This window comes from Polaromonas glacialis (genome assembly GCF_000709345.1).
In the GTDB taxonomy this organism is placed as follows: domain Bacteria; phylum Pseudomonadota; class Gammaproteobacteria; order Burkholderiales; family Burkholderiaceae_C; genus Polaromonas; species Polaromonas glacialis.
In genome coordinates this window covers 2,582,442-2,638,549 of record NZ_KL448323.1, presented here as the reverse complement: position 1 = coordinate 2,638,549, position 56,108 = coordinate 2,582,442, and the positions used below count along the sequence as shown (strand labels likewise).

49 protein-coding genes and 2 pseudogenes (2 of these 51 cut by a window edge) are annotated in these 56,108 nt (G+C 63.5%); 32 read left to right on the top strand and 19 right to left on the bottom strand.

The features are described 5' to 3' along the window. The 7 genes from EC86_RS0112990 to EC86_RS0112960 form a co-directional block, all read left to right on the top strand. Window positions 1–354: the 3' portion of a hypothetical protein gene (locus EC86_RS0112990; RefSeq protein ID WP_029526074.1), read on the top strand. The gene continues 243 nt to the left of window position 1, outside the view; the window shows 354 of its 597 coding nt (coding positions 244–597); the start codon falls outside the window, past its left edge; it ends in the stop codon at window positions 352–354. Window positions 355–357: 3 nt separating this feature from the next. Further along, a complete protein-coding gene (locus EC86_RS0112985) occupies window positions 358–894 on the top strand; it encodes a TlpA family protein disulfide reductase (RefSeq protein WP_232229881.1) in 537 nt (178 codons plus the stop codon). A gap of 291 nt (window positions 895–1,185) precedes the next feature. Beyond that, a complete protein-coding gene (gene accB, locus EC86_RS0112980) occupies window positions 1,186–1,638 on the top strand; it encodes an acetyl-CoA carboxylase biotin carboxyl carrier protein (RefSeq protein WP_029526072.1) in 453 nt (150 codons plus the stop codon). Window positions 1,639–1,711: 73 nt separating this feature from the next. Then, window positions 1,712–3,061, top strand: a complete 1,350-nt coding sequence (gene accC, locus EC86_RS0112975) for an acetyl-CoA carboxylase biotin carboxylase subunit (protein WP_029526071.1) — start codon at window positions 1,712–1,714, stop codon at window positions 3,059–3,061. A 240-nt stretch (window positions 3,062–3,301) separates the two neighbouring features. Next, window positions 3,302–4,192, top strand: coding sequence for a 50S ribosomal protein L11 methyltransferase (gene prmA, locus EC86_RS0112970; protein ID WP_029526070.1), 891 nt, complete (start codon window positions 3,302–3,304; stop codon window positions 4,190–4,192). 65 nt (window positions 4,193–4,257) lie between these two features. After that, window positions 4,258–5,301, top strand: coding sequence for a DUF3426 domain-containing protein (locus EC86_RS0112965; protein WP_029526069.1), 1,044 nt, complete (start codon window positions 4,258–4,260; stop codon window positions 5,299–5,301). Window positions 5,302–5,318: 17 nt separating this feature from the next. Then, entirely contained in the window at window positions 5,319–6,221 is a 903-nt protein-coding gene (locus EC86_RS0112960) for a carbohydrate kinase family protein (RefSeq protein WP_029526068.1), read from the top strand. Between the two features lie 269 nt (window positions 6,222–6,490). On the opposite strand, the gene EC86_RS27790 is transcribed toward EC86_RS0112960, so the two are convergent. From EC86_RS27790 to EC86_RS0112920, 8 genes are all read right to left on the bottom strand, one after another. Then, window positions 6,491–7,006 (bottom strand): hypothetical protein, encoded by a 516-nt coding sequence (locus tag EC86_RS27790; RefSeq protein ID WP_036772165.1) that lies wholly within the window; start codon window positions 7,004–7,006, stop codon window positions 6,491–6,493. Between the two features lie 206 nt (window positions 7,007–7,212). Beyond that, complete coding sequence (locus EC86_RS0112950; RefSeq protein ID WP_029526066.1) at window positions 7,213–8,376, bottom strand: ribonucleotide-diphosphate reductase subunit beta; 1,164 nt, start codon at window positions 8,374–8,376, stop codon at window positions 7,213–7,215. 157 nt (window positions 8,377–8,533) lie between these two features. Then, window positions 8,534–11,443, bottom strand: a complete 2,910-nt coding sequence (locus EC86_RS0112945) for a ribonucleoside-diphosphate reductase subunit alpha (protein ID WP_029526064.1) — start codon at window positions 11,441–11,443, stop codon at window positions 8,534–8,536. Between the two features lie 475 nt (window positions 11,444–11,918). Then, on the bottom strand, window positions 11,919–12,518 hold the full coding sequence (gene ampD / locus EC86_RS0112940) for a 1,6-anhydro-N-acetylmuramyl-L-alanine amidase AmpD (protein ID WP_029526063.1): 600 nt from the start codon (window positions 12,516–12,518) through the stop codon (window positions 11,919–11,921). Then, on the bottom strand, window positions 12,505–13,956 hold the full coding sequence (locus EC86_RS0112935; RefSeq protein WP_029526062.1) for a sigma-54-dependent transcriptional regulator: 1,452 nt from the start codon (window positions 13,954–13,956) through the stop codon (window positions 12,505–12,507). The genes ampD and EC86_RS0112935 overlap by 14 nt, the downstream gene beginning before the upstream one ends. A gap of 6 nt (window positions 13,957–13,962) precedes the next feature. After that, window positions 13,963–15,669 carry an ATP-binding protein gene (locus tag EC86_RS0112930; protein ID WP_232229880.1) on the bottom strand — a complete coding sequence of 569 codons (1,707 nt, stop codon included), beginning with the start codon at window positions 15,667–15,669 and terminating at the stop codon, window positions 13,963–13,965. 12 nt (window positions 15,670–15,681) lie between these two features. Continuing rightward, the gene (locus EC86_RS0112925) at window positions 15,682–15,924 is read right to left on the bottom strand and encodes a PP0621 family protein (RefSeq protein ID WP_029526060.1); all 243 of its coding nucleotides are present in this window, start codon (window positions 15,922–15,924) and stop codon (window positions 15,682–15,684) included. Further along, window positions 15,921–16,721 carry a cytochrome C assembly family protein gene (locus EC86_RS0112920; protein WP_029526059.1) on the bottom strand — a complete coding sequence of 267 codons (801 nt, stop codon included), beginning with the start codon at window positions 16,719–16,721 and terminating at the stop codon, window positions 15,921–15,923. Before EC86_RS0112920 ends, EC86_RS0112925 begins: the two co-directional genes overlap by 4 nt. Before the next feature lie 76 nt (window positions 16,722–16,797). On the opposite strand from EC86_RS0112920, the gene ffh reads away from it, so the two are divergent. The 4 genes from ffh (at window position 16,798) to EC86_RS0112900 (ending at window position 21,757) form a co-directional block, all read left to right on the top strand. Then, window positions 16,798–18,156 (top strand): signal recognition particle protein, encoded by a 1,359-nt coding sequence (gene ffh / locus EC86_RS0112915; protein ID WP_029526058.1) that lies wholly within the window; start codon window positions 16,798–16,800, stop codon window positions 18,154–18,156. 465 nt (window positions 18,157–18,621) lie between these two features. After that, window positions 18,622–19,860 carry a hybrid sensor histidine kinase/response regulator gene (locus EC86_RS0112910; protein WP_084181312.1) on the top strand — a complete coding sequence of 413 codons (1,239 nt, stop codon included), beginning with the start codon at window positions 18,622–18,624 and terminating at the stop codon, window positions 19,858–19,860. Window positions 19,861–19,862: 2 nt separating this feature from the next. Beyond that, window positions 19,863–20,282, top strand: a complete 420-nt coding sequence (locus EC86_RS0112905; protein WP_029526056.1) for a hypothetical protein — start codon at window positions 19,863–19,865, stop codon at window positions 20,280–20,282. Continuing rightward, complete coding sequence (locus EC86_RS0112900) at window positions 20,279–21,757, top strand: ATPase domain-containing protein (RefSeq protein WP_029526055.1); 1,479 nt, start codon at window positions 20,279–20,281, stop codon at window positions 21,755–21,757. Before EC86_RS0112905 ends, EC86_RS0112900 begins: the two co-directional genes overlap by 4 nt. 51 nt (window positions 21,758–21,808) lie before the next feature. Here EC86_RS0112900 and EC86_RS0112895 read toward each other — a convergent pair whose 3' ends face one another. Next, on the bottom strand, window positions 21,809–22,963 hold the full coding sequence (locus EC86_RS0112895) for a sensor histidine kinase (protein WP_029526054.1): 1,155 nt from the start codon (window positions 22,961–22,963) through the stop codon (window positions 21,809–21,811). A 755-nt stretch (window positions 22,964–23,718) separates the two neighbouring features. Between EC86_RS0112895 and EC86_RS0112885 the strand changes: the two genes are divergently transcribed. Next, window positions 23,719–23,913, top strand: a complete 195-nt coding sequence (locus EC86_RS0112885) for a DUF2905 domain-containing protein (RefSeq protein ID WP_029526051.1) — start codon at window positions 23,719–23,721, stop codon at window positions 23,911–23,913. Between the two features lie 51 nt (window positions 23,914–23,964). Then, complete coding sequence (locus EC86_RS0112880) at window positions 23,965–24,924, top strand: ROK family protein (protein ID WP_051675884.1); 960 nt, start codon at window positions 23,965–23,967, stop codon at window positions 24,922–24,924. A gap of 18 nt (window positions 24,925–24,942) precedes the next feature. Here the strand turns inward: EC86_RS0112880 and otsA are convergent, their stop codons facing one another. From otsA to EC86_RS0112860, 4 genes are all read right to left on the bottom strand, one after another. Then, complete coding sequence (otsA, locus tag EC86_RS0112875) at window positions 24,943–26,328, bottom strand: alpha,alpha-trehalose-phosphate synthase (UDP-forming) (protein ID WP_029526048.1); 1,386 nt, start codon at window positions 26,326–26,328, stop codon at window positions 24,943–24,945. A 325-nt stretch (window positions 26,329–26,653) separates the two neighbouring features. Then, window positions 26,654–28,474, bottom strand: a complete 1,821-nt coding sequence (locus EC86_RS0112870) for a glycoside hydrolase family 15 protein (RefSeq protein ID WP_029526047.1) — start codon at window positions 28,472–28,474, stop codon at window positions 26,654–26,656. Beyond that, window positions 28,471–29,250: a trehalose-phosphatase gene (gene otsB / locus EC86_RS0112865; RefSeq protein ID WP_029526046.1), complete on the bottom strand. Its 780-nt coding sequence runs from the start codon at window positions 29,248–29,250 to the stop codon at window positions 28,471–28,473. Before otsB ends, EC86_RS0112870 begins: the two co-directional genes overlap by 4 nt. A 123-nt stretch (window positions 29,251–29,373) precedes the next feature. Beyond that, window positions 29,374–31,455 carry a lytic transglycosylase domain-containing protein gene (locus tag EC86_RS0112860; protein WP_029526045.1) on the bottom strand — a complete coding sequence of 694 codons (2,082 nt, stop codon included), beginning with the start codon at window positions 31,453–31,455 and terminating at the stop codon, window positions 29,374–29,376. 9 nt (window positions 31,456–31,464) lie between these two features. On the opposite strand from EC86_RS0112860, the gene EC86_RS0112855 reads away from it, so the two are divergent. Beyond that, window positions 31,465–32,103: a 5-formyltetrahydrofolate cyclo-ligase gene (locus EC86_RS0112855; RefSeq protein WP_029526044.1), complete on the top strand. Its 639-nt coding sequence runs from the start codon at window positions 31,465–31,467 to the stop codon at window positions 32,101–32,103. Between the two features lie 142 nt (window positions 32,104–32,245). Further along, window positions 32,246–33,442, top strand: a complete 1,197-nt coding sequence (ppk2, locus tag EC86_RS0112850; protein ID WP_036772163.1) for a polyphosphate kinase 2 — start codon at window positions 32,246–32,248, stop codon at window positions 33,440–33,442. 33 nt (window positions 33,443–33,475) lie between these two features. On the opposite strand, the gene EC86_RS0112845 is transcribed toward ppk2, so the two are convergent. Continuing rightward, entirely contained in the window at window positions 33,476–34,462 is a 987-nt protein-coding gene (locus EC86_RS0112845) for a LysR substrate-binding domain-containing protein (protein WP_029526041.1), read from the bottom strand. Between the two features lie 139 nt (window positions 34,463–34,601). On the opposite strand from EC86_RS0112845, the gene EC86_RS27030 reads away from it, so the two are divergent. After that, a complete protein-coding gene (locus tag EC86_RS27030) occupies window positions 34,602–35,006 on the top strand; it encodes a DUF2917 domain-containing protein (RefSeq protein WP_084181308.1) in 405 nt (134 codons plus the stop codon). Between the two features lie 26 nt (window positions 35,007–35,032). Here EC86_RS27030 and EC86_RS0112835 read toward each other — a convergent pair whose 3' ends face one another. Then, complete coding sequence (locus EC86_RS0112835) at window positions 35,033–35,440, bottom strand: BLUF domain-containing protein (protein ID WP_029526039.1); 408 nt, start codon at window positions 35,438–35,440, stop codon at window positions 35,033–35,035. 90 nt (window positions 35,441–35,530) lie between these two features. On the opposite strand from EC86_RS0112835, the gene EC86_RS0112830 reads away from it, so the two are divergent. Then, window positions 35,531–36,289, top strand: coding sequence for a Crp/Fnr family transcriptional regulator (locus EC86_RS0112830; protein ID WP_029526038.1), 759 nt, complete (start codon window positions 35,531–35,533; stop codon window positions 36,287–36,289). A gap of 33 nt (window positions 36,290–36,322) precedes the next feature. On the opposite strand, the gene EC86_RS0112825 is transcribed toward EC86_RS0112830, so the two are convergent. Beyond that, window positions 36,323–37,252: a DUF6279 family lipoprotein gene (locus tag EC86_RS0112825; RefSeq protein WP_232229879.1), complete on the bottom strand. Its 930-nt coding sequence runs from the start codon at window positions 37,250–37,252 to the stop codon at window positions 36,323–36,325. Between EC86_RS0112825 and glmU the strand changes: the two genes are divergently transcribed. The 3 genes from glmU (at window position 37,251) to EC86_RS0112810 (ending at window position 41,886) form a co-directional block, all read left to right on the top strand. After that, entirely contained in the window at window positions 37,251–38,669 is a 1,419-nt protein-coding gene (gene glmU / locus EC86_RS0112820) for a bifunctional UDP-N-acetylglucosamine diphosphorylase/glucosamine-1-phosphate N-acetyltransferase GlmU (protein WP_029526036.1), read from the top strand. The genes EC86_RS0112825 and glmU overlap by 2 nt on opposite strands. 290 nt (window positions 38,670–38,959) lie before the next feature. Then, window positions 38,960–41,458, top strand: a complete 2,499-nt coding sequence (locus EC86_RS0112815; protein WP_198026784.1) for an ATP-binding protein — start codon at window positions 38,960–38,962, stop codon at window positions 41,456–41,458. Between the two features lie 53 nt (window positions 41,459–41,511). Further along, a complete protein-coding gene (locus EC86_RS0112810) occupies window positions 41,512–41,886 on the top strand; it encodes a response regulator (RefSeq protein ID WP_029526033.1) in 375 nt (124 codons plus the stop codon). Between the two features lie 66 nt (window positions 41,887–41,952). Here EC86_RS0112810 and EC86_RS0112805 read toward each other — a convergent pair whose 3' ends face one another. Then, window positions 41,953–42,438 carry an Lrp/AsnC family transcriptional regulator gene (locus EC86_RS0112805; RefSeq protein ID WP_029526032.1) on the bottom strand — a complete coding sequence of 162 codons (486 nt, stop codon included), beginning with the start codon at window positions 42,436–42,438 and terminating at the stop codon, window positions 41,953–41,955. A gap of 137 nt (window positions 42,439–42,575) precedes the next feature. Between EC86_RS0112805 and glmS the strand changes: the two genes are divergently transcribed. The 9 genes and pseudogenes from glmS to EC86_RS0112750 all read left to right on the top strand — a co-directional run bounded on the left by glmS (window position 42,576) and on the right by EC86_RS0112750 (window position 50,935). Next, on the top strand, window positions 42,576–44,432 hold the full coding sequence (gene glmS / locus EC86_RS0112800) for a glutamine--fructose-6-phosphate transaminase (isomerizing) (protein ID WP_029526030.1): 1,857 nt from the start codon (window positions 42,576–42,578) through the stop codon (window positions 44,430–44,432). Between the two features lie 120 nt (window positions 44,433–44,552). Continuing rightward, the gene (locus EC86_RS26135) at window positions 44,553–46,274 is read left to right on the top strand and encodes a PAS domain-containing sensor histidine kinase (RefSeq protein WP_051675879.1); all 1,722 of its coding nucleotides are present in this window, start codon (window positions 44,553–44,555) and stop codon (window positions 46,272–46,274) included. 167 nt (window positions 46,275–46,441) lie between these two features. After that, window positions 46,442–47,136, top strand: a pseudogene (locus EC86_RS26130) (4-hydroxyphenylpyruvate dioxygenase family protein); the annotation flags it as partial. A gap of 261 nt (window positions 47,137–47,397) precedes the next feature. Further along, on the top strand, window positions 47,398–47,535 hold the full coding sequence (locus tag EC86_RS29910) for a hypothetical protein (protein ID WP_232229878.1): 138 nt from the start codon (window positions 47,398–47,400) through the stop codon (window positions 47,533–47,535). Between the two features lie 314 nt (window positions 47,536–47,849). Continuing rightward, the gene (locus EC86_RS0112775; protein WP_029526028.1) at window positions 47,850–48,701 is read left to right on the top strand and encodes a DNA/RNA non-specific endonuclease; all 852 of its coding nucleotides are present in this window, start codon (window positions 47,850–47,852) and stop codon (window positions 48,699–48,701) included. An 11-nt stretch (window positions 48,702–48,712) separates the two neighbouring features. Next, entirely contained in the window at window positions 48,713–48,961 is a 249-nt protein-coding gene (locus EC86_RS0112770; RefSeq protein ID WP_029526027.1) for a hypothetical protein, read from the top strand. Window positions 48,962–49,061: 100 nt separating this feature from the next. Beyond that, window positions 49,062–49,583, top strand: a complete 522-nt coding sequence (locus EC86_RS0112765) for a DUF6398 domain-containing protein (protein ID WP_029526026.1) — start codon at window positions 49,062–49,064, stop codon at window positions 49,581–49,583. Then, window positions 49,580–49,942 carry a hypothetical protein gene (locus tag EC86_RS0112760; protein WP_029526025.1) on the top strand — a complete coding sequence of 121 codons (363 nt, stop codon included), beginning with the start codon at window positions 49,580–49,582 and terminating at the stop codon, window positions 49,940–49,942. The genes EC86_RS0112765 and EC86_RS0112760 overlap by 4 nt, the downstream gene beginning before the upstream one ends. 399 nt (window positions 49,943–50,341) lie before the next feature. After that, window positions 50,342–50,935: a hypothetical protein gene (locus tag EC86_RS0112750; protein WP_156955310.1), complete on the top strand. Its 594-nt coding sequence runs from the start codon at window positions 50,342–50,344 to the stop codon at window positions 50,933–50,935. Between the two features lie 232 nt (window positions 50,936–51,167). Here the strand turns inward: EC86_RS0112750 and EC86_RS26120 are convergent. Together EC86_RS26120 and EC86_RS0112740 are read right to left on the bottom strand one after the other, a co-directional pair. Then, window positions 51,168–52,717 (bottom strand): annotated as a pseudogene (locus EC86_RS26120) (cation:proton antiporter domain-containing protein). A gap of 21 nt (window positions 52,718–52,738) precedes the next feature. Then, the gene (locus EC86_RS0112740; protein ID WP_036772160.1) at window positions 52,739–54,199 is read right to left on the bottom strand and encodes a bifunctional aminoglycoside phosphotransferase/ATP-binding protein; all 1,461 of its coding nucleotides are present in this window, start codon (window positions 54,197–54,199) and stop codon (window positions 52,739–52,741) included. Window positions 54,200–54,398: 199 nt separating this feature from the next. Between EC86_RS0112740 and EC86_RS0112735 the strand changes: the two genes are divergently transcribed. The 3 genes from EC86_RS0112735 to queC form a co-directional block, all read left to right on the top strand. Then, entirely contained in the window at window positions 54,399–54,980 is a 582-nt protein-coding gene (locus EC86_RS0112735; RefSeq protein ID WP_084181551.1) for a hemerythrin domain-containing protein, read from the top strand. A gap of 44 nt (window positions 54,981–55,024) precedes the next feature. Beyond that, window positions 55,025–55,276, top strand: a complete 252-nt coding sequence (locus EC86_RS0112730; RefSeq protein WP_029526021.1) for a GlsB/YeaQ/YmgE family stress response membrane protein — start codon at window positions 55,025–55,027, stop codon at window positions 55,274–55,276. A gap of 98 nt (window positions 55,277–55,374) precedes the next feature. Continuing rightward, window positions 55,375–56,108 carry the 5' portion of a 7-cyano-7-deazaguanine synthase QueC gene (gene queC, locus EC86_RS0112725; protein ID WP_029526020.1) on the top strand. The gene runs 22 nt beyond the window's last position, so 734 of the gene's 756 nt are visible here — the first part of the coding sequence; the start codon lies at window positions 55,375–55,377; its stop codon lies off the right edge, out of view.

Sequence of the window (56,108 nt, the reverse complement as noted above, 5' to 3'; positions counted from 1 at the left end):
CTGGCGCCGTTCCGGCCGTACCTGGCCGGCGCGGTCTGGCACGGCACGGCGACCCGGCTGTCGGACATCTATATCCAGCTGTTTTGCGACGACCCGAAATCGGCCGAGATCGCGCTGATCGAGCACAACGTCGATTACGAGCCGCGCACCGTGACCGGCTTCACCGGCGGCAGCGTCGAGGCGCTTTCCCTGAGCAGCCTGTGCCCGGCGCTGAAAGAAAACATCGGCGTTCACCTGATGGTCTATGACCACGACGACCTGCGCGGCGCCTTGCGGCCGGATGCCAAAGGCCGCACGCCGCGCGGCGACGTGGCGGCCGTGCAAAAATTGTTGTCCCCCCTTTCTGGAGCTTGAGCAGTGAATCGCAGAAACATGTTGTATGGCGGCGTTGCCGCTGCGGCCGCCCTGGCCGGTGCCAGCGCCGCCTGGTGGAAATTCCAGCCGCACGAGGCCTTGAGCGGCCCGCCGGACAAGGCCGTGAGCGACGCCTTCTGGGCCGCCAGTTTCGACACGCCCGATGGCAAGCCCCTGTCCATGGAAAGCTTTCGCGGAAAGCTGCTGCTGGTCAACTTCTGGGCCACCTGGTGCCCGCCCTGCGTGGAAGAGCTCCCGCTGCTGGATTTTTTCTACCAGGAAAACAAGGACAAAAACCTTCAAATCGTGGGCCTGGCGGTTGACCAGCCCAGCGCGGTGCGCACCTGGCTGCAGACGCGTCCGCTGAATTTTCCTGTCGGCATGGCGGGCCTGGGCGGAACCGAACTGAGCAAGTCGCTCGGCAACAACTCCGGCAGCCTGCCGTTTACCGTGGTGTTCAGCCCTGCCGGGGTGCTCCTCTATCGCAAAATTGGCAAGGTGTTGCCTGAAGAACTGGTGAAGTGGACGCAGCTTGTGTGAAACCGGGCATGGCATGGGGCGCCACTTTTTTATCAGGCGTTAACCGGATGCAGGCCCCGAAGGCTGCCGATGGATGGATTCGCCCGATTGCCCTTGAGGTACACTTTGCCTTTTTTGGTGTCAGAGCGCCTTGCGTTGCCGCGTAATCATGAGCGGATAGGCGCTGTAAGACGAAATAACAGAAAATAAGCGAAGAAAGAGGGGAGATCGGCCAATCGCTCCATTTTTCCTCGTATTCAAACCATGCGTCTCAAGCCGCATGCCAGCATCCACCTCCGTTGGAAAGAATCTATGGATTTAAGAAAACTCAAAACCCTGATCGACCTTGTTTCAGAGTCCAATGTGTCCGAGCTTGAGATCACGGAGGCTGAGGGAAAGGTACGGATCGTCAAATCCAGCGGCGTTCCCATGATGATGATGCATCAGCCCGCCATGACCATGGTGCCCAACCAAGGCCAAGCTGCGGCCCCATTGGCGCCTGTACCGGAAGCGCCGGCGGCAGCATCCGCCGGCCATGCGATCAAGTCCCCGATGGTTGGCACCTTTTACCGCTCGTCGAGCCCCGGCTCCAATCCTTTTGTGGAAATCGGCAGCGTGGTCAAGGAAGGCGACACCGTCTGCATCATCGAAGCGATGAAAATTCTTAACGAGATCGAAGCCGACAAGTCGGGAACGGTCACGAAAATCCTTTCCGAAAACGGCCAGGCCGTCGAATACGGCCAGCCCCTGTTCATGATTGAGTGATCGGGCCTGTTGCCCCTTATCGCCAGACCGGCCGCAGCGCCGGCCCCATCGGCCAGACCAGGTAATTCGACGCATGTTTAAAAAAATACTGATCGCCAACCGCGGCGAGATCGCCCTGCGCATCCAGCGCGCCTGCCGTGAACTCGGCGTCAAGGCCGTGATGGTCTATTCGGAAGCCGACCGCGAGGCCAAATACATCAAGATGGCCGACGAAGCGGTCTGCATCGGGCCGGCGCCCTCGTCGCTGAGCTACCTCAACATGCCGGCGATCATCTCGGCTGCCGAGGTGACCGACGCCGAGGCGATTCACCCCGGCTACGGCTTTCTGAGCGAGAACGCCGACTTTGCCGAGCGCGTCGAGAAAAGCGGCTTCAAGTTCATCGGCCCCTCGCCCGAGTCGATCCGCCTGATGGGCGACAAGGTGTCGGCCAAGCAGACCATGCTCAAAGCCGGCGTGCCCTGCGTGCCGGGTTCCGAAGGCGCTTTGCCAGCCGATCCGGCGTTCATCAAGCGCGTGGCCAAGCAGATCGGCTACCCGGTCATCATCAAGGCGGCCGGTGGCGGCGGCGGGCGCGGCATGCGTGTGGTGCATACCGAAGCGGCGCTGCTCAATGCGGTGCAGACCACCAAGGCCGAAGCCGGCGCGGCTTTTGGCAACCCGGAGGTCTACATGGAAAAATTCCTGCAGAACCCCCGGCACATCGAAATCCAGATCCTGGCCGACCAGTACAAAAATGCGGTCTGGCTGGGCGAGCGCGACTGCTCCATGCAGCGCCGCCACCAGAAAGTCATCGAGGAAGGACCGGCCCCCGGCATTCCGCGCAAGCTCATCGAGCGCATCGGCGCGCGCTGCGTGACGGCGGTCAAGAAGTTCGGCTACCGTGGCGCGGGCACGTTTGAGTTCCTGTACGAAGACGGCGAGTTCTACTTCATCGAGATGAACACCCGCGTGCAGGTCGAGCATCCGGTCACCGAATGGATCACCGGCATCGACATCGTTCGCACGCAGATCATGGTGGCAGCCGGCGAGCGCCTGCCTTTTGCCCAGCGTGAAATCCAGATCAAGGGGCATTCGATCGAATGCCGCATCAACGCCGAAGACCCGTACAAGTTCACGCCTTCGCCTGGGCGCATCACCAACTGGCACCCGCCGGGCGGTCCGGGCGTGCGTGTGGATTCGCACATTTATTCCAACTATTACGTGCCGCCCAACTACGACTCGATGATCGGCAAGATCATTGTGCATGCCGACACGCGCGAGCAGGCGTTGGCGCGCATGAGCGCCGCGCTGGGTGAAACCGTGGTCGAAGGCATCAACACCAACATTGCGCTGCACCGCGAGCTCATGGTGGACGCCAAGTTCATGGACGGCGGCACCAACATCCACTACCTTGAAGAGTGGCTGTCGAAGCGTGAGAGATGAAGCCCCCACGGTCGCCCACTGTGTGTGGCTCCCTGCCCCCCGAGGGGGCCGCTGCGCCTGCGGCCCGGCGAAGCCGGTTCCGCGGCCCCTGCTTGTGAAGATTGGCACCCCCACGGTCGCTCACTGCGTGTGCTCTGTGCCCCCCCGAGGAGGGGGCCGCTGCGCCTGCGGTCTGGCCAAGCCAGCCCCGCGGCCCTGGCTTGGAAAATCTGGCATGTCCCGTTTTCAATGAGATACACCATGTTTGAACTGATTTTGCTGGCACCTGTCGATGAGGTCGAAACCTTGAGCGATGCCCTCGAAGCGCTCGACGCGCTCAGTGTTTCCGTGGAAGACGCCGACGCCCATACGCCGGCCGAGCAGGCGCTGTTCGGCGAACCCGGCATGCCGCCGCCCAAGGCGGGCTGGGAGCGCTCGCGCATCGTGGCCCTGTTTGCCACCGAGGCGCTGGCGCGCGATGCCGCCAGCGTACTGCAGGTGCAGGATTTTTTTTCCGGCTGCCAGCTGGTCGCCATCCAGGCCGTGCCCGAGCAGGACTGGGTGCGGCTGACGCAGTCGCAGTTCACGCCGGTCGAGATCACGCCCGAATTCTGGATCGTGCCGACCTGGCATGAGCCGCCGGCGCAGGCGAAACAAGTCATCCGGCTCGACCCGGGCCTGGCCTTTGGCACCGGCACGCATCCGACGACGCGCATGTGCCTGCGCTGGATTGCGGGCCAGGGCGCTGCCGGAAAATCACTGGGCCGCGTGCTCGACTATGGCTGCGGCTCCGGCATCCTGGCCATCGGCGCGGCGAAGTTCGGCGCGGTGGAAATTGATGCGGTCGATATTGACGAGGCGGCGGTGGAATCGACCCGCGCCAATGCCCAGGCCAACCATGTGCAGTTGCAGACCGGCCTGCCCGACAAGGCCGTGGGCAGCTACCAGACCGTGCTGGCCAACATCCTGGCCACGCCCTTGCGCGTGCTGGCGCCGCTGCTGTGCGGGCATGTGCAAGCCGGCGGTCATCTGGTGCTGGCCGGCATTCTGGATCGGCAGGCCGAAGAACTGAAGGCCGCTTATGCGCCTTATTGCCAGCTTGAGGTCCACGATGCGCAGGAAGGCTGGATTTTGATGACGGCACAGTTCTGAGCGTGCAGGCATAACGCAGACTGAAGCCCGGGTTTTTTCCGGAACTATTTCACCCATTGCGCCAGATGAGCCAGATCACCCGCTGCCCCGCCTGCGCGACCCTGTTCAAGGTCGTGGATGACCAGCTCAAGGTAGCGCAAGGCTGGGTGCGCTGCGGTCAGTGCGGCGAGGTGTTCGAGGCGTCCCTGCACCTGCTGGCGGTCGGCGCCAGCGAGGCGCAAACAGCACTATATGCCGGGCAAGGGGAGTTTGGGCAAGCACCTTTGCCACCATCGCCGGCACACCAATACCCCGGCCCCCCAGCGGAACCAAGCCCGGAGCCCGCAGGCCGGGAAGACGTTCCAGGCATGGCATCGCCTGCCGAAAAACCGGTCCTTCCTGTGCTTCCGGCAGTGGCCGAACCTGTTGAACCCGTGGCGGCTTCAGGCCATGTCGAAGGGCGACGGGAGCCGGTCTTTCGCGCCGATGGTTTCGATTTCAAGCCCGCCAGTTCGCAGCCGCTGGACGACGGCCCTGAACGCCAGTATTCTTCAGTGCCGCAAGAGGCGCAGCCATTTCCGGAAATGGCCTTCGCTCGCGAAGCGCGGCGCAAGGATTTCTGGCACGCGCCGCTGGTTCGCAGCCTGCTGGCGGGAGTTTGCCTGGTGCTGGCACTCGCATTGATGCTGCAATGGGCTGTGCGGCAAAAGGATGTTCTGGCCGCGCAGGCGCCTCGGCTTGCCCCCTGGCTTCAGGCCATGTGCCGTCCCCTGGGCTGTGAGGTCCGGCCGTTGCGGCGCATTGAATCGCTGATGATTGAAAACTCCAGCTTCAGCCGGACCGGTCCCGATGCTTATCGCCTGAGCTTTACCTTCAACAATACCGGAGCCGTGGACCTGGAAATTCCGGCGCTGGAAATCACACTCACCGACACCCAGGACCAGGTCGTGGTGCGCCGGGTGGTGATGCCTGTGGAATTTGGCGCCACTGCTCCCACACTTGCCGCCTATTCCAAGCTGGTTGGCGCCTTGACCCTGAAAGTAGCGGGGGCTGGCCAAGGCGCGTTTCCTCCGGCGCCAACCGGTTTTATGCCGGTGACCGGCTACCGTATCGTGGCTTTTTATCCCTGAACTGAATCGAGAATTTAATGTCTTCTGTAATTTGCGGATCGCTGGCCTTTGACACCATCATGAGTTTCGAGGGCCGGTTTGCCGAGCAGATCCTGCCCGACCAGCTGCACATCCTGAACGTGTCGTTTCTGGTGCCGGCGCTGCGCCGCGAGTTTGGCGGTTGCGCCGGCAACATTGCCTACAGCCTCAAGCAGCTGGGCGGATCGCCCTTGCCAATGGCCACGGTGGGCAGCGACGGCGCTGACTACCTTGCACGCATGCGGACGCAGGGCATCTGCACTGAATTCGTCCGCGAGGTGGCTGATCTCTACACCGCGCAGGCCATGATCATGACCGACCGCGACAACAACCAGATCACTGCGTTTCATCCCGGCGCGATGATGCAGGCCCATGTCAGCCGGATAGAGGCGCGCAGCGACATCCGGCTGGGCATGATCTCGCCCGACGGGCGCGAGGCCATGCTGCAGCATGCCGAACAGTTCAAGGCCGCCGGCATTCCCTTTGTCTTTGACCCGGGGCAGGGCTTGCCGATGTTCGACGGCGCCGAACTGGCGCATTTTGTCGACCTGGCCAGCTGGGTGACGGTCAACGACTACGAAGCCCGCATGCTGTGCGACCGCACCGGCCTGTCGTGCGCCGAGCTGTCGCGCCGCGTGCAGGGCCTGGTGGTGACAATGGGCGCTGAAGGCTGCGAGGTCTGGATCGACGGCGAAAAAACCCTGGTACCGCCTGTGAAAGCCGCAGTGGTGGTTGACCCGACGGGTTGCGGCGATGCGTTCCGTGGCGCGCTTCTGTTTGGACTCGAACAAGGCTGGTCGCTGCATCGTTGCGCGGCACTGGGGAACCGGGTCGGCGCGCTCAAGATCGCCAGCCGGGGCGGGCAGAACTACACCGTGGATTTTGCTGAAGCGGGCGTTTAGCGCGCTTTGGTTTTGACTGGCAAACGGTTTTTTGCATCAAATATGCCTTTTCCGCACGCCCTGTCTGTGCGAATAGCTATTAATTAAGTAGCAAAAACGGTTGGTCAGTTGGCGTGTCGTGACTGAAAATCCGGTCGATTGGCAACGCAGGCATAAAGCGTGGCCGGTTGCCGGCGACGCTGCAGGACACATGTGGGCAAAAAAGGGAAATGAATTGAAAAAGCCCGACGTTTTGCAACATCGGGCTCGGGACGCAAGGGCTGAAAAAATTAAGGCTTGCTGCCTTTTGGGAAAGGCCAGGAGGCTTGCGGGCTGATGGTCGTCTGGGCTGTCGGCGTCGCTGACGGCGCCTTGGCCACAGGGGCTTTCTCGGGCTTTTCGGTTTTTGCCGCTTTTTTTGCTGCCGGCTTTTTTACCGCTTTGTCTGTTTCAGCAGGCTTTGGCTCAGCCTTTTTTGCGGCTGGTTTTTCAGCTGCCGCTTTCTTGGCGGGCGCCTTTGCAGGTACAGCTGCTTTCTCGGGTGCCTTGACAGCGGATTTTGCTGCTGTCTTTTTTGCGGCCGGCTTTGGCGCTGCCACTACTGGAGCTGCAGTCACTTTTTCAGCCGCTGCTTTTTTCGCAGGCGCTTTTTCAGCTGCCTTGGCGGGGGCTTTTGCAGCTGTCTTTTTTGCCGCCGGTTTGGGCGCTGCTGGTGCCTCTGCCGGTGCCGGGGCGGCCGTCACCTTGGTTGCAGGTGCTTTCGCGGGAGCAGCTTTTTTTGCCGCTGGTTTTTTCGCAGTTGCCATGGTTTTCTCCTCGATCAGTTTGCAAAAAGCACTTCGTCTGGGGTGTAGGCGAAGCGATTCGCAGCATTGGGCCTTCGGATCACCGGGCCCCATGCCGCGAACACAGGAGCAATGGTCCGTGCGCACGCTTGGGTGCTGGCCTGGATCATTGCGAATCTAAAAATCATTGTGGTGTGCGCCTTGTGCTTTTTGTCAATCGTGCGCTGTCAGTCCCAGGAGAGGGCGCCGCCAGACTGGTATTCGATCACACGGGTTTCAAAGAAGTTGCGTTCTTTTTTCAGGTCGATCATCTCGCTCATCCACGGGAACGGATTTTCCTCGTTCGGGAACAGCGTCTCCAGTCCGATCTGCGTCGCACGCCGGTTGGCGATGTAGCGCAGGTAGCCCTTGAACATTGAGGCGTTCAGGCCGAGCACGCCGCGCGGCATGGTGTCTTCTGCATAGCGGTATTCGAGTTCGACGGCCTGCATGAACAGGGCGTTGATCTCGGCCTTGAACTCGGGCGTCCAGAGGTGAGGATTTTCCAGCTTGAGCTGGTTGATCAGGTCGATGCCGAAATTGCAGTGCATCGACTCGTCGCGCAGGATGTACTGGTACTGCTCGGCCGCGCCGGTCATCTTGTTTTGCCGGCCCAGCGCCAGGATCTGCGTGAAGCCGACATAAAAGAACAGGCCCTCCATCAGGCACGCAAACACGATGAGCGACTTGAGCAGTGTCTGGTCCGCCTCGGGCGTGCCGGTCTTGAAGGTCGGATCGGAAATCGCTTCGATGAACGGGATCAGGAACTGGTCCTTGTCCTTGATCGACTGCACTTCGTTGTAGGCGTTGAAGATCTCGCCTTCGTCCAGCCCGAGCGACTCGGTGATGTACTGGTAGGCGTGGGTATGAATGGCTTCCTCGAAGGCCTGGCGCAGCAGGAACTGGCGGCATTCCGGCGCGGTGATGTGGCGGTAGGTGCCCAGCACGATGTTGTTGGCGGCCAGCGAATCGGCCGTCGTGAAAAATCCGAGGTTGCGCATGACCAGGCGGCGCTCGTCGTCGGTCAGGCCATTCGGGTCTTTCCACAGCGCGATGTCGCGGGTCATGTTGACCTCCTGCGGCATCCAGTGGTTGGCGCAGGACGACAGGTATTTTTCCCAGGCCCATTTGTATTTGAAAGGTACCAGCTGGTTGACGTCGGTCTGGCCGTTGATGATGCGCTTGTCGGAAGCCTTGACGCGTTTTGCCTTGGCAGGTGCCAGAGCGTCAGCCACAGGTTGGCTGGCAGAGGGAAAAGAGGGTGGCGGGAGGTCCGCTGGGCGGCTGGCTGGCAGGTCGCCGAAAGGGGTTGTCTGTAGCGATGGTGTGACTTCTTCGTCCCAGGTCAACATAGAAAATTCCAATACTTCGGGATTATGAAAGCAGCGATGAAAAATGAAAAGCGTTCATTCACACCGCTACGGATTTTATGGCGCAATGCATCGGTTTATTGCATTGGGCGGGCAGTGAATCGTGCGAAAAATGGTTGTCGCGCGATTCACTGCTGGCTTATTGGCAAGCTTCGCAACCCGGATCGTCGATCGCGCAAAACTTGATGTCGGTCGCGGGCGTTGCGCTCATCTGGGCCTGCGCGGCTGCCGCTGCCTTGTCGATGGCGCTCATGCCCGCTGCCGCCGCTTGCGAACCTGAAGACACCGAGTTCATCTTGCCGGCCGTGACGGTCGATTTCTCGACATGCGTGGCGCTTTGCGTGCGCAGGTAGTAAGTGGTTTTCAGTCCGCGCACCCAGGCCAGCTTGTAGGTTTCGTCCAGCTTCTTGCCCGACGCGCCGGCCATGTAGATGTTGAGCGACTGCGCCTGGTCAATCCATTTCTGGCGGCGCGATCCGGCTTCGACCAGCCACGAGGTTTCGATTTCAAACGCGGTGGCATACAGTGCCTTGATCTCGTTCGGCACACGGTCGATGGGCCGCAGCGAGCCGTCGAAGTGCTTCAGGTCCACCACCATCACATCGTCCCAAAGTCCGAGCTTTTTCAGGTCGCGCACCAAATAGTGGTTGATGACGGTGAACTCGCCCGACAGGTTGGACTTGACCGACAGGTTGCCAAAGCATGGCTCGATGCAGGCATCGACGCCGATGATGTTGGAAATCGTCGCGGTCGGGGCTATCGCCACGCAGTTGGAGTTGCGCATGCCGTCCGTGGCGATCTTCTGGCGCAGCGCGTCCCAGTCGAGCGTGGAAGAGCGGTCCACTTCCACATAGCCGCCGCGCTCCTTGGCCAGCATGTCGAGCGTGTCGAGCGGAAGGATGCCCTTGTCCCACAGCGAACCCTTGTAGCTGGCGTACTGGCCGCGTTCCCGGGCCAGTTCGGTCGACGCCCAATAGGCGTGGTAGCAGATCGCTTCCATCGACGTGTCGGCAAATTCAACGGCGGCCTGCGACGCGTAAGGAACGCGCAACTCGTACAGGCAGTCCTGGAAACCCATCAGGCCCAGGCCGACCGGACGGTGCTGCAGGTTGGAGTGGCGTGCCTTTTCCACGGCGTAGTAGTTGATGTCGATCACGTTGTCCAGCATGCGCATGGCCGTGGTGATGGTTTTCTTCAGCTTGTCGTGGTCGAGCGCGCCGTTCTTCAGGTGCTGGGCCAGGTTGATCGAGCCGAGGTTGCAGACGGCGGTTTCGGTCGCGCTGGTGTTCAGGGTAATTTCAGTACACAGGTTGGACGAATGCACGACGCCGGCATGCTGCTGCGGCGAGCGGATGTTGCAGGCGTCCTTGAACGTGATCCACGGGTGGCCGGTCTCGAACAGCATCGACAGCATCTTGCGCCACATGTCGGTGGCCTGAAGCTTGCGCGAGGGCTTGAGTTCGCCGCGTTCGGCGCGGGCTTCGTAGGCCACATAGGCTTTTTCAAAATCCTGGCCGTACTTGTCGTGCAGGTCGGGCGTGTCGGACGGCGAGAACAGCGTCCAGCTGCCTTTTTCCATCACGCGGCGCATGAACAAGTCGGGAATCCAGTTCGACGTATTCATGTCGTGCGTGCGGCGGCGGTCGTCGCCGGTGTTCTTGCGCAGTTCCAGGAATTCCTCGATGTCGAGGTGCCAGGTTTCCAGGTAGGCGCAGACCGCGCCCTTGCGCTTGCCGCCCTGGTTGACCGCCACGGCGGTGTCGTTGACGACTTTCAGGAAGGGCACGACGCCCTGCGATTCGCCGTTAGTGCCCTTGATGTGGGCGCCCATGGCGCGCACTGGCGTCCAGTCGTTGCCCAGGCCGCCGGCAAACTTCGACAGCAGGGCGTTTTCCTTGATGGCGTCGTAGATGCCGCCCAGGTCGTCGGCGACGGTGGTCAGGTAGCACGACGACAGCTGCGAGCGCAGCGTGCCGGCATTGAACAGCGTCGGCGTGCTCGACATGAAGTCGAACGACGACAGGATTTCGTAGAACTCGATGGCGCGCGCTTCGCGGTCGGCTTCGTTCAGCGACAGGCCCATGGCCACGCGCATGAAAAACGCCTGCGGCAGTTCGATGCGCTGCTTGCGAACGTGCAGGAAGTAGCGGTCGAACAGCGTCTGCAGGCCGAGGTAGTCGAACTGCAGGTCGCGCTCGGGCTTGAGCGCCGCGCCCAGGCGGGCCAGATCGAACTGCTGGAGTTTTTCGTCGAGCAGTTCGTTTTTCACGCCCTTGGCGATGAACTCGGGAAAGTAGCTGGCATAGCGGATGGCCATGGCTTCATGGCTGACTTCCTCGCCCAGCACTTCCCGGCGGATGGTGTGCATCAGCAGGCGCGCGGTGGCGTAGGTGTAGTCGGGGTCTTTTTCGATCAGCGTGCGGGCTGCCAGTATGGACGCCTTGTAAACCTCGTCGATGGGCACGCCGTCGTAGAGATTGCGCATGGTCTCCGAGACAATCGGGTCGGGCTTCACGTCGGCGCCGAGGTTGGCGCACGAAGCCTCGATCAGCGCCTGCAGGTTGGCGATGTCGAGCGCAACCCGTTTGCCGCCATCCATCACATGAAGCTGCGGCAGGGCGGGTGTCTGGGCTTGCAGCTGACGGGCGCGTTCCTGGTTGTGCTTTTCGCGGTACAGCACATAGGCGCGGGCGATTTCGTGGTGACCGCCGCGCATCAGGCCAAGTTCAACCTGGTCCTGCACGTCCTCGATGTGGAAAGTGCCGCCGCTGGGGCGCGAGCGCATGAGGGCGCGGACGACGGCCTGGGTCAGCGTATCGACCGTTTCGCGCACGCTGGCCGAAGCCGCGCCTTGCGTGCCATGCACGGCCAGAAAGGCCTTCATCATGGCGACGGCGATCTTGCTGGGTTCGAACGCCACGACGGAGCCGTTGCGGCGAATGATCTGGTAATTGGCCAGCGCGCCGGAAATGGGCAGATCGGTGTTGCGAGCAGAACTGCTGACGGGAACACTGGATGAATGGGGCACGGCGTAGGGTGCAGTTTGCATGATTTCCTCTGAATTTGTTGTGGTGAACAAGTGATATGCGGGATCAGTAAAAAGAAGAAGCTTGTCGAAAACCAGCGTTTCGACGAACTGGCTTTCTCTTCAATTCCGTGATCAGGCCCAAATGGGCTGATTGATGGTTAAGCACTATACCTAGTGTCTGAAGCCGCTGCAACCACTACCGGTAGTGTATCGCTGCCGCGTGTTGCTGCTTCCCGACCTGAATTTTTATTATTTTTTACGACGTAAAAGCGCCCCGGTTTGGTGTGAGGCCGTGTTCAGGCCTGATGAATTCAGGCTTTTCGACAGCAGGCCAAGTGCTGGCGCGGCTTTCAGCCGGTTTTGCCTTGCAGACGCTTATAAAGCCTCGACAGGCGAAGCTTGCACGATGGGTGCATGGGGTGCATGGGGTGCATGGGGTGCATGGGGTGCATGGGCTGCATGCACGCGCCCGAAGTCGGTGAAAAAGAGAATGCCCTCAAGCAAGTCGGGGGAAATACCGATTGGGCAAAGCCAGGGAATCTTGTAACAAGAGCCAATCGAATCCGGGTCCGGGGTCAAGTTTTCGCCCAGGCGCAATATGCTCGTGTCCGGCGATATGCGCCACCGGATAGGCCTGGAGGATCGCTGCGCACAGGCTGGCCAGTGTTTCGTACTGCGGCGCTTCAAAGATGCTTCCTTCCAGGCCTTCGAGTTCAATGCCAATCGAGTCGTCATTGCACTGGTTTTGCCCCCGGTAAGCGGACTGGCCGGCATGCCATGCACGGTCGTCGCAGCTGACAAATTGCCAAAGAGCGCCGGTGCGGCTGATGAAAAAGTGCGCCGAAACCTCAAGCCCCCGGACGCTCTGGAAGTAGGGATGCGCGTCCCAGTCGAGCTGATTGGTGAACAGGCGCTGCACATTGCCATTGCCGAACTCCCCTGGCGGCAGGCTGATCGAGTGAATCACGACCAGGTCAACCCGCGCACCGGCAGGCCGCTGATTAAAGTTGGGCGAGGCCATGGTCCGTGCATGACGGTACCAGCCTTGCCGCCACAGGCCGGCGCCTTGGGGTAAGGGCGTTTCAGGCGAGGTCATCAAGCGTTTCGGCTGCATCGCCCTCGCCCGGCGTGCTGATTCCCAGCCGTGCAATGCGGTAGCGAATCTGTCGCAGGCTCAGCCCCAGGCGAACAGCGGCAGCCGTGCGGTTAAAGCCGGTTTCCTGCAATACCCTGACCAGAATGCTACGCTCCTGCTGGTCCAGAAAGTGCTGGAGGTTTTCCGGAACGGCAACGGGCTGTTCAGTCTGTTCAGGCGGCATATCGAACTGCATCAGGTTTTCTTCGCCCAGGGCAACGGCGCGGTGCAGTATATTTTCCAGTTCCCGGACGTTGCCGTTGAGCGGCAGCGAGCGCAGACTGGCCATGACCGCAGGACTCAGAACGGGCATGTCCAGGCCGGACTCCTGGCAGATTCTGGCCAGCAGGGCATTGCAAAGCGCCGGCAAGTCGTCCAGACGTTCGCGCAGCGGCGGCACGGTGATCTCGATCACATTGAGCCGGTAATACAGGTCTTGCCGAAAGCTGCCAGCTTCAACCCCGGCTGCCAGGTCCTTGTGGGTCGCGCTGACGATGCGCACATCGACCATGTCTTCCTGAGCCGACCCCAGCGGCCGCACCGTGCGCTCCTGGATCGCCCGGAGCAGCTTGGACTGCATGGCCAGCGGCAGGTCGCCGATCTCGTCAAGAAAGAGCGTTCCGCCCTTGGCCGCCTGAAAGTAGCCCAGCCGGTCCTGCACCGAGCCGGTGTAGGCACCCTTGCGTGCGCCAAAGAACTCGGCTTCCAGCAAATTCTCGGGAATCGCGCTGCAGTTTACGGCCACAAAGGGGCTGGCCGCGCGGTGACTGCAGCCATGCACGGCGCGCGCCACCAGTTCCTTGCCGGTGCCGGACTCGCCGCGTATCAGCACCGGCGCCATGCTGCCGGCGACTTTGACGATGCGCGACTTCACGGCGCGCATCACAGGCGTTTCACCGACCAGCTTTTGCAGGATGGCGACCGCGTCAGCCGGTTTGCCAGGCGCTGGAGCGGCGGCGCCGGGCATCGCGGTGCGGCCATCGGTCTTGGTAAGCGCCAGCCTGACGTTTCGGGTTTCCTGCACGGCCGACGCCACCACACTGCGGAACTGCTTGAGGTCAACCGGTTTGGTGAGGTAGTCAAAAGCACCGGCCTTGAGTGCCTCGACCGCATTTTCAGCCGACCCGTGCGCTGTGATGACCACGCAGCGCTCGGGTCGCTGTTGCTGGGCCAGATCGCGCAGCAGTTCAAGGCCCAGCCCATCGGGCAGTCGCATGTCGGTGATCACGGCATCGAACCGGGTTGCCTGGAGATGCTCGCGAGCCTGTTGAAGCGTGCTGGCGGCTTCTATGCGATAGCCCTGCCGGAGCAGCGTCAACTCGTACAGGGTGCGCAGGTCGGGCTCGTCGTCAATGACCAGGATGCGGGCGGGTAAAGGCGCAGGTGCTTGCGAATTCATGATTTTTCAGGCAAGGACGGAATCCATGCTGGGCAGTTCGGTGCGCAGGCGCTGTGAAGCAGGCTGGAACACGACGAAAAATTCGTTGCCCTGGATATTTTCCCGCAACACCCGCTGGTAGCCGATCTGGGCCCCGTAGCGCTCGCACAGTTCGCGGCAGATATACAGGCCCAGGCCGGTGGAGCGGCTTTCGGACGAGAAAAAAGGCTCGAAAAGATGGGTCTGGACGGTTTCCTCCAGCGGCTGGCCATCGCTCCAGACCGCCAGCCTAGCCTGACCTGGCGCCACCAACTGGGTGCTGACCTCAAGCCCCTGGGCTGTGCCACTGGTGTAACGCAGGGCGTTGTCGAGCAGGTTGAGCATCAGGCGGCGCAAATGGTCGTCGTCAAAGCTGACTTCCGTGCTGGCGCTGTCAGTGCGGATACGCAATTGTCCAGCGACCGCATTTTGCCGGGCCCAGTCATTCGCGATCCGCCGTGCCGCTTCATCGAGCCGCAAGCTGGCGGTCTGCTGTGCCGGAATCTCCTGCTGCGCACGCGATATGTTGAGCACTTCATCGACGATTTTTGCCAGGCGCTGGGCATTTTGACCAATCATGGCGGTGAGTTGCCGTTGGCCGGCGTCGTGCAGGTCTTCTTCAAGCAGTGCATTGGCTTGTGAAATGGCAGCCAGCGGGTTGCGGATTTCATGCGCCACCGCCGCCGACATGCGGCCCATGGCGGCCAGCTTCTCGATGCGGATGCGCGCCTCCATTTCACGCAGGTCTTGCAGAAACATCACGCACAGGCTTTCGTGCGGGCCGTCGCTTGAATCGGTCAGGCGGGAATGAACCTGCAGGCGTCTGGCGTTCAGCCCGGGTTGGACGAGGCTGATGTTGCTTTCGTGCGCCAACTGTTGCGCGAAAGTGTGCTGCATCAGCTCGACCAGTGGTTGCCAGGCTGTTTGCGCTGCCAGCCTGAAAGGCGCGGGGTAGGCGGATTCCTGCGCGGCCAGCAGACGTCGTGCCGCAGGATTGGCCGAGCGTACGAAGCCGTTGTCATCGATGACGAGCACGCCCTCGGCGAGCGTTGCAACCACCAGTTCATTGACCTGTATCTGCATGCGCGCAGCCGACTGGCTTTTCTTGGTCAGTTTTTCTTGTCCCGCCAGCCGCACGGCCAGCTGGTTGGCGAGCAGGGCCACGAGAAAAAATCCGGAGCTGCTTAGCGCTGCCTGCAAAAGACGCGCGTTGACGTCTGCGCTGCCTTGTATGGAACTCCATGCGGCATCGGCCAGCAGCAGCAGCGTCACGCTGGCTGCTGTGCCAAAAGCCAGCAAAATCGGGCCGAGCACCGAAGCCAGCAACACGGGCAGCGCAAACAGCGGGGTGTAATTCAGCGGACTCGCCTGAAAAAAGTTGAGCAGCGAGAACGCCATCACATCCACGCCGATGGTCCATACCCAAAGTGCGTCAAACGTGCTGCCCGGCGGACGGGGATGCGCCCAGAGCCGAACGACCAGCGCTGCGCCAAGATAGGCGATGCAGATCGCCAGCGTCCAGTGGTTCAGTGGCGTGCCCAGGGCCTGGAGCGCCTTCTGCAAGATGACCAGCACGGCTGCGATGGCGACGCGGGCATTCATGAACACTCCCCACAGGCGCCCGAAGGAGCCCTGCGCGGTTTCCGACTCCCAGGCGCCCGCCGCGTTTTTCGCCCTGTTTCGCCATAACAGCACTGGCCGTCTCATCTAGGCCCCGGCCTCACGACGGTGTGCCTCGCTGCAGTAAAAGCCGTCACGACCAATCAGGGCTTCAGACTTGGGCAGGTGAACGTGGCAGACACCGCAGGCGACCACTTCCGTGATTTCTTTTCCCTCTGAAGACTTGCCTTGTGAGCGGCCCGGCTGGGCTGCCTTTTTTGGGCTCGGCCGGCCGCGGCGCCATATCCAGAAAACCACCAGCACCAGGAGAATGACCAGCAAATACTTCATGTCCGCCTCAGGATGACTTCAAGAACGAAGCGCGAACCGGCATAGCCCAGCAGCAGCAGCCCGGCGCCCAGGTAGAGCACGCGAACAGCTTTCAGGCCGCGCCAGCCGAGCCGTGCGCGGCCAATCAGCAAGCCCGCGAACGCGGCCCAGGCCAGCAGCGAGAAAATCGTCTTGTGGTCCCACTTCCAGCCCAGGCCCGGGCCATACAGGGTTTCGGCAAACAGCCACCCTACAGCCAAGGTGGCCGACAGCAGCACGAAGCCGGCTTCGACGAACCGGAAGGTCAGCCGCTCCAGGGTAAGCAGGGGAACGCCGGCATCGCTCTGTTCGGCCTGCCGGATGGCGCGCTCGGCCCGCACCATCAGCCAGCCATGCACAACTGCGGCCGCAAACAGGCCGTAAGACGCAATGCCCAGGGCCCAGTGCAGGGGCAGCCAGGGCGAGGCAATGACGTGGTAGCTGGTTCCCGGAAAGATCAGCGACAAGATGACGGCGGCGCTGCCCAGGCCGGCCAGCGTCCAGTGCGCCTTGAGCTGCGGAAACAACCGGCGCTCCACCGCATACACCGTCAGCACCAGCCAGACCGTCATCGACAGCGCCGGGGCAAAGCCAAAGCGCGGCGGCGTGCCCAGCAGGGCCTCGACCAGTGTCAGCGCATGCAGTCCCCAGGCGGCCAGCAGCAGGGCGCGCAGGGCGCCTTCGCCCAGCCGGGGCGTCGCCAGCGCAAGCACCGCATAGGCCGCAGCCGCACCGGCTGCCGCGCCCAGACCCCATCCACCGCTGAAAGCTAAAATCATGCCCAGAGTTTAGCGCCTGGCCCGGTCTCTTCCGGCCTTTGGCTCCCCCGCAGCGCCCGTTTCAGGACACCATTTCATGGCTACAGCCCTTACCGACAAGTTATCCCGCCTCGTCAAGGAAATGCGCGGCCAGGCCCGCATCACCGAATCCAATGTGCAGGACATGCTGCGCGAAGTGCGCATGGCGCTGCTGGAGGCCGACGTGGCCTTGCCGGTGGTGCGCGATTTCATTGCCCGCGTCAAGGAAAAGGCCATGGGCCAGGAGGTGATGGGCTCGCTCTCGCCGGGCCAGGCGCTGGTCGGCATCGTCAGCAAGGAGCTGGCCGTCACCATGGGCGAGGGCGTGAGCGACATCAACCTGGCCGCGCAGCCGCCCGCCGTCATCCTGATGGCCGGCCTGCAGGGCGCGGGCAAGACCACCACCACCGCCAAGCTGGCCAAGCACCTGATTGAAAAGCGCAAGAAAAAGGTGCTGACCGTGTCAGGCGACGTGTACCGGCCGGCCGCCATCGAGCAGCTCAAGGTCGTGACCAAGCAGGCCGGCGCCGAATGGTTCCCCAGCGCGCCGGACCAGAAGCCGGCCGATATCGCCCGCGCCGCCCTCGACTATGCCAAGCGGCATTTCTTCGATGTGCTGCTGGTCGATACCGCCGGCCGCCTGGCGATTGACGAAGCCTTGATGAACGAAATCAAGGAGCTGCACGCCATCCTCAAGCCGGTCGAGACGCTGTTTGTGGTCGATGCCATGCAGGGCCAGGATGCGGTCAACACCGCCAGGGCCTTCAAGGAAGCGCTGCCGCTGACCGGCATCATCCTGACCAAGACCGACGGCGACTCGCGCGGCGGCGCGGCGCTGTCGGTCCGGCAGATCACCGGCGCGCCGATCAAGTTCGCGGGCACCAGCGAAAAGCTCGACGGCCTGGAAGTGTTCGATGCCGAGCGCCACGCCGGCCGCATCCTGGGCATGGGCGACATCGTCGCGCTGGTCGAGCAGATGGCCTCGGGCGTGAACATGGCCGAGGCGCAGAAATTGGCCGCCAAGATCAAGTCCGGCGACGGCTTTGACCTCAACGACTTTTTAAGCCAGCTCCAGCAGATGAAGAACATGGGCGGCCTGTCCAGCCTGCTCGACAAGCTGCCGGCGCAGATGGCCGCCAAGGCCGGCGCCATCGACATGGACAAGGCCGAGAAAGACATCAAGCGCAAGGAAGGCATCATCCAGAGCATGACGCCGCTGGAGCGCCGCAAGCCCGATCTCATCAAGGCGACGCGCAAGCGCCGCATTGCCGCCGGCTCGGGCGTTCACGTTCAGGAAGTCAACCGCCTGCTCAATGAATTCGAGCAAATGCAGGGCATGATGAAAAAGATGAAGGGCAGCGGCATGATGAAGATGATGAAACGCATGGGCGGCATGAAGGGCATGCCGAAGTTCTGAATTCCAGTTTGTGAATGAAATTCAGCGTTTGCGCAATAGCTGCTGGCGTATGTAGCTATTAAAAAAATAGCATTATGGTTGGGTTTCTATTGCTCAAACCGATTTTTGAATCGTATTGAGCAAGGTCCTTGCTCGCATCTCCAGTCATCGTGCATTTGTTTGGGGATATTTGGTTTTCAGCTCCTGGCTGTGGAAGAATTTAAGAGCACCGGTTTTTAGATTCGGTGTCTTGGTAACAAGCGGTATCGCCACGCGGGGTGGATCAATAAATTATCTGTCTTGATTTCAAAGTGTTCAGCCAGCGAATCAACATGGCACGGACCCAAAACCGTTTCTTTTTGTTGCTAAAGGTGATGGGTGGAAATTATGTGTTTCGGCTTTTAATCAAGATAGTTAATATTTGTAATATTCATGGTCCGTATTGGTTTTTCGAAGGGACGGGTAGCTCATTGAAGCACCAAAAATATGCCTATCGCAAAAAACCGTGAAACTCCCGATGACCTGGTGCGCAAGCTGCGCGAGGCCAACCAAAACCTGGTGATTGCGTCCCTGCGCGCGCAGGACCTTCAGGACGAAGCCGAGGCGTCGGTTCAAAGACAGACAGAATTTTTGTCCATGCTGGCGCACGAACTCCGCAATCCGCTGGCACCCATCGCCATGGCATCCCAAATGCTGGAGAAAATCACCTCGGCGCATCCGCAACTGCCGCATATCCAGCAGATCATCACCCGACAGGTGGCGCACATGAAGCGCCTGCTTGAAGACCTGCTTGATGCATCGCGAATCAGCAGTGGCAAGATCAACCTCCAAAAGGCTCCGCTGTTGCTGGCCGACATGGTTCACGATGCCGTCGAACTCAGCGAGCCATCGCTGACGAAACACCATCAGCAACTGGTCATTGACCTGCCCTTGCAGCCCGTGGAGCTCAATGGCGATGCCGTCAGGCTCTCGCAGGTGTTTTCCAACCTGCTGCTCAACGCAAGCAAATACTCTGCGCCCAACAAGTCCATCACTTTGTCAGCCCGTCCCCTTGCAAACGGCACGGTGGCGATTTCCGTCAAGGACGAAGGCATCGGCATCGCGGCTGACATGCAGCCTTACATTTTCGACCTGTTCACGCAGGTTCCCCGAACGCTGGACCGTTCGGAAGGCGGGCTGGGGATCGGGCTGTCCATGGTGCGCACGCTGGTGGAAATGCATGACGGAGCAGTCCAGGTTCGCAGCAAGGGTTTGAACTGCGGCAGTGAATTCATTGTGGTGCTGCCCGTCTCCACGGAGGTTTTGGCGCTTGACGCGGGTCCGGCCTTGCCCAGGCCGGCGGCCCGTTCCTGCCGGATTTTGATCATTGAAGACAACGTGGATGCGAATCAAACCCTGAATTTCTGCCTCACCTACGAGGGGCATTGTGTTTCTTCGGCCTACAGCGGCCCGGCCGGCCTTGCCATGGCAAAAAAGGGCGGCTATGACCTCGTCGTCTGCGACATCGGCTTGCCGGGCATGAACGGCTACGAATTGCTGCACCAGGTGCAGTTGCTCGGACTGGTGCCCGCGCCGTATTGCATCGCCATGACAGGCTACGACCAGCCAAGTTTCCGGGCCGAAGCCGAGGAAGTCGGATTTGACAGCTATCTGGTCAAGCCTGTTTCGATGGAAACGCTGCAGGAGGTTATTTCAAAGGCTTTTCCTGCGCCAACCCTGCCTTGAGCATGAAAACGACCGAAAATTCCCGGCAGCGGCTGATTGTGTCAGCCCTGATGCAGCATCCCGACACCGTGGCGCAGACCACCGTCCGGCTTTGGCGGCAGTTGGCCCCGGAACTGATTTCGATCATTGGCGAGGGCGGCTTCAAGCCGCTTTACGCGCGAAGCATTCGCCTGGCGTCCAGGCAGTACCCCTGGATGGCGCACGATGCGGCAAAACCGGCCGATCAGGAAGGTTTTGCTGAACTGCAGGCTTGTCTCCAGGCGCAGGATGCGGCGCTGGCCAGGCAGGCCAGTCTGGTCTTGTTCACCATTTTTCTGGATGTGCTGGCGTCATTGATAGGCGAGGAGTTGACATCCCATCTTTTGCACTCGGCCTGGCCCAAAGAGACTTCCGAAACACCCGCAAAGGATCTTCCGACATGAGAAAAAAAGTAGCCATACGCCAACTGCCGACAGGGGTTGCCGGCCTGGACGAACTGCTGGGTGGTGGAATACCTGAGTTTTCCTTCAACCTGATTGCCGGCACGCCGGGCTCGGGCAAGACCACGATGGCGCACCAGATCATGTTCTCGCTGGCCAATCCTGACCGGCGCGCGCTGTTTTTTACCGTGCTGGGCGAGCCGCCGCTCAAGATGCTGCGCTACCAGCAGCAGTTTTCCTACTTTGACATCGACAAGATCAACACGTCGATCAAGTTCGTCAACCTTTCAGGCGACCTGCTCGACGGCGAATTTGACCGCGTGCTGGCGCGTATCGTTGAAGAGGTGGAGCGCTTTTCGCCCAGCCTGGTGTTCGTGGATTCATTTCGTTCGGTGGTGCAGTCGGCCAAGGCGTCCAGGGACGACGGTGCTTGGGGCTTGCAGCACTTCATCCAGGCCCTTGGCGTGCAGATGACCAGCTGGCAGGCCACGACCTTCCTGATCGGCGAATACCCCTCGCAGGAAGAAGAGTCCAGCCCGGTGTTCACCGTGGCCGACGGCATTGTCTGGATGTCCCAGCATGTCCACCGCGACGCCATGGTGCGCAAGCTGCAGGTGGTCAAGATGCGGGGCCAGGCGCAGCGGCCCGGTTTGCACACCTTTCGCATCACCGATGACGGGGTCGAGGTGTTCCCGCGCGCCATTCTCAAGTACGACGCCAGCCAGAAAAAAGAAATGCCCAGCAACCTGCGCCTGACGATGGGCGTGCCGCTGCTCGACAAGATGATGGGCGGCGGCTTGCCGGTGGGCTATTCGCTGCTGGTCGTGGGGCCGAGCGGCTGCGGAAAAAGCGTGCTTTCCACCGAGTTTCTGGCAGAAGGCGTGCGCCTGGGCGAGCCGGGTGTGATTGCCGCGTTTGAAAAGAGCCCCAGCCAGCTGCTCAGCGGTCGCCTTGAGAAACTGGTGGACAGCGGCAAAGTGACGGTCATCGACACGCGTTCGCTCGACCTGTCAATTGATGAAATCATTCATGACCTGGTCATATTGATCAAGAAGACCAAAGCCAGGCGTGTGGTCATCGACTCGCTTTCGGGGTTCGAGCTGGCGCTGGCATCGATTTTTCGCGAGAACTTTCGCGAGTCGCTTTACCGCCTGACGTCGGTGCTGACCAACATGGGGGTGACGGTGCTGATGACCGCGGAACTTGAAGACCGGTACACCGACCTTCGATTTTCTTCGTACAGCAATGCTTTTTTGACCGATGCCATTTTGCTGCTGCGCTATGTTGAAATCGCCGGGCAGTTCAAGCGGGTGATTTCGGTGGTGAAGGTCCGGGCCAGCGACCACAGCAAGGAGATTCGTTTCTTCGACATCGCCAAGGACAGCGTCAAGATTGGCAAGGCGCTGACGAACTACCATGGCATCTTGTCGGGCCAGCCCACCCTGATCGACGAGTCGGACCCGGAAGTCGCTGCCTGATTCCCGCTGAAAGCCTGTCCCGCCTTGAGACAGCGGGGCGTGTTTTTTTTCTTACTTCCCTGCCTGTTCCGCAATCGGCGCACGCGGGAGCTTGACGGTAAACACCGTGCCGGAATGCTCGTTCGACGCCACCGTGATGGTGCCGCCGTGCGCCGTGGTGATTTCCCGGGCGATGAAAAGCCCCAGTCCCAGGCTGCTGGAGGGCGCGCCTTCCTGAAGCCCTGCTTCGACCGAGAGTTGAACCAGGGGATCGAAAATGGCCTGTAGCGATGGGGCGGGAATCACCGGGCCGTGGTTGCACACCTGTATCGTGATCGAATCGGCCTCGCCCAGGGCCGTGATCGTCACCGCGCGCGTGTCGTCGCGGTACTGCGCTGCATTGTTGAGCAGGTTTGAAAACAGCTGCTGCAGGCGCGCACTGTCGAAAGCGCCTGACAAGTCACCCGATGCCTCCAGCTCAAAGGGACAGTCCGGGTAGCCGGCCTGGGCGTCGTCCAGCGCCGCCTGGCAGATGTCGGCCATGTTCTCGGGGAGCAGCGTGAGCGGGATTTCGCCCCCTAGCTGCGTGCGCGCGTATTCGAGCAAATCCTTGATCATGGCGGTCATGCTGGCCGCGCTGCGGGCCACGCGGGCGCCCATTTCCCGGGTGCCTTCGGTGCCAATGGCGGGCCGCATCAGGTAGGTTCCTGCCAGCTTCATGGTGAACAGCGGGCTGCGCAGGTCGTGCCCCAAGATGGCCAGGAAGGTGTCGCGCGTGCGGTCGGAGTTTTCAGAATACGTCACCACGGATTCGGCCAGCGCCTGGTCCATGGCCTCGTTGAAGCGCATCATGTCGGCCGCGCTTTCTTGCGTGTGCTGTTGCATGTACGGCATCCACAGGCGAAATACCGTGGCGCGCAAGGCGCGGTATTCAGCGGTGAGCTGGGTCAGCGTGAAGCCGCTGGCCTGGCGCAGCGTGCCGTGAATGGCGGCTGCGCTTTTCTTGTTGACCTCTTCATCTGCCTGGCCTTTTGACTTTTCGGTCTGTTGCTCCGCCGTCTGGTGCGTGTCAAGGTCAACGACGATTTCCTGCAGGATTTCCCTGGCATGGTCCCGCAGGAGGTTTTGTGGCGGCGTGGGCGATGCCGGAAACAGCGTTCTGGCAAAGGCGTCCCACTCGCGAAGAATTTTTTCAAGATGGGCGGTAATGAAGGTCGAGAGTTTCATGGGTCGTTTCGTTAACCCATCAAAGAAGGGCGGGTTGAATTGCTGGATTTTGCCTTTGCGACAAAAAAATCCACAATTTACATTTTATCAATTTTATTGTTTCTGGTGGTTTCCAGGGTTACTGAAAGCTACCAAAAAGCAACAAGGGTGTGGCCCGCAATAACTTCCGGAGCTCAGCCATTGACCGGGACAGCGCGATAGTTCCAGCGGAGCAAGTGTGCATCGAAAACGATGCCGATCTCCAGCCCAGGCCGATCGGCCAGGCGCCGGCTGATCTCGCGGCGCGACAGGTTGGGTACCACAGCACGCCCTGGCGCATCGGGTCGCCTGCCGCGAACTCGGCCAGCAGCGCAAGAAAATTCTCGTTGGGCGCAGCGGCGCTGTGCACCGGTTTGCGCCCACCGTCTTTTTTAAAACCCGGCCTTGCGCGGAATCAATGGGCCGCGCCAGCGCCGGCAATCCTCGGCGCACCGTCTTGGCATCCAGGCCAAACAGACCCGTGATGACGCCGACTCCGAGCTTGGCCGCCTCCATCACCGCGTAGCGCCGCCGCTCTTTTTCCGACAGCGTCGCAAACAGCCGCTTCATCTGCACCTCGATGTCTTGCCTGTAACCCGTCTGTGTGCTCATCCCTGGATTTTACGTACCGGCTGCGCCTCTGCACGCCAGCCATTGGGCTGCGCTGCATTTTGATCAGACGGGAGAAAGTTATTCTTCGCCACGTCCTTAACACGCTGCCGTCTAAACTCCACCCCATGATCCGCTGGTTCATCGTCATTTTCCTTGCGCTGATGCTTATCAGCTGGGTTTCGCCGCTGCTGCAAAAACTCGGCTTCGGCAAGCTGCCGGGCGACCTGCGCTTTCGCTTGTTTGGCCGCGAATGGTTCATTCCGGTCACCACCACTATCCTGCTGAGCCTTGTCGCCAGCCTGGTCAGCCAGCTGATCTGACCAGACACCCAGGACACGCCCGCCATGAACGCTGCGTCACTTTCCCCCGCCATGCCGGCCGAACTTCGCTTGGCGGACGGCGCGGCGCCGGTGGCCTGCGTCGATATTGGCGGCACCAAGGTGGCCGTCAACCTGGTCGATCACCGTGGCGCCCTGGGCCGGCGGGTCGAGCCGACGGCCAAGCAGGGCGCGCCCGATGCGCTGGCCCGGCAGGTGCTGCGCATGATAGGCGCCAGCTGCCAGGCCGCCGGCATCGAGGCGCGTGACATCGCCGCCGTCGGCGTGGCCTCCTGCGGCCCGTTCGTGCTGAACCAGGGATGCGTCGAACTGGCGTCGCCGAACATCTGCGGCGGCCTTGCCGGCGCGGCGCGCGGCCTGCCCAACGACTGGACCACGGCCGTGCTCGAAGCACCGCTGCGCGAGGCGTTTGCCCGGGTGCGGGTGGAAAACGACGGCATTGCCGCGCTGCAGGCCGAGCGCCGCTGGGGCGCGTTGCAGGGCCTGGACCACTGCGCCTACGTGACCTGGAGCACTGGCGTCGGCGTTGGCCTGTGCGCCGATGGCCGGGTGCTGCGCGGCAAGAACGGCAATGCCGGGCATGCCGGCCACATGTTTGTCAGCGACAACCTGGACGCGCTGTGCGGCTGCGGCAACATCGGCGATGTCGAGGCGCTGGTGGCCGGCAACGCGCTGCCCCGCCGTTTTCCTGCCTATCCTGATGCTGCTAGTGTTTTGATAGCTGCCAAGGAAGGCGATACCTGCGCGGAAGGCATTATTGATGATATATGCCGGGTCATGGGCAGGATGCTCTACAACCTGGTCGTGACGCTGGACCTGCAGCGCATCAGCCTGGGCGGCAGCGTCTTCTGGCACCACCGCGACTATTTGCTGCCGCGCCTGCAGGCGCACATCCAGGGCAGGCTGCCCGCGCTGACCGGTGGCTGCACGCTGGTGCCGGCCGGCCTGGGCGAGCGGGTCGGCGACTTCGCGGCGCTGGCACTGGTTGCCTGAGGCGGCCGGGCAAACGAATCAGTCAGGCTCGCAGGCCGCTAGCGCCTCCAGGTAGGTTTTTCGCCACCAATGCACGTCCTGGCTGCGCACGCGCTCCAGCAGTTGCTGGTGGCGCCGCTGGCGCTCGACCAGCGGCATCTGCAGCGCCAGCTGGATGCTCTCGGCCGTTCCGTGGACGTCGTAGGGGTTGACCAAAATGGCTTCCTTGAGCTGCTCGGCCGCGCCGGCAAAGCGCGACAGCACCAGCACGCCGGGGTCGGCCGGGTCCTGTGCGGCGATGAATTCCTTGGCCACCAGGTTCATGCCGTCGCGCAGCGGCGTGACCAGCGCCACGTCGGCCACCCGGTACAGCCCCGGCAGGCGCTTGCGGGCGACATTGCGGTGGATGTAGCGCACCGGCATCCAGTCGAGCTCGCCGTAGTCGCCGTTGATCGCGCCGCACAGGCTTTCCAGTTCCTGGCGCAGGCCGGTGTAGGTGTCCAGCGCCTCGCGGCTGGGCGAGGCGATCTGGATCAGGGTGGCGCTGCGGATGTTTTCGGGGTAATTTTTCAGCAACTCGCGAAACGCCTTCACGCGCTGCGGCAGGCCCTTGGAATAGTCCAGCCGCTCCACGCCCAGCAGGATGCGGCGGCGCGAAAATTCCTTTTTCATGCGCTCGTACATGTCGCGGCCTTCCTTGGCATGCGTCAGCGCGGCGAATTCGTCCACGTCGATGCCAATCGGAAAGGCCTGCGCCTGCACCTTGCGTCCAAAGGCGCGGAACTGGTGCTCGTCAAGCGCCTCGGCGCCGACCTCCTTGCCGACGTAGTTGGCAAAATGCTCGACGTCGGCCTGCGCCTGGAAGCCGACCAGGTCATAGGCGAACAGCGAGCGGATCAGCCACTCATGCTGCGGCACGGCGGCCAAAATCAAGGGCGGCGGCAGCGGTATGTGCAAAAAGAAGCCGATGCGGTTCTTGCAGCCCATGGCGCGCAGTTCGGCCGCCATCGGGATCAGGTGGTAGTCGTGTACCCAGATGATGTCATCAGGCTTGAGCAGCGGCATCAGCTTGCGCGCCAACAGCTTGTTCACGCGCCGGTAGCCGCCGATGTAGCCGGCATCGAAATCAGCCAGGTCGAGCCGGTAATGAAACACCGGCCAGAGCACGCCGTTGCTGTAGCCCAGGTAGTAGCTGTCGTGGTCTTCCTTGCACAGGTCCACCGTGGTCAGCGTGACGTTGCCCGAATGGTGGGTATGCACCTCGCCCTCGCCCGGCGTGCCGTTCTCGACCACCGTGCCGCTCCAGCCGAACCACAGCCCGCCATTGGCCGACAGCGCATCGCCCAGCGCCACCGCCAGGCCACCGGCCGCCGCCGACTTGCGCGGGTCGGCGATGCGGTTGGAAACCACGACTAATCGACTCATAAAAAAGCCCCCACGCTTGTCACTGCGTGTACTGCGCTGCCCCCCGAGGGGGCTGCTGCGCCTGCGGTCTGGCAAAGCCAGCCCCGCGGCCCTGGCTGGCTGAGAAGGGAAAATCCGGGTCTCTCATCTGCGCTTGCTGCGTTTGCGGGGCTCCTTCCCCCGCTAAGGGAAGGCTGGGATGGGGGCTCTCCCCGCCCTCTTGCGCTCGCACAGTTCGCTGGCTTCCTCTTGGGTGCTAGCAGCCACCGCGCTGGACCTCCCCAAGCAAGGCCAGCCCCTTCGGGAGGCAGCGAACCGCGCGAATCAGGAAGCGTGTGGGCCATATTCATACCTGGGAATCCCAAGGGGCTGAAAGCCGCATCGCGGCATTGATGATGCCGACCATCGAATAGGTCTGCGGAAAGTTGCCCCACATCTCGCCGGTGACCGGGTGCGTGTCCTCGGACAGCAGGCCGACGTGGTTTCTGGCGGCCAGCATGGTCTCGAAAATCGCCCGCGCCTCTTCCTTGCGGCCGATGCGCGCCAGCGCGTCGATGCGCCAGAAGGTGCAGATGTTGAAGGCCGTTTCGGGCTTGCCGAAGTCGTCGGGCGCCTCGTAACGGCGCATGTAGGGGCCGTCGCACAAATACTTTTCCAGCGCGTCCACGGTAGCCACGAAGCGCGGGTCCTTCGGCTCGATGAAGCCGACCTCGATCATCAGCAGCACGCTGGCGTCCAGGTCGCGCCCGCCGAAGCTTTCGGCAAAGGCCTGGCGCTCCTCGCTCCAGGACTCGCGCAGGATGCGCTCGCGCATGACCTGCGCATGGCCGCTCCAGTACACCGCGCGCTCGGGCTGCTTGAGCGTGACGGCAATCTTGCCCAGCCGGTCGCAGGCGGCCCAGCACATGAGCGCCGACGAGGTATGCACCCGGGCGCGGGTGCGCAGCTCCCACATGCCGGCGTCGGGCTTGTCGTAGCAGCGAATGGCCTGCTCGCCGACCGCTTCGAGGCGGATGAATTCGGCCGCGCCGGCGCGGTGCAGCAGCCGGTGGTCGTGGAAGGCCTGGGCCGCGCCCAGCACCACGTTGCCGTACACGTCGTGCTGGAAATGCTCCTGCGCCTGGTTGCCCACGCGCACCGGCCCCATGCCCCGGTAGCCGCCCAGGTGGCCGTACACCGCCTCGGGCAGGTCGAGCTCCATGCCGATGCCGAACAAGGGCTGGATGTGCCCGCCGTCGGCCTGCACCACGACATTGCCCAGCCAGCGCAGGTAGTCCTCCATGGTGCCGACCTCGGACAGGCTGTTGAGCGCCCGGACGACAAAAAAGGCGTCGCGCAGCCAGCAAAATCGGTAGTCCCAGGTGCGGCCGCTGTTCGGCGCCTCGGGAATGCTGGTGGTCATGGCCGCGACGATCGCGCCGGTGTCCTCGAACAGCGACAGCTTGAGCGTGATGGCCGCGCGGATCACCGCTTCTTGCCATTCCAGCGGAATATGCAGCCGCTGGCTCCACTTGCGCCAGTAGCTCAGCGTTTCCTGCTCGAACAGGCGCGCCGTGTCGGCAATGCCCTCGGACAGCGACTCGTCCGAGCCGAGCAAAAAGTTGTGCTCGCGCGTCAGCACGAACGCCCGCTTGGCCAGCAGGTGCGACAGCGGCGCGTCGGTGTTCAGGCGCAGCGTCAGCGTATCGCCGACATAGCGCAGGTGGTTGCTGCCCTGGGTGACCACCGGCCGCGAGCGGCCCCAGTCGAACAGCACGTCGAGCAGCACGCGGATGCGCGGCGCACCGTGGATCGGGCGCACCCGGCGCACCAGCATCATGGGCTTGAAAAACCGCGAGCGGCTGTAAAAGCGCGGCGCAAAGTCGGTGATCTCGACCGCCTGGCCGCTCTTGTCGAACAGCTGGGTGCGCAGCACGGCGGTGTTCGGGTCGTACCACTGCCTGGAGTGGGAAAAGTTCTCGATCTCGATGGCGAAGGCGCTGGCTTGGTCGGTAGCGTCGAGCAGCGCATTGAACACCGGGTCGCCGTCAAAGCGCGGCAGGCAGCACCAGACGATGCGTCCGCGCACATCGACCAGCGCGCTGAAGGCGCAGTTGCCGATGACGCCCAGCGACAGCGATGGCGGCGCGGGCGGTGAAAACTGCGGGGTCGAGGCCGGGGCGCTCATGCCGCGAACCCCGGGCGGCTGGCAGGCGAGCCGGAGCCGGGCAGGGACGCCACGGCCGATTGAAGCCAAGCGGCCAGCTGCGACACGCTGGCGCAGCGGTGCTGGGCCAGCGACGGACCCGGGCCGACCTTGATGGCGTGGCCACCGATGCGCTGCACGGCCTCGAAACCGGCCTCGTCGGTCACGTCGTCGCCGGCAAACACCGGGACACGGCCGGCAAACGGCGCTTCGCTCATGAAAAACGCAATCGCCGTGCCCTTGCTGAAGCCCTCGGGTTTCAGGTCGATCACGCATTTTCCGTGCATCAGCTCGATGCCCTGGCTGCGTTCCAGCGCTTCGCGCATCACCTGCAAGCACAAATCTTCGAGTTCGGGCGCCTGCCGGTAGTGCAGGCTCAGCGCCAGGTTCTTGCGTTCCAGTTTGAGCGCCGGGTGGCGGGCGACCAGGCCCTCGGCCGCCTGCAGCACCTGCGCCAGGTCCGCCGGGGGCGCGCTGACCATCAGGCCGTCGGCCGTGCGGCGCTGCGCGCCGTGTTCTCCGGCCACCGGCAGCAGCAGCGGCGCCAGGAAGGTATCCAGGTCGGACAGGCGCCGGCCGGACACCAGCGCCAGTGCGCCGTTCAGCCGGCGGTGCAGTTCGGCCAGCGTGCCGGCCAGGCCCTGGGGGACTTCGACCAGTTCGGGCTGCGCGGCCAGCGACACCAGCGTGCCGTCGAAGTCAAGGAAAAGCGCCGTCTCGGGCGTGATGCGGGGAAGGGTTTCAGGAGGCATGGACATCCGAAAACCATAGCAGATAGCGGGCTGTTTGCCTGTAGGCCAATGCGCAGTCCGGGCGCTCATTGGACTTAGCTTCCTCTGAAAAAGGCCGGTGCCGGGCCACAGCTGCGGCCCGGCGGCGCTTCAGGGCAGGTCTTTGTAGGGCTCTGGCAGCGCTGCGTCGCGCGGTCCGACCTTGCCCAGGCGGCTTTTGAGCGACTGCGGCTGCCCGGTCAGGATGGCCGCGTAGCTGGTGGTGTTGGACAGCACCTTTTTCACATAGTCGCGCGTTTCGGCGAACGGAATGTTCTCGGCCCAGATGGCGGCGTCCAGCAGCGGGCCATTGCGCCAGGTGCGCGGCCGGCCTGGTCCGGCGTTGTAGGCGGCGGCGGCCATCGGCATCGAGCCGTTCAGGTCGTCCAGCGCGAGCTTGAGGTAGGCCGTGCCGATGGTGATGTTGGTGTCGCGGTCGTTGATCTGGTCTGGGGTGAAGCCGGTCATTCCGATTTTGTTGGCGGTCCAGCGCGCCGTGGCGGGCATGACCTGCATCAGCCCGGAGGCGCCGACGCCGGAGCGGGCGTCCATGATGAAGCGGCTTTCCTGGCGGATCAGGCCATAGACATAGGCCGGGTCCAGGCTGATGGCCTGGCTGCGGCTGACGACGGTGGCCCGGAAAGGCATGGGAAAGCGCTGCTCGAAGTCGGCCACGCTGGTGGTGCGCTCGCTGGTGTTGATGCAGCGGTCCCAGAGCTGGCGGTCGCAGGCCAGCTGGGCGGCGGCCAGCAGTTCGCGCTCGTTCATGCCGCCTTTCCTGTGCAGGTTGGTGGCGTAGTTCCATTCGCGAACGCCTTCGGAGCGCAGCCCGGTCTGTATGGCGTAGGCTGCCCGCATCAAGGCGGGGTTGGTTCGTGCGGCGTCCTTTTCCTCGGCCGTCAGGGCTGCCGGCCGGGGCGGTGCCGAGATTTTCAAGCCCAGGTCTTCCAGCGCCAGCTGCTCGTAAAAGCCGCGTACCGAGCCTATCGACTGCAGCAGCTTGAGTCCCTCGATGCGCTGCGGCGCCATGACGGTGGTCGTCGTCGGGCCTTGCGGCGTGACCACGGCGGTGGCGATGTCCGGCGGCGACGTGGCTAGCAGCGCGCGCGCTTTCCAGTAGGTCCAGGTCGGGTCCTTGCGGCCCTCTTCGCTCATGGCATTGATCGCCTGGAGCACCAGCTGCCAGCTCGGCAGGGTGCCGGCGCGCAGGGCGGCGCGCGCCTTCCAGGCCAGCATGTCGTCGGTCAGGTCGGTGTCCTTGGTGACCCGGGCGTAATACGCCAGCGCATCGCCCGCCGGCTGCGTGCCCAGGCGGCTGGCGGTCTGCTTGCCGATCAGGCCCCAGAGCCAGTTGCGTTCCTCGGCGGTCAGCTGCAGCGACCATTTGCCATCGAGCTGGAAGGCGGCGCCTTCCGAATCGCTGACCGCCAGCTTGACCAGCGCCAGCGTGATGATTTCCTTGCGCACCGTGCGCACCGCCAGGTACTTGCCGGCCAGGAACTTGATGGGGCTGGCGTTCAGCTCGGTGACCATGCCCAGCGCCTCGGGCGCCACGATGGCCACCGCATTGCTCGCGGCGCGTGGCCGGTTGGCCTCCATCGCCAGCCTGGCCTTTTGCCAGACGTCGAGCGGCGTCAGGTTCTGGCTGCCCACCAGCCGCTCGGCGGCGGCGGTGCAGCCGTCGTCGGCGTCGCGCTGGGCGTACCAGTTTTTGCGCACCTCGTCGGACAGCCGCACATCGAGCGTCGGATTCTTCAAATGCTCGACCAGCAGGGCGTAGCATCGGACCTCGCGGTCGTCGTTCATGCGGAAGTTGGGGTATTCGGCAGCAAAGCCGGCCCAGTCGCGGCGCTGTCCGAGCAGCAGCAGCCAGTCGTTGCGCAGCCGGTCTTCCTGGTAGCTGCCGGCATAACGGGAAAGGAAATCCTGCACTTCCTGCGGGCTTGCTTCGCCCAATCTGGCCTTGAGTTCCCAGTAGGCCGCCCACGGTTCGAGCGCATGGCCGCGCGCCTGCGGCAGCAGTTGCGCCAGCCGGCCCTTGTTGCTGGCGCGAAAGGCTTTGCCCATCTCCGCGATGAGGCTGTCGCCGTCGGCATTGGCGCCCGGCGTCCAGGCGGTGGAAGGACTTTGCGCCAGGACTGGCGCGGCCAGCACGGCTGAAACTGCCGCGCTGCATAGAATTTTGTATAGCATTGGAGGATTATGGACAAATTAAGCACACGAAAAGCACTGGTGCAATCGCGCCTCGACATGCCCGACCGGCTGGCCCGGGCCGACCTGCTGCAGCGGGTCATGCGTATCTGGCTGGTGGGCTCACCCCATGAGGTGATTGGCGCCTACTGGCCGATCAAGGGCGAGTTCGACCCGCTGCCGGCGCTGTACCGCTGGCAGGAAGATGCCGTACTGAGTCCGGAATTTCAGGAAAATACGCCTTCTCCGCAAGAGGGGCGGGCGCAGTTAGCTACAGAAAGCATAGCAGGCAGGTCGCCGCGCAAGATTGGCCTGCCGGTGGTCAACAAGCTGCACAAGACGCTGACCTTTCACGCCTGGTACCCCGGCTGCCCGATGGAGGAAGACGCCTACGGCATTCCCAAGCCCAAGGACACCGAAATCATCGTTCCCACGCTGCTGTTCGTGCCCTGCGTCGGCTACGGGCCGGGCGGCTACCGGCTGGGCTATGGCGGCGGCTTTTACGACCGCACGCTGGCCACGCTGCAGCCGCGCCCTGTCACCATCGGCCTGGGTTTCAGCCACGGCTGGCTGCCCGACCTGCTGCCCGAGCCGCACGACATACCGCTCGATGTGCTGCTCAATGACCAGGGCGTGGCCTGGCCAGTCTAGGCACCGGCTGGCTTGCGCCCGCTCAAGCGGGTCCAGGCGCGTCGTTTGACACTGCCCAGGACCGCTGATTGCCTTGATTCCCGGAATGGTTTTTTTGCCCGCCGGCTTGCCCGTTCAGTGTGTGTCACAAGGTCCTTGAACCATGCCCAAACCTACGATCCCTCCCGCTGCTCCATCCCCCAAGCCCCAGGCCGGCGGCAAGACCGTTCGCCGCCGCCGCGCGCCGGCACGGCTTGCCGATCCGGACGCGGTGCGCCTGGCGGCCAGCGGCGACCGGGCGCCTTCGACCCAGGCGGGTGCGCTGGAGAAGTTTGTCGCGGCTGAAGCCACCCAGGCAGCCCAGGCCCAGCAGTTGCAGGCCGCGCTGTCGCTGCTCGACGGCGACGCACCGGGCGCACCTGGCGACCGCGCGCAGGCCTTGCGGGCGCTGCTCGAAGGCGCTTCGCTTGACGACCGCCGCGCCCTGTCGGAGGCGCTGACCGGCCGCCAGCCGCACGAGGCCAGCACCGAGAGTCCCGACGAAGAGCTGGCGGCAGGCTGGCGCGACGGCGCCTATCCGTACAAGAACCTGATGCGGCGCAGCATTTATGAAAAGGAAAAATTCCGTCTGCAGGTCGAACTGCTCAAGCTTCAGGCCTGGGTCAAGGAAACCGGCCAGCGCGTGGTGATTTTGTTCGAAGGGCGCGACGCCGCCGGCAAGGGCGGCGCCATCAAGCGCTTCATGGAGCATCTGAACCCGCGCGGCGCGCGCGTGGTGGCGCTGGAAAAGCCCTCCGACAACGAGCGCGGCCAGTGGTATTTCCAGCGCTATGTGCAGCACCTGCCCACGCGCGGCGAGATCGTGCTGTTCGACCGCTCCTGGTACAACCGCGCCGGCGTCGAGCGCGTCATGGGTTTTTGCAGCGACGCCGAATACACCGAGTTCATGCGCCAGGCGCCCGAATTCGAGCGCCACCTGGTGCGCAGCGGCGTGCACGTCATCAAGTTCTGGTTCAGCGTCAGCCGCAAGGAGCAGCGCCGCCGCTTCAAGGAGCGCGAAGGCCATCCGCTCAAGCAGTGGAAGCTCAGCCCCATCGACCTGGCCTCGCTCGACAAGTGGGACGACTACACGCGCGGCAAGGAAGCCATGTTCTTCGAGACCGACACCGCCGACGCGCCCTGGACCGTCATCAAGAGCGACTGCAAGAAGCGCGCGCGCCTGAACGCCATGCGCTACGTGCTGCACAAGCTGCCCTATGTCAACAAGGACACCGAGCACATCGGCAAGCTCGACCCGCTGATCGTGGGCCGCGCGCATGTGGTGTACGAGCGCGGCGAAAAGCATGGCGCGCTGATGTAGCGCCTGCGCCGGGCCCAGCGCCCGGCAAGGCGTTCAATCCAGCCGGTCCACCGTGTCCGGGTCCGGCACATCGCCAATCGCCCGGCGTGTCTGTTCTGCCTGGCCCTTGAGCCAGTTGCAAAACGCCAGCACCTCGGGCCGCGCCGCATTGCGCGGACCGACGATCAGCCAGTAGGCCAGCGGCGAGTCCAGCCGCAACTTCGGAAAAGGCTCCAGCAGGTCGCCCGACGCCAGGCTTTCGGCGATGAGCGGCGTGCGCACCAGCGCCACGCCCTGGCCGGTCAGCGCGGCCTGCGCGATCTGGTGGGCGTAATTGAAATACAGCCAGCGCTTGGGCTCCAGGCGGGTGAGTTGCTGCGCATCAAACCAGCGCCGCCAGGTCAGCAGCGCCATGTGCTGGGTGCGGTGCGCGTCGCTGGCTTCCACCAGTGCAAACCGGGCCAGGTCCTCGGCATTTTCCAGGCGCGGGCCGCTCTTGAGCAGCCAGGGGCTGACGACCGGCGTGAGCTGCTCGCCGAACAGGCGATGCGAGCCGGCCGGTACCCGGCCCGGCATGGCATAGCGCAGCGCCAGGTCCACGTCGGTGGTGTCCAGGTCCACCGGGGTGTCGGTCGCGTCGATGCGGATGTCGATGTCGGGGTGCGCCTGCTGGAAGGCCTCCAGCCGGGGAATCAGCCACATCGAGGCAAACGACGCCCAGGTGCTGATGGCCACGCTTTTGCGGCCGGCGCTTTGCCGGATCATGCGCACCGCGCCGTCGATGCGCTCCAGCGAAGGCAGCACGGCGCGCAGCAGCTGCGCGCCCGCGCTGGTCAGTTCCACCGCCCGCGTGTGGCGAAGAAACAGGCTCACGCCAACGTCTTCTTCCAGGCTCTGGATCTGCCGGCTGATGGCCGACTGCGTCAGCGACAGTTCCTCGGACGCCGCGCGGAAATTGAGGTGGCGGGCCACCGCCTCGAAGGCGCGGAGCTGGCCTGCGGCAATCGGGCGGGAGCGCAAATGGGTGTGTGGAGACAGCATGGGGATGAATGGAGAAGAAGGGCTGATTGATGCGCCGAAGGCATGAATAGCGTACCGCGTTTTCATTGGACCGCATAGGCCGGCAGCGGGATCATGGCTGCCTGGGAAACGTATTCCCGGGGATTATTTGGAGAACACCATGACTTCTTTTTCGGCTTCCCATGCATTGGCCGGGGCCGTCCAGAGCGCCCGATTTTCCAGCCTGGCCCGCCCGTGCGGCGGCAGCCGGCCGGCCATCAGCTACACCCTGCCAGCCGGCCAGGCGATGACCGTGCAGGCGCGCGAGTCCGGCGTGCTGCGCGTCGGCCAGGGGCGTCTGTGGGTGACGTTCAGCCAGGCCGGCCGCGACCTGCGCGTGCCGGCCGGCGACCACTTCCTGGCGTTTGGCGAAAGCTTGCGGCTGTCAGCCGGGCAAACCGTGGTCATGGAGTCGTGGCCTGAAGGCGCGCAGTGCGCTGCGACGCCGGCCTGTGTCAGCTGGGACGCCGACGCGCCGCTGCGTCCCCTGGTGCGCCTGCGCCATGCCCTGGGCCTGGCGGCCTAGCGTTGCGGGGGCCGCATCGATCTGTTTCATCCGTCCACGTCCAGGCCGGACAGCAGGGCCACGAAAGCTTCCAGGGCGGCCTGGCCCTTCAGCCGCTGAAGCCGCTCCAGCAGTTCGACATCTTCCCCCGATGTGTAGCCCAGGCTGAAGCGCCTGAAGCGGCGCTTGTCCAGCGGCCCGTGGTGCAGGACCTCGACGTCGCGGTGGCGCGAGTCGCCCTGGATGCGCGCCATGGCCGCATCCACCGCGCGGGCGCAGCCTTCGAGTTGCTGGCAAAAATGCAGGCCGTCGAACACCAGCACTCCGGTGATATTTGCCTGACGGTTGTTGGTCCGCGCCCTTTTGGCAATATCCGCAACAACGCGGACCGGCGCGTCATCCGCCAGGGTACTGACGTAAATGATTTCGTGAAGGTCGGGAGGAGAGGTGTGCATGGCGGTACGGCAGAATGTAGGGCGCTGCGCGTGTCGCAACAATGTCAAAAGACACAATGCGCGAGTTTATTTTTACCAAGGGGGGAATGAATGCGCATTTTTCAGCCGGTTCCGGTCTCCTGCCCGCCGCCCTGCGCGGCCTGCCGGCTGCGAAAGACCGGCGCCTTCACGGCGGTTTCAAGCGATGAGCTGGCGTTCATCGAATCGTTTCGCAGCAGCACCCTGACCCGGCACGCCGGCAGCATCCTGATTCCCGAGCAACAGCCCAACGGCCGGCTGTTCACGCTGTACGAAGGCTGGGCGTTTCGCTACAAGACCCTGAGCGACGGGCGCCGGCAGATCCTCAATTTCCTGCTGCCGGGCGACCTGATCGGCCTGCAGCAGGAGTTCAGCGACAGTGCCATGCACGGCATCGAGGCCGTGACCGACGTCAGCCTGTGCATGTTTCCCCGCGAAGGCCTGCTCGAACTGTTCCGCAGCTTCCCCAGCCTGGGCTACGACACCACCTGGCTGGCCGCGCGCGAGGAAGGCATGGTCGATGACCACCTGCTGACCAACGGCCAGCGCAATGCCGCCGAGCGCGTCGCGATGCTGCTGATGCATTTGTACCGCCGGCTGGAGCGGATCGGGCTGGCGCACGAAGGCTCGGTGGCGTTCCCGATCAACCAGCAGCACATCGCCGACACCCTGGGGCTGTCGCTGGTGCATACCAACAAGACGCTGCGGCGTCTGAAGCTGCTCGGGCTGCACGACATACGCGGCGGGCGGCTGTGGCTGCTCAACCCCAGGGCGCTGGAGCGGCTGGCCGACTACTACGACACGCCGCCGCGCAAGGTGCCGCTGCTGTAGCGGTGCATGGCGCAAGGGCCGGCCAGCGGCCCGTCAGGATTTGCGGGCGTTCAGGATCCTGAAGTCCTGCTCGTAGCGCCTGAGGGTTTCCACGGCCTTGCCGCGCTGGGCCGGCGTCGTGCTGTTGTGCAGTTCGGCAAAGCTCTGGCAGTTTTCCTGGCCCAGTTCGTCCAGGTAGTTCCGCATGGCCGGGTCGGGCGGGCTCAACGTGCGTTCGATCAGCCCGCGCAGGGCGCTTTGGGCCTGCGCTGGCGAGGCCTGGCTTGATGCCAGCGGCTGCAGGGTCTGCAGCGTGTCGCGCTGGCGGCGCTGCCTTTCGGCGAACAGCACGCGGATGTCAAACCGGGACTGCTCCAGGCGCCTGGCAATGACGGCGCGCTGCGGCTCGTCCAGCGTGCCGTACAGGCTCTCGGCACGGCTGAGCGCCTGCTGGTAACGCTTGCTCTGGCGGATTTTTCGGCTGTCGTCGCGCGCTTCGTCCAGCGCCTCGGCATTGGTCTTGGCAAACTTTTGTTCCATGTGCCTGAGCTGGCCGGGCTGAAGCATGGCGGCCAGCCCGGCGGCCAGCGGTTCGGCCTGCTGCGCCACGGCGCCAAGATTGCCGCGCACGTCGGACATCACCGCGCAGGCGGCGGCGGCGGTGGTGTCCGACGAAATTTGCTGCTGGAGTTGCTGCAGCGCCGTGATGTAGACCGGCAGCTGCGTCTGCCGGTGCCAGGCCTGCAGCTGGTTCAGGCTGGCCTTGAGGCGCAGGCTCTGCTCGCCCGTCAGGTCCAGGTGCGCGTCAAGATACCAGTAGGCCAGATCGGGCGCCTGGTTGTAGGCCAGCTTCATGACGCTGCAGGCCTGCAGCGCGCCGGCCACGGCCAGCACGCCGAGCAACCCGATAATCCGGGGTTGAAAGCGCCGGCCCGGCCGCGCTTCGTTTCTTTTTAGTGGTCCAAAATTCACAGGAAATCTCATGTCGAACCCTCTTGACGTTGTCATCATGGCCGCAGGCAAAGGCACGCGGATGAAAAGCGCATTGCCCAAAGTGTTGCACCGATTGGGCGGACGCGCCTTGCTGGCGCATGTCATGGACTGCGCCGCGCAGCTGTCGGCCCGCCAGGCGGTCGTCATCACCGGCCACGGTGCTATGCAAGTTGAAGCAGCCTGTGCAGGCAGGACGGGCGCTGCAGCCGGTCTGGGCTTGAAGTTCGCGCGCCAGGAGCCGCAGCTGGGCACCGGCCACGCGGTACAGCAGGCGCTGCCCTTTCTGGACGACGACGGCATTACCCTGGTGCTGTCAGGCGATGTGCCGCTGACGCAGGCAACTACCTTGAGGGCGCTGCTGGCCGAGTGCGACGGCCAGCGGCTGGCGTTGCTCACGCTCAGCATGGCCGACCCCACCGGCTACGGCCGCATCGTTCGCGCCGGCAGCCAAGCCTCAGCCCAAGTGCGCGCCATCGTCGAGCACAAGGACGCCAGCGAAGCCGAGCGCGCCATCCAAGAAATCTACAGCGGCATCATGGCCGTGCCGACGCGCCTGCTGCGCCGCTGGCTGGCGCGGCTGGACAACAAAAATGCGCAAAACGAGTACTACCTCACCGACATCGTGAAGTTCGCGGTCGAGGGCGGTGTGGCCGTGGTGGCGCACCAGATCACGGACGCCGCGCAGGTCGCCGGCGTGAACAGCCCGGTGCAGCTGGCCGAGCTGGAGCGTGTTTACCAGCAGCGCCTGGCCACCACGCTGATGGAGCAGGGCGTTCGCCTGGCCGACCCGGCGCGGCTCGATGTGCGCGGCACGCTGGAATGCGGGCAGGATGTCGAGATCGACGTGAACTGCGTGTTCGAAGGCCAGGTCAGCCTGGGCCAGGGCGTGCGCGTTGGCGCGAACTGCGTGATTGCCAATGCGGTGATTGAAGCCGGCGCGGTGATTCACCCCTTCACCCACATCGACGGCGAAAAGCTCGGTGTGCAGGTCGGCGAGGGCGCACTGGTCGGGCCGTTCGCCCGGCTGCGGCCCGGGGCTAGGCTGGGTGCCGAGGTACACATCGGCAACTTTGTCGAGGTCAAGAATTCCACGCTGGCGCGCGGCGCCAAGGCCAACCACCTGGCCTATCTGGGCGATGCCACGGTGGGCGAGCGCGTCAACTACGGCGCCGGCAGCATCACCGCCAACTACGACGGCGCCAACAAGCACCGCACGGTGATCGAGGCCGATGTACACATCGGCAGCAACTGCGTGCTGGTGGCGCCGGTGACGATAGGCGAGGGCGGCACGGTGGGCGGCGGCTCGACGATCACCAAGGACGTGCCGGCCGGAGCCTTGAGCGTGGCGCGCGGCAAACAGGTGAACCAGGCCAACTGGTCGCGGCCGGCGAAGCAGGCCAAGGCTTAACGCAACGGCCAACCGCCCCTGCGGTTTCAGGCGCCGTGGTGGCCTGCGCCGCGACGGTTCAGGCATCAAAAAGCCTTATTGCGCAATGGCAGCGGGCGCAGAGTGCTATTGAATTCGTAGTGTTTGATGTTTCCTGGCGGCGCGCTATCGCGCCCTTCCATGGCCTGATCGGGCGAAGCCGCGCGCGCGTCACGCCGCGAGCCGAGGCATCAAAAAAATGACAACTTTGACAAAGATGAAAATGCTCAACCATGAATGTCGAAAAAACGCATTTTCATACGGAGAACGCCATGCCCAACTGGTTAAGCACGGTACTGGACGAAAGCAGCCACTTCATGCCGCACGGGCACTGCTACCTGTGGCTGCCCGGCCTGTTGTGGATGCATGTGGTGTCAGATTTCCTGATCGGCGCGGCCTACCTCGTCATCTCGGTGATTCTTTACCTGCTGGTGCGGCGCATCCGCTTGCCCTTCAGCCCGCTGTTCATTGCCTTCGGCCTGTTCATCGGCCTGTGCGGGCTAACCCATTTCATGAAGATCTGGACTGTCTGGAACCCCGACTACCTGGCCGACGGCCTGCTCAAGGTGGCCACTGCCATTGCCTCGGTGGCCACCGCCGTCGGCCTTCTCTTTGTCCGGCCGAAGGTCGAGGAAATGGTCAACGCGGCCCGGGTTTCGGAAGCGCGCCGCGTCAAGCTGGAAAGCACCCATGCCGAACTGCAGTCGCTCTACACCCAGGTCAGGCAGCTCGACATGGCCAGAACGCGGTTTTTTGCCAACGTCTCGCACGAGCTGCGCACGCCGCTGGCGCTGATCCTCGGGCCGGTCGAGCGCATGCTGGGCGAGCCCGGCCTGACGCCCGGCCAGCGGCGGCAAATGGAAAGCATCAGCCGCAACAGCAAAAGCCTGCTCAAGCAGGTCAATGACCTGCTGGACATTGCCAAGCTCGAAGCCGGCAAGATGGAACTGCACCCGGTGCGCATGGACCTGGCGCCCTGGTTCCGGCGCGTCAGCTCGCAGTTCGAGCAGGCGGCCGAGCAGCGCCAGATGGATTACCGCATCGAAGCCCCGGACAGCCTGGTCGCCGAAACCGACCCGGACGTGCTGGAACGGGTGCTGGTCAACCTGCTGTCGAACGCTTTCAAGTTCACGCCTGCGCACGGCCGGATCGAGGCGCGGCTTGAAGCAAAGGACACGGAACTGCTCATTTGCGTGGCCGACTCCGGCCCGGGCATCCGCGATGACCAGCAAGCGGCCATTTTCGAGCGCTTCCACCAGGTCGATGAAAGCACCGGCACGGACCGGCACAACAAGCCCGGCGGCACTGGCCTGGGGCTGGCGATCGTCAAGGAATACGTGCAGCTGCACGGCGGATCGATTGGCGTCGCGTCCGTCGCCGGCCATGGCGCGACCTTCACCGCGCGGCTGCCGCTGCGCGCATCAGCGGCGGCACAGGTCGGGGCGGAGCCGCCGCAGCGCGAGCCTGCGCTGGACATCGCCCTGGACAGCGCGCTGCACGAGCTGGCCATGAGTGAACCTGCCGATGGCGTTGACCCGGTATTTCCCGCCTATGCCGGCCGGCCTTCAGTGCTGGTGGTGGAAGACAGCCGCGAGATGCGCGCCTTTGTCGGCGGCACGCTGAGCGAGGCTTACAACGTCGCCACCGCAGCCGACGGCCAGGAAGGCCTGGCGCGAGCGCTGGCGCAGCGCCCGGACCTGGTCGTCACCGACCTCATGATGCCGCGCATGGGCGGCGAGCAGCTTGTCAGCGCGCTGCGTGCGCGCAGCGAGTTCAACAGCGTGCCGGTCATGCTGCTGACCGCCCGGGACGACGACGCGCTGCGCGTGCAGTTGCTCATATCGGGCGCGCAGGACTACCTGAGCAAACCCTTCCTGCCGCAGGAACTGCTGGCGCGCGCCGACAACCTGGTCACCCTGAAACGGGCCGGCGACACGCTGCGCGAGGAATTGCGCAGCGCCTCCGGCGACATCGAAGGACTGGCCAAAGCGCTGGCGCTCAAGCACCGCCAGCTCCAGACCGCGCTCGACAGCGCCGAGGTGGCGCGCGAACAGGCCGAGCGGGCCAGCCAGGTCAAAGGCTATTTCCTCGGCATGATTTCGCATGAGTTGCGCACGCCGCTGTCCACCATCCATCTCAATGCGCAATTGCTGGCGCGCTCCAGGGCCGCGCCGACGCTTGATGCGCCCGATCCGCGCATCGACCGCCTGACGCGTGCCGCCCGGCAGATGTCCACGCTGGTCGAGGGCCTGCTGGAATACACCCGGACTGAAAGTGCCAAGGTGGTGGCGCAGCTTGAAACCGTTGACCTGGCGGCGCTGGCCGGGGAGGTCGTCGAGGCGCATGCCGACAGCACGCCGCCGGACGTGCGGCTGGTGCTGGCACCACCGCCTGAACACCTGCCGCCCTTGACGACCGACCCGCGCCTGCTGCGGGTGGTCATGAGCAACCTGGTGTCGAATGCGCTGAAGTTCACCCGGCAGGGCAGCGTGACCGTGCGGCTGGCAAGTTCGGGCGGCTGGCACTCTTTCGAGGTGGTGGACACGGGCACCGGTATCGCAGAGGCCGACCAGGCGCGTGTCTTTTTGCCGTTCGAGCAGCTCGAACCGGTACAGCGCAAGAGCATTCCGGGCGTCGGCCTGGGGCTGGCGCTGGTCTGGAAAATCGTTGAAAGCCTCGGCGGTAAAGTGGAACTGGTGTCTGCGCTAGACTCTGGGTCCACATTTCGGGTGCTGCTTCCAAGCCAGCACATTTCCCTTGCGCCACGTTGACGCTTACCGAAAAGAGGCCCCAGTCGTTAAGAAAAAACCCCCAAGGAGTCAACATGCCGTGTCGCCACATCCTGCTGATTGAAGACGAAACCGACCTTCGGGAAACGCTCAAGGAATTGCTGGAACTGATCGGTTTCGAGGTTGAAACCGCAGCCAACGGCCGCGAAGGACTGGCCAATCTGGAGACCAAAGGTCGCCCCTGCCTCATCATGCTTGACCTGATGATGCCGGTGATGAACGGCTGGCAGTTTCTCGAAACCCTCAAGAAGGACCCGCAGCATGGCCAGGCGGCGATTCCGGTCGTCGTCGTCTCCGCGGCGGCCGACATGGTCGAGATCCAGGCGCAGTACGGTTGCCGGTCCCTCAGCAAACCGGTGGACATTGACAGGCTGCTGGGCATGGCGCACGAGCATTGCGAGAGTTGCTAGGCCATTTTCCAGGCGTTCAGGGTCGGCTGAAATTGCTGCAAAAACGATAGCTTTCAGCGCCCGTGGCTATTGCGCAAGCAGCACTTTTGGCTTGAATTTTGCACGTTTTACGCTGAAAAACGCCTTCACATTGCGCACGTTCGCGTCGCTGGTGAACAGCCGCTGCGCCAGCGCCAGGTAGCCCGGCATGTCGGCCACATGCACCACCAGCATGAAGTCCGGCCCCGGCGACACGCGGTAGCACTGCTGCACGGCGTCGTCAAGCACCGCCCGCGCCTCGAATGCCTCCAGCCAGTCGGCGCCCTGGCGGTCCAGCGAAATCTCGACCAGCGCGGTTAGCCCGGCGCCAAGCAGCGCTGCCAGCCTGTCGGCGTTGAGCACCGCGATTTCACACTCGATCAGCCCGGCGTCGCGCAGCCGCTTGACGCGCCGCAGGCAAGTCGGCGGCGACACGTGTACGCGTTCGGCCAGCGCCTGGTTACTCAGGCTGGCATCGTTCTGCAGGCATTCCAGCAACTTGATGTCGGTGGGGTCTAGCTCTATTTCTTCCATGAAAAGATTATTAAGGAAATTAAATTTCACGACTAATGATTTTTGAAATTTAATTTCAAAAATCATCAAAAATCAAACACATTGAAAAGCCGTTAATCCGTAGCATCGGGCCATCATTTTTTCTAGGAGTGCTTTTTATGTGCGGCATCGTTGCAGCGGTTTCCAGCCGAAACATTGTTCCCATCCTGGTGCAGGGCCTGCAGCGGCTGGAATACCGGGGCTACGACTCGTGCGGCGTGGCGGTGTATGCCAATGGCCTGAAGCGCGCGCGCAGCACCGCGCGCGTGTCCGAACTGCAGGAGCAGGTCAGCAGCGAGCACATCGAAGGCGGCACCGGCATTGCCCACACGCGCTGGGCCACGCACGGCGCGCCGGCGGTACACAATGCGCACCCGCATTTCAGCCACGGCACCGGCCCCGGCAGTTCGGCGCGGCCCGGCAAGATCGCGCTGGTACACAACGGCATCATTGAAAACCACGACGAGCTGCGCGCCGCCCTGCAGGGCAAAGGCTATGTGTTCGAAAGCCAGACCGACACCGAAGTCATCGTCCACCTGATGGACAGCCTGTACGACGGCGACCTGTTCGAAGCGCTGAAAGCCACGATTTCGCAACTGCACGGCGCCTATGCGATTGCCGCCTTCTGCAAGGACGAGCCGCACCGCGTCGTCGGCGCGCGCGCCGGCTCGCCGCTGATCCTGGGCGTGGGCAGCGACGGCGACAAAAGCGAAACCTTCCTGGCCAGCGACGCGATGGCGCTGGCCGGCGTCACCGACCAGATCGTCTATCTGGAAGAGGGCGACATGGTGGACCTGCAGCTCGGCAAGTACTGGATTTTCGAACGCAACGGCCAGCGCGTGGAGCGCGAGGTCAAGACCGTTCACGCGCACAGCGGCGCGGCCGAACTCGGCCCCTACCGCCACTACATGCAAAAGGAAATCTTCGAGCAGCCGCGCGCCATTGCCGACACGTTAGAGGGCGTTGTCGGCATCGTGCCCGAGCTGTTTGGCGACGAGGCGTACCGCACCTTCAAGGACATCGACTCGGTCCTGATTCTGGCCTGCGGCACCAGCTACTACAGCGGCTGCACCGCCAAGTACTGGTTAGAGGCGATCGCCGGCATCCCGACGCAGGTCGAGGTCGCCAGCGAATACCGCTACCGCACCTCGGTGCCCAATCCGCGCACGCTGGTCGTCACCATCACGCAAAGCGGCGAGACCGCCGACACGCTGGCCGCGCTGCGCCACGCGCAGTCTTTGGGCATGACGCAGACGCTGACGATCTGCAACGTGTCCACCTCGGCCATGGTGCGCGAATGCAAGCTCGCCTACATCACCCGCGCCGGCGTCGAGATCGGCGTCGCCTCGACCAAGGCCTTCACCGCGCAGTTGGCCGGGCTGTTCCTGCTGACGCTGGCGCTGGCCCAGTCCAAGGGCCGGCTGAGCGAGGAAGCCGAAGCCGGCCACCTGAAAGCGTTGCGCCACCTGCCCGCCGCGCTGCAGGCCGTGCTGGCGCTTGAACCCCAGGTCATCAGCTGGTCCGAGGACTTCGCGAAAAAGGAAAACGCGCTGTTCCTGGGGCGCGGCATGCACTACCCGATTGCGCTCGAAGGCGCGCTCAAGCTCAAGGAAATCAGCTACATCCATGCCGAGGCCTATCCGGCCGGCGAACTCAAGCACGGCCCGCTGGCGCTGGTCACCAATGCCATGCCCATCGTCACCGTCGCGCCGAACGACACGCTGCTGGAAAAGCTCAAAAGCAACATGCAGGAAGTGCGCGCCCGGGGCGGCGTGCTCTACGTGCTGGCCGATGCCGACAGCCACATCGAGAGCAGCGAAGGCGTTCACGTCATCCGCATGCCCGAGCATTACGGCGCGCTCAGCCCGCTGCTGCACGTCGTGCCGCTGCAACTGCTGGCGTATCACACGGCGTGTGCACGGGGGACGGATGTGGACAAGCCGCGCAACCTGGCCAAGAGCGTGACGGTGGAGTAATTGCAGGCCCCGTTGTTCGTTGGAGCTTGGCGCCTGGAGGGGTAAAAAATTTCCCCCTCAATGAAGCAGTGGCGGCCAGGCAGCTCAGCTATTGGTAAGCGATAAGCTTTATCATGAAAGATGACTGAAAACCTGACCCAAGATGCGCCGGTGCCGGATTTTTTGGCGAACGGCGGCGAGATCGGGACCCTGATCGGTGCCCACGACTGGAGCAGTACCTCTCTGGGCCCGCCCGGCAACTGGCCGGGCACCCTGAAGAGTGCGCTGGCCACGCTGCTGAGTTGTCCGCAGCCCATTTTCATCGCCTGGGGGCCTCAACTGCTGTCGTTCTTCAACGACGCCTACCGGCCCATGCTGGGGGCGCGCCTTGAGGGCGCCATTGGCAGGCCGTTTGCCGAACTGTGGTCCGAAGCATGGCCCGACCTGCAGCCGATCGTCGCCAAAGCGCTTGGCGGTCAGGGCTCGTCCCACGAAAAAATGCCGCTCACCCTGACCCGCAACGGCTATGCCGAGGCGACCTGGTGGTCGTTTTCGTACATGCCCTTGCGCGATGACAGGGGCGCCGTCGCCGGCATGTATTGCATCTCCGTCGACGTGACGCAGCAGGTGCAGGCCGAAATCGCCTTGCGCGAGACGAACAGCGCGCTCGACCAGCGCACGAGCGAGTTGCTGAGCATTGAAACCGCGCTGCGGCAGTCGCAAAAGCTCGAAGCGCTGGGCCAGCTCACCGGCGGGGTGGCGCATGATTTCAACAACCTGCTGGCGGTGATCAGCTCGTCGGTCGAGTTGCTCAGGAGTGACAAGCTTTCGCAAGCGCAGCATGTCAAGTACCTGAACCTGATTTTTGACACGGTGGCCCGGGCCGTCAAACTCACCAGCCAGCTGCTGGCGTTCGCCCGGCAGCAACCCTTGAGCCCCGAAGTGTTCAATGTCCATGCGCATGTGCAGGGCGTCGTCGATCTGGTGCGCCCGCTCATGGGCAGCCAGATGCAGATACGCCATGAACGCAGCGGCGAAAATGACTGCTTTGCCGAGGCCGACATCAGCCAGTTTGAAGCCGCGCTGGTGAACCTGGCGATCAATGCACGCGACGCCATGAATGCCACGGGCCAGCTCACCATCAGGGTGCAAAAGGTCGACAGCGTGCCGCCGGGGATGGGCCACGGCCCGCGACCCGGCGGTTTCGTGGCCATTGCGGTCGCGGACACGGGCTGCGGCATTGCAGCGGGCAAGCTGCAGGCAATTTTCGAGCCCTTCTACACCACCAAGGAAGTGGGCAAGGGCACCGGCCTGGGCCTGAGCCAGGTATTTGGCTTTGCCAAGCAGTCGGGCGGCGAGGTCGAGGTCAGCAGCGAACTGGGCGTCGGATCGGTTTTTACCCTGTACCTGCCCTGCGCCGAAAGCGCGCCTGCCTCGCAAGCCATGGCGCCCCCGCCCAATTCGGGCAGAGCCGGCAACGGCATGCGCTTGCTGGTGGTGGAAGACAACGAAACCCTGGCGGAAATGACCTGCGAGATATTGAACGCCCTGGGCTGCCAGGCCACCTGGGCGGCCAACGCATCGGCCGCGCTGGCCCTGCTGGCCAAGGGCGCCGGGCAGTTTGACCTGCTGTTTTCCGACGTGGTCATGCCGGGCATGAATGGCATCGAGCTGGGCGAGCAGGTGCGCCAACACTACCCGGGCCTTCCGGTCATTTTGACCAGCGGCTACAACGCAGCCATGGCCGAAGATGGAACCCACGGGTTTGAGTTGATCACCAAGCCTTACACATCCGATACGCTGCTGCGCATCTTTCGCCGGGCCATGGCGGGACAAAGGGCGCAGCCCGGCGCACCGTCCTGAAGCCGGCGTAGCATCCCACGGCCAGTCCATGCGCGCAGGCCGGGCAGCGCTTGAAACATGTGAATTGCGGCGAATGAGGCACAAAATCACACGAAACCTGCGGGCGCCTTGCGTCAAGATGGCATCCTGGGAAACCCCGCAAACCATTTTCCAAGGACCACTGAGCCATGGCTGATTTGTTTGACAACCCGATGGGCTGATGGGCTTTAGATTCGTCGAGTTCGCCTCGCCCGTGCCGGGCCTGCTGGAGCCGGTGTTCGAGCGCATGGGCTTCACGCTGGTGGCGCGGCACCGCTCCAAGGACGTGGTGCTGTACCGCCAGGGCGAGATCAACTTCATCGTCAACCGCGAGCCGAAAAGCGTGGCAGGCTACTTTGCCGCCGAGCATGGCCCCAGCGCCTGCGGCATGGCGTTTCGCGTCAGGGACGCGCACCTTGCCTAGCACCGCGCGCTCGAACTCGGCGCGCAGCCCATCGAGATTCCCACCGGCCCCATGGAGCTGCGCCTGTCGGCGATCAAGGGCATCGGCGGCGCGCCGCTGTACCTGATCGACCGCTTCGAGGACGGCAAGTCGATCTACGACATCGACTTCGTGTTTCTGGACGGCGTGGACCGCCACCCGCCGGGCCACGGCCTGAAGCGTATCGACCACCTGACGCACAAAGTGTACCGGGGCCGCATGGCGTTCTGGGGCGGGTTTTACCAAAAGCTTTTCAACTTCCGCGTGATTCGCTACTTTGACATTTCAGGCGAATACACCGGCCTGACGTCCCGCGCCATGACCGTGCCCGACGGCAAGATCCGCATTCCGCTGAACGAGGAAGCCCGGCAGGTCGGCGGCCAGATCGAGGAATTTTTGCTCGGCCCGTTTCTGGCCAAGAACTTCGCCAGCACGCTCTCGCCCTGGGTGGTGACGCTCGATGCGCTGGCGCCGTTTCGCGCGCTGTTCACCCGGCCCGAAGGCGATCCTGAACCGCGGCGCAACTCGTGGCGCGCCACACGGTCAACGGCTGCAACCTGCGCGCCGGCGACCTGTTCGGCTCGGGCACCCTGTCGGGCCCGAAGCCGGAGCAGGGCGGCTCGCTGATGGAACTGAGCGCTGGCGGCAAAAAATCCCCTGGCCTTGTCCAATGGCGAAACGCGCACCTGGCTGGAAGACGGCGACAGCATCATGCTGCGCGGCTACTGCCAGCAAGAGGGCTCCAGGCGCATCGGCTTTGGCGAATGCCGGGGCACCGTGCTGCCGTCGCTCCAGGGTTGAGCCGGGCACTCCTGTCCTGCGGATGCTTCGCGCCAGCGCCGGCATTCGCAGCGCGTTTGCTGCTTTGAAGAAGCAAGGCTGGCGCATGCAACCCGCACGCCGTGCAGTGGCGGGCTTTGATGCACACTAGAGCCCATTCGTTTTGACCAACAGATTAATTTTTCATCGTCAAAAAAGCCTTTCCCGCACGGCTGATATGCGTTGTAAGCTATAAATACAGTAGCAAAAAGTTGTCCGGCGCCTTGCGCGCCGTGGTCAAAGGGCAGGATGATTTCACGCCAGCCCCCTTCAAAGACATTGCCCGGTTTTCATCCATGCTCCGTTCCCTGGTTTTCTCGCTGGCCATTCTGGCTGGCACTTCCGCTTTGGCCAGCACCGCCTGCCCCCAGCACTTTGCCGCTGGCCAGCGGCCTGTCGTCACCAACCCCAAGCTCCAGCCGCGCACGCAGGAAATCTGCTTCCGGGCGTTTGCCGTGCTGCATTCGGGCCTGACCCGCACGCCGCTGTACGCGGCCGAGCACCTGACGCGCCAGAACATGAAAAATGCCGGCAAGCTGTCGCGCAAGGACTCCTTTCATGCCGAGGACTCCCTGCCGGAGCGCGACCGGGCCGAACTCAGCGACTACGAACGCTCGGGCTACGACCGTGGCCACATGGCGCCGAACGCCAACTTTGCCACGCGCAAGGCCCAGGCCGAGTCGTTTTCGCTGGCCAACATGGTGCCGCAGGTGCATGAGAGCAATGCCGGCGTCTGGGCCGGCATCGAGAGCGCGACGCGCCAGCTGGCCAGCGCCGAAGGCGATATTTATGTCATCTCCGGCCCGGCCTTCATCGGCGGCAACCTGAAGAAGATCGGCAATGTGCTGGTGCCCACGCACGTCTGGAAGGTGATCTACAGCCCGGCGCAGCAAAAGGCCGGCGCCTACCTGATCACCAACGACGACACGCGCGACTATGCGGTCGTCACCGTCACCAAGCTGGAAAAGATGGTCGGCCTGAGCCTGCTGCCCGGCCTGCCGCAGAACGTCCGCGACGCGGGCATGGCGCTGCCCAAGCCCGATTCCCGGCAAGACCGCAGAAAGAAACCCAAGCCGGAAGACGACTTCACGCTGCGCGATTTCACCAGCCTCCTGATGGATGCCCTCAACCGCGCCATCAAACATTAAGGAAAAATGCCATGAGCCGCTTCAAACCCTATGCCAACGAAAGCGATGTCATTCGCATCGGCGCGCTGGAGATCGAAAACCGCACCGACCGCATTTCGCTCACCGGCGACGTGGTGCTGACCCGGGACCAGGCCGGCCTGGCGCTGGCCCGGGAACTGCAGGCGCTAATTGGCGAGGTGGTCAAGGCGCTGGAAGCTGAGGAAAAGCTTCCCGGGACCGTCGAGGTCAAGCCCGCCCAAGTGGTCAAAAACCCTTTTTGAACCGCTTGCAACAGGACACGAATGCACCCTTGAAAATCAGGAATCCTGCGCTTAACCTTTACCCGGAACGCAGCTCCAGTCCATTTTTTACAATCCATCCATGACCGCCCCATCAAACCGCGTGCCTGCCGCCATGCAGGACAAATTCAACGCCATCGCGCAAGCTGCCGATGCGTTTTGCGACCAACGCCTGAACGGCGAATACAAGCAGATGATTCGCTTGGCGCTGGCCGCCCTGAGCCGCAAGCGCCCCTCGCCGCTGCTCAAGGGCAAGGACAACGCCTGGGCGGCTGGCGCGGTGCATGCGCTGGGCATGGTGAACTTTCTGTTTGACCCGTCGCAGACGCCGCACTGCAAGGCCAGCGACATCCAGGCGCATTTCGGCGTCGGGGCCAGCCTGTGCTCCAGCCGCTCGAAGGAAATGCGCGACGCGCTGGGCATGGGCCAGATGTCGCCCGAATGGACGCTGCCCAGCCGGCTGGACGCCAACCCGCTGATCTGGATGCTGCAAATCAACGGGCTGATCGTCGATATACGGCGCGCACCGCTGGAAATGCAGGAAATGGCTTTTGCAGGGGGTTTCATTCCGTATGTTCCCGGCCGCAAGGACTCTGGCGCATGAGCAAGAAAAGCCTGCGCGCCGCCCTGGAGCAAGCCCTTCTGCATGGCGCTGCCATGAGCGCTGCGCTGTGCACCGACGTGCTGATGGACGCCGCCGACGATCTGCAGGCGTCGCTGCCCGAGGACGGCGACGATGCCCTGATCGCCCTGGTGGCTGAAGAGCGCGAAGTCGCCATGCTGCTGATCGACAAGGCCGGCATGCGCTATCGCAATGAGGCTGCCCTGGAGCAACTCCGCCAGATGTGGCGCCAGCACTATGCCGCCAATGTGCAAACCGTGTTGCCGCTGTTCGTGGACGACCTGCACCAAGGCATGCTGGCGGTCGCCGGGGTGCAGTGGGTGCCGGCGCCACCAGCTTGAAACGGTATCAATTCAATAGCTGCCAGCGCCCGCGCAGCGTGCGCAAAAGCGCTGTTTGCGTTAAAAAATTGTTCACGGCGCTGACAAAGCTTCCCGCCATGGCTATTCCGGCGCGCGCCAGTGCTGCAATGGGCTGAAAGCTGACTTTTACTGAGTGGCCGCTGGCTCCTGCGAATGAACGTAATGCCCGGACCCGCGATGCAAGCCATCAACGCAGAATGAAACTGCAGCACATCTGCCTTTCTTGAGCGGGGGCTGTCAAGCTGGTAGTTGCCCAATGCAAAGCAAGTCAACACTTGCTACGGCCACGCGAGGGTCGGGATCAACCCTGGCATGGTGCTTGAATCCTCATTTGGCAACGGGCAGATCGAAAAAAACGCCAACAGCTGGTAACGCATCTTGTCTTTTGAAAACCATACGTCCTACATGGCATTCAGTGTTCTTCCGATAACCATGGTCAGGACACAAAGCTTAAGTTCGATGCAGCTTCAGATGCAGACAACGCGTCGGGCTTTGTGTACAACCACCCTGAGGGGTAAAGGAAATAGCATGTCGAAAAAATTACTTTTGAAATCGGTCTCCATGACGGTTGCGGTGGCAGCTTCGTTGCTGTTCGCAGGTGTAGCGCAGGCGCAAACCGGTGCAGCTGCTGGCTCCGCAGGAATGGCTGGTTCTGGAACGAACAGCCCCAATGATGCCTCTGGCACGCCCCTGACTTCCAGCAATCCCAGCGCCACGGGCGCCGCCACGCCGAACAGTGGCATGACCAAGTCTGAGAGGGCCAAGCCTGGCATGGCCAGCGACCACAGTGCTTCCGGCACCGTCGGCAAGACGCGTGAATCGAGCATGAAAAATGCCGAGAAGAAAGCTCCCAAGTCGGGCAGCGCTGGCATGAAAAGGAAATCCGACACCAATTCCAAAAGCGCCGAACGCAACAGTGCCACCAGCGCCGGTACCACTGCCAACAGTCCAGCCACCACCAATACCCGGTAAAACTGGCCATACGGCCAATCCCGAAGCCACCGGCAATTGATACAAGCGTCGAATGGCTTCAGGAAACTTGGCCTGAAACAACCCCCGAAGCCGCATGAAGCGGGCTGGCCTGATCACAGGCTGGCCCCCTTGAAGCGGCTGATCTGCGATTTCAAACGCCTGACCCAGGTTCGGGCTGGGCGCACTGTGTGATCTTTGCCCTGCACCTGCAGCCTGGCACAAGTCATGGGTTCTACATTCTCTGAGACTTGCCCGCAGCAGGGCTGGACGTCGGCTGAATCGCAAAGCGTTCCAGGACGTGGCCGGCCATGTGCCCTTGGCCAGTTCTTCCTCGCTCAGGAAAACCGTTCCCATGCCGTTCTGGCGCAAAAGCTGCAGCTCGTCCTCGCTGTGCGTGCGCAGCACGATTTCGACGGACGGGTTCAGCGCGCGGGCAGTGTCCACCATCTGGCGCACGTTGAGGGTGTCGGGCGTGGCCACCACCAGCATGGCGGCGTTGGCAATGTGCGCCTGTATCAGCACCGCCGGGTCGGTTGCGTTGCCTGACACCGCAGCCATGCCCTGGCCGCGCAGGTCCTCGACCAGTTCGCGGTTTTGCTCGGCCACCACGAAGGGAATGCCGCGCCCCTGCAGCGCGCCGGCAATGCGCCGCCCGACCCGGCCATAGCCCACCAGCACGACCTGTCCGTGCAGGAACTGGTTGTCGGTGCTGACCGGCAGCTCGGCGTAAGGGTCGCCGCGCTGCTCCAGGCGGCGCGCCAGATCGGAGCGTTCGAGCAGCCAGCGCTGGAACGGCGCGATGCCTGCGAACACCAATGGGTTGAGCGCAATCGAAATCAGCGCGCCGGCCAGCACCAGGCTCATGCCTTCGGCCGGCAGCAGCGCCAGCGACAGGCCCAGCCCGGCCAGGATGAACGAGAACTCGCCGATCTGCGCCAGGCTGGCCGCGACGGTCAGCGCGGTGTTGAGCGGGTAGCGAAACGCCACTACCAGCACCAGCGCGGCCACGGCCTTGCCGACGATGATGATCGCCACCACGCCCAGCACACGGACCGGCGCTTGCAGCAGGATGGCCGGCTCGAACAGCATGCCGACCGACACGAAGAACAGCACCGAGAACGCATCGCGCAAAGGCAGCGACTCGTGCGCCGCGCGGTGGCTGAACTCGGACTCGCGCATCACCATGCCGGCAAAAAAGGCGCCCAGCGCAAACGACACGTTGAACAGCGCCGCCGCGCCGTAAGCAATGCCGATGGCCGACGCCACGACCGCCAGGGTGAACAGTTCGCGCGAGCCGGTGCGCGCCACCTGCCAGAGCATCCACGGCAGCGCGCGGCGGCCGACGATCAGCATCAAGGCGATGAACGCCGACACGCCGAGCAGCGTCTGTCCGATGGTGCGCCACAGCGGCGCGGCGCCTTCCACGGCAGGTGCGCCGCCGAGCACGCCGGCCAGCGGCGGCAGCAGCACCAGCACCAGCAGCGTGGCCAGCGTCATCTGCACCACCGCGCCGGGAATGGCGATGCGCCTGACGGCCATCAGGTCGTTCAGCGAAAAGTGCAGCCCGACGCCGAACATCAGCAGCATCACGCCGATTTCCGAGAGCTGCGAGGCGATGTGTACATCGGCGACGAAACCCGGCGTTGCCGGGCCGATCAGGATGCCCGCGACCAGGTAGCCGACCAGCGCCGGCACGTTCAGGCGCTCGGCGATGAAGCCCAGGATCAGCGCCATGCCGAAGCCGGCGGCGATCGTGGTGATGAGGGGGATGTTGTGTTCCATGCGGTCGGGTGGATTCCGATTTCAGTGGCCGGATGCCGGTAGGACGTGCCGGAGTTCTTCTGTTGTGAGCGGCTCGGCGGACACGCTCAGATGGTCAATCACCTCGACGGTGGCTTCCGACGCATCGCCGCGCCGCGCCTGCAGGCGTTCGCGCAGCACCTGCGGCGGCGCCTGGCAGTCAATGATCGAAAACGGCACGCCCAGGGCGCCGGCCAGCGCCAGCGCCTGCGCGCGTTCGGCGCGGCGCAGGAAAGCGGCATCGAGAATGACCGGCCAGCCCGCCGCCAGCGCCCCCCTGGCCAGCCTGAACAGCTGCGCATAGGTGCGCGCGGTGGTTTCCGGCTGGTACAGGTCCAGCCCGCTGGCGCGCGAATCGGCCAGCATGCCAAGCCCGGCCAGGCGCTTGCGCTCCACGTCCGATCGCAGCCGGATGGCGCCCTCGCGCTCCAGCAGCTTTTGCGACGCAAAAGTCTTGCCCGAGCCCGGCAGGCCGTGGGTGATGAGCAATCTAGGCTGGCCGGGCTGCGCCAGCGCCAGCGCGGTGTCCAGGTAGCGGCGCGCGGCGGCTTCATGCCCGGCGCCGTTCAGGTGTTCGACCTGCGCCCGCACCAGCGCGCGGTACACCAGCGAAAAGCGAAGCGCCGGCAGGCCGTCATGGTCGCCGGTGCCGTCCAGCCAGCGGTTGAGCAGCCGGAAGGCGAAGTCAGTGCGGCCACGCGCCATGAAGTCCATCACGGGAAAGGCGATGTCGTCAATCACATCGATCCAGCGCAGCGCCGGGTCGAACTCGATGCCGTCGAATGCCGCCACGCCGCCCTCCAGGCTGACCACGTTGTCCAGGTGCAGGTCGCCGTGGCATTCGCGCACCCGGCCTTCAAGGCGGCGCTGCGTCCACAGCGCTTGCAGCCCGGCCGCTTCGGATTCGAGCCAGTCGCGCAGCTGCGTTTGTTCGGCCGGACTGGCCACCGCCAGCGCGCCCCTAAGCGCTGCCTGCGCCGCCATGTGCCGGGCTTCGGCGCTGGCGAATCCCGTCGCCGGTTCGGCCGGCGGCTGCCCATTGTGAAAATCAGCCAGCAGGTCGGCCAGAGAGTCCACGTCGAGGCTGGGCAGCGTTCCGGCCGTGAGCTGTTCGGCAAACAGCGCGCCTTTTGGAAAACGGCGCATGTGTACGGCGTATTCGAGCGTCGGGCCGCTTGCGTCCAGCAGCGGCGCTTCAAGGGTGCCGGTGATGCGTGCAAGTCCCAGGTAGAGCGCAGGCGCCAGCCGGCGGTTCAGCCGCAACTCCTCCTCGCAAAAATGCCGGCGTGCCTGCAGCGCGGTGTAGTCGACAAACGGCAGGCTCACCGGCTTCTTGATCTTGTAGGCGCTGTCGCCGGCCAGCAGCACCCAGGAGATGTGGGTTTCGATCAGGTCGGCGCCCAGAGCGCCGGCGAGCTTGCCGACCAGGGTGCGGGCCTGGTCAAGGGAATGGGTGTTGCGCATGGCCTGCAAGTTAGCACATGCCCGGGGCCTGGCGCCTGTGGCTGCGCATTATTTGCCGAACCGCGTCGGGCGCGCGGATTGTGCCTGCTCCTACGTTGGTTTGCGCGTTTTCCGACAGGGGTGGCAAGCGCTGCCATGGGATTCTCTGGCTGTCCGGCATGTGTCGGTCCATGACCCCAGCAACCACGAGGAACCCGCCATGGCAACTACAGCCGCCACCAGAAAGCCATCAACCGCCAGCGCCAAGGCAACTCCGGCCCGGGCACCCGCCACGGCCAAACGGCCAAAGGACGCCTGTGACCTGCTTGACGCGGACCACAAGGCCGTCAAGGCCCTGTTCAAGGAATACGAGAGCCTCACCGAAAGTCGCAGCCGTTCCACTGCCAAGAAGCGCCAGCTGGCCGACCAGATCTGCAGGGAACTGACGGTTCACGCCACCATCGAGGAAGAAATTTTCTACCCGGCGGTGCGCAAGGCCATCAAGAACAACGACCTGATGAACGAAGCCACGGTCGAGCATGCCAGCGCCAAGGACCTGATCGCGCAGATCAAAAGCATGGACCCGGCCGATGAAATGTTCGATGCCAAGGTGACGGTCCTGGGCGAATACATCGACCACCACGTCAAGGAAGAACGCACCGAGATGTTCACCAAGGCGCGCGCCAGCAAGCTGGACCTGGCCGGACTGGCCGGGCAACTGAAGCAGCGCAAGGATGAACTGATGGCCCAGGAGGAACAAAAGGCCGTCACGCCGGTCGCCGAGCTGTCCGTGGCCTTTTGATTCCTGCCTTCCCCCCTGTTTTTTAACCACCCTGAAAGAAAAAAATGAGCATTATCTGGACCATCATCATTGGCTTGATTGTCGGCATCGTAGCCAAGTTCCTGATGCCCGGCCGCGACCCGGGAGGCTTTGTCATCACGGCGATCATCGGTATCGTCGGCTCCATCATCGCCACCTACCTGGGCCAGGCGCTCGGGTTTTACCGCCCCGGTGAATCCGCCGGATTCATTGCCGCAGTCCTGGGCTCGATCATCCTGCTCTTCCTGTACCGCATGGTGACCGGCAGGAAAGCCTGACGCACGCCGCATCGGCCTGAACAGCCACAACGGCTGTTCAGGCCCAGGCCTTGAATGGTCTGCGGGTCAGGCGACAATACGGCAAATTTTCTGCTGTCATGAACCTGCCTGCCACCACTTCCCGCGCCCATACTTCTGCCCTGGTCCTGTTTTCAGGCGGGCAGGATTCCACCACCTGCCTGGCGCAGGCGCTCAGCAAATACCAGCGCGTCGAGACCATCGCCTTCGACTACGGTCAGCGCCACCGCGTTGAACTCGATGCCCGGCTGAACGTGCTGCGCGAGTTGAAAAGCCAGTTTCCGCCATGGGCTGAAAAGCTCGGCGAGGACCATCTGCTCGACCTGGCCGTGCTGGGCCAGGTCAGCGACTGCTCGTTGACACGCGACGTGGCCTTCAAGATGGAAAGCTCGGGCCTGCCCAACACCTTCGTGCCGGGACGCAACCTGCTGTTCCTGACGCTGGCGGCGGCGCTGGCCTACCGGCGCGACCTGCAGGTGCTGGTCACGGGCGTGTGCGAAACCGACTTTTCAGGCTACCCCGACTGCCGCGACGACACCATGAAGGCGATGCAGCTTGCGCTGTCGCTGGGCATGGACAAGCGTTTCCTGATTGAAACCCCGTTGATGTGGATCGACAAGGCCGACACTTGGGCGCTGGCGCATTCGCTGGGCGAGCAGTCGGGCTTGCCGCAAGGCGGCGACGCGCTGGTGGACCTGATCGTGGAGCACACCCACACCTGCTACCTGGGCGACCGCGTCCACCGCCATGCGTGGGGCTACGGCTGCGGCGAGTGCCCGGCGTGTGAATTGCGGGCGCGCGGCTTTGAGCGGTT

Excerpts from the sequence above, each read along its gene's own strand:
- accB (WP_029526072.1), top strand. The coding sequence starts at position 1,186 with ATGGATTTAAGAAAACTCAAAACCCTGATCGACCTTGTTTCAGAGTCC.
- accC (WP_029526071.1), top strand. The coding sequence starts at position 1,712 with ATGTTTAAAAAAATACTGATCGCCAACCGCGGCGAGATCGCCCTGCGC.
- prmA (WP_029526070.1), top strand. The coding sequence starts at position 3,302 with ATGTTTGAACTGATTTTGCTGGCACCTGTCGATGAGGTCGAAACCTTG.
- EC86_RS0112965 (WP_029526069.1), top strand. The coding sequence starts at position 4,258 with ATGAGCCAGATCACCCGCTGCCCCGCCTGCGCGACCCTGTTCAAGGTC.
- EC86_RS0112960 (WP_029526068.1), top strand. The coding sequence starts at position 5,319 with ATGTCTTCTGTAATTTGCGGATCGCTGGCCTTTGACACCATCATGAGT.
- EC86_RS27790 (WP_036772165.1), bottom strand. The coding sequence starts at position 7,006 with ATGGCAACTGCGAAAAAACCAGCGGCAAAAAAAGCTGCTCCCGCGAAA.
- EC86_RS0112950 (WP_029526066.1), bottom strand. The coding sequence starts at position 8,376 with ATGTTGACCTGGGACGAAGAAGTCACACCATCGCTACAGACAACCCCT.
- EC86_RS0112945 (WP_029526064.1), bottom strand. The coding sequence starts at position 11,443 with ATGCAAACTGCACCCTACGCCGTGCCCCATTCATCCAGTGTTCCCGTC.
- ampD (WP_029526063.1), bottom strand. The coding sequence starts at position 12,518 with ATGACCTCGCCTGAAACGCCCTTACCCCAAGGCGCCGGCCTGTGGCGG.
- EC86_RS0112935 (WP_029526062.1), bottom strand. The coding sequence starts at position 13,956 with ATGAATTCGCAAGCACCTGCGCCTTTACCCGCCCGCATCCTGGTCATT.
- EC86_RS0112925 (WP_029526060.1), bottom strand. The coding sequence starts at position 15,924 with ATGAAGTATTTGCTGGTCATTCTCCTGGTGCTGGTGGTTTTCTGGATA.
- EC86_RS0112920 (WP_029526059.1), bottom strand. The coding sequence starts at position 16,721 with ATGATTTTAGCTTTCAGCGGTGGATGGGGTCTGGGCGCGGCAGCCGGT.
- ffh (WP_029526058.1), top strand. The coding sequence starts at position 16,798 with ATGGCTACAGCCCTTACCGACAAGTTATCCCGCCTCGTCAAGGAAATG.
- EC86_RS0112910 (WP_084181312.1), top strand. The coding sequence starts at position 18,622 with ATGCCTATCGCAAAAAACCGTGAAACTCCCGATGACCTGGTGCGCAAG.
- EC86_RS0112905 (WP_029526056.1), top strand. The coding sequence starts at position 19,863 with ATGAAAACGACCGAAAATTCCCGGCAGCGGCTGATTGTGTCAGCCCTG.
- EC86_RS0112900 (WP_029526055.1), top strand. The coding sequence starts at position 20,279 with ATGAGAAAAAAAGTAGCCATACGCCAACTGCCGACAGGGGTTGCCGGC.
- EC86_RS0112895 (WP_029526054.1), bottom strand. The coding sequence starts at position 22,963 with ATGAAACTCTCGACCTTCATTACCGCCCATCTTGAAAAAATTCTTCGC.
- EC86_RS0112885 (WP_029526051.1), top strand. The coding sequence starts at position 23,719 with ATGATCCGCTGGTTCATCGTCATTTTCCTTGCGCTGATGCTTATCAGC.
- EC86_RS0112880 (WP_051675884.1), top strand. The coding sequence starts at position 23,965 with ATGCCGGCCGAACTTCGCTTGGCGGACGGCGCGGCGCCGGTGGCCTGC.
- otsA (WP_029526048.1), bottom strand. The coding sequence starts at position 26,328 with ATGAGTCGATTAGTCGTGGTTTCCAACCGCATCGCCGACCCGCGCAAG.
- EC86_RS0112870 (WP_029526047.1), bottom strand. The coding sequence starts at position 28,474 with ATGAGCGCCCCGGCCTCGACCCCGCAGTTTTCACCGCCCGCGCCGCCA.
- otsB (WP_029526046.1), bottom strand. The coding sequence starts at position 29,250 with ATGTCCATGCCTCCTGAAACCCTTCCCCGCATCACGCCCGAGACGGCG.
- EC86_RS0112860 (WP_029526045.1), bottom strand. The coding sequence starts at position 31,455 with ATGCTATACAAAATTCTATGCAGCGCGGCAGTTTCAGCCGTGCTGGCC.
- EC86_RS0112855 (WP_029526044.1), top strand. The coding sequence starts at position 31,465 with ATGGACAAATTAAGCACACGAAAAGCACTGGTGCAATCGCGCCTCGAC.
- ppk2 (WP_036772163.1), top strand. The coding sequence starts at position 32,246 with ATGCCCAAACCTACGATCCCTCCCGCTGCTCCATCCCCCAAGCCCCAG.
- EC86_RS0112845 (WP_029526041.1), bottom strand. The coding sequence starts at position 34,462 with ATGCTGTCTCCACACACCCATTTGCGCTCCCGCCCGATTGCCGCAGGC.
- EC86_RS27030 (WP_084181308.1), top strand. The coding sequence starts at position 34,602 with ATGACTTCTTTTTCGGCTTCCCATGCATTGGCCGGGGCCGTCCAGAGC.
- EC86_RS0112835 (WP_029526039.1), bottom strand. The coding sequence starts at position 35,440 with ATGCACACCTCTCCTCCCGACCTTCACGAAATCATTTACGTCAGTACC.
- EC86_RS0112830 (WP_029526038.1), top strand. The coding sequence starts at position 35,531 with ATGCGCATTTTTCAGCCGGTTCCGGTCTCCTGCCCGCCGCCCTGCGCG.
- glmU (WP_029526036.1), top strand. The coding sequence starts at position 37,251 with ATGTCGAACCCTCTTGACGTTGTCATCATGGCCGCAGGCAAAGGCACG.
- EC86_RS0112825 (WP_232229879.1), bottom strand. The coding sequence starts at position 37,252 with ATGAGATTTCCTGTGAATTTTGGACCACTAAAAAGAAACGAAGCGCGG.
- EC86_RS0112815 (WP_198026784.1), top strand. The coding sequence starts at position 38,960 with ATGCCCAACTGGTTAAGCACGGTACTGGACGAAAGCAGCCACTTCATG.
- EC86_RS0112810 (WP_029526033.1), top strand. The coding sequence starts at position 41,512 with ATGCCGTGTCGCCACATCCTGCTGATTGAAGACGAAACCGACCTTCGG.
- EC86_RS0112805 (WP_029526032.1), bottom strand. The coding sequence starts at position 42,438 with ATGGAAGAAATAGAGCTAGACCCCACCGACATCAAGTTGCTGGAATGC.
- glmS (WP_029526030.1), top strand. The coding sequence starts at position 42,576 with ATGTGCGGCATCGTTGCAGCGGTTTCCAGCCGAAACATTGTTCCCATC.
- EC86_RS26135 (WP_051675879.1), top strand. The coding sequence starts at position 44,553 with ATGACTGAAAACCTGACCCAAGATGCGCCGGTGCCGGATTTTTTGGCG.
- EC86_RS0112775 (WP_029526028.1), top strand. The coding sequence starts at position 47,850 with ATGCTCCGTTCCCTGGTTTTCTCGCTGGCCATTCTGGCTGGCACTTCC.
- EC86_RS0112770 (WP_029526027.1), top strand. The coding sequence starts at position 48,713 with ATGAGCCGCTTCAAACCCTATGCCAACGAAAGCGATGTCATTCGCATC.
- EC86_RS0112765 (WP_029526026.1), top strand. The coding sequence starts at position 49,062 with ATGACCGCCCCATCAAACCGCGTGCCTGCCGCCATGCAGGACAAATTC.
- EC86_RS0112760 (WP_029526025.1), top strand. The coding sequence starts at position 49,580 with ATGAGCAAGAAAAGCCTGCGCGCCGCCCTGGAGCAAGCCCTTCTGCAT.
- EC86_RS0112740 (WP_036772160.1), bottom strand. The coding sequence starts at position 54,199 with ATGCGCAACACCCATTCCCTTGACCAGGCCCGCACCCTGGTCGGCAAG.
- EC86_RS0112735 (WP_084181551.1), top strand. The coding sequence starts at position 54,399 with ATGGCAACTACAGCCGCCACCAGAAAGCCATCAACCGCCAGCGCCAAG.
- EC86_RS0112730 (WP_029526021.1), top strand. The coding sequence starts at position 55,025 with ATGAGCATTATCTGGACCATCATCATTGGCTTGATTGTCGGCATCGTA.